At 69.0% G+C, this 57421-nt stretch carries 50 protein-coding genes and 7 pseudogenes; 26 read left to right on the top strand and 31 right to left on the bottom strand.

What is annotated here, in order from left to right; translation table 11 throughout:
* Positions 1-32 precede the first annotated feature (32 nt).
* Entirely contained in the window at positions 33-554 is a 522-nt protein-coding gene (locus L1066_RS08645) for a YbhB/YbcL family Raf kinase inhibitor-like protein (protein ID WP_235735961.1), read from the top strand.
* Positions 555-594: 40 nt separating this feature from the next.
* Here the strand turns inward: L1066_RS08645 and L1066_RS08640 are convergent, their stop codons facing one another.
* The 3 genes and pseudogenes from L1066_RS08640 to L1066_RS29130 form a co-directional block, all read right to left on the bottom strand.
* Positions 595-1200 (bottom strand): FMN reductase, encoded by a 606-nt coding sequence (locus L1066_RS08640; protein ID WP_235735960.1) that lies wholly within the window; start codon positions 1198-1200, stop codon positions 595-597.
* A 27-nt stretch (positions 1201-1227) separates the two neighbouring features.
* Entirely contained in the window at positions 1228-1938 is a 711-nt protein-coding gene (locus L1066_RS29135; RefSeq protein WP_446499898.1) for an LLM class flavin-dependent oxidoreductase, read from the bottom strand.
* Between the two features lie 44 nt (positions 1939-1982).
* Positions 1983-2366, bottom strand: a pseudogene (locus L1066_RS29130) (LLM class flavin-dependent oxidoreductase); the annotation flags it as partial.
* 121 nt (positions 2367-2487) lie between these two features.
* Here L1066_RS29130 and L1066_RS08630 point away from each other — a divergent pair.
* Positions 2488-2832, top strand: coding sequence for an ankyrin repeat domain-containing protein (locus L1066_RS08630; RefSeq protein ID WP_235735959.1), 345 nt, complete (start codon positions 2488-2490; stop codon positions 2830-2832).
* Positions 2833-2955: 123 nt separating this feature from the next.
* On the opposite strand, the gene L1066_RS08625 is transcribed toward L1066_RS08630, so the two are convergent.
* Positions 2956-4461 (bottom strand): catalase, encoded by a 1506-nt coding sequence (locus L1066_RS08625; RefSeq protein WP_235735958.1) that lies wholly within the window; start codon positions 4459-4461, stop codon positions 2956-2958.
* 122 nt (positions 4462-4583) lie between these two features.
* Here L1066_RS08625 and L1066_RS08620 point away from each other — a divergent pair, with 122 nt between their 5' ends.
* The 3 genes from L1066_RS08620 to L1066_RS08610 all read left to right on the top strand — a co-directional run bounded on the left by L1066_RS08620 (position 4584) and on the right by L1066_RS08610 (position 6575).
* Positions 4584-5588: an alpha/beta hydrolase gene (locus L1066_RS08620; protein WP_312007358.1), complete on the top strand. Its 1005-nt coding sequence runs from the start codon at positions 4584-4586 to the stop codon at positions 5586-5588.
* Between the two features lie 10 nt (positions 5589-5598).
* Entirely contained in the window at positions 5599-5949 is a 351-nt protein-coding gene (locus L1066_RS08615) for a hypothetical protein (protein WP_235735956.1), read from the top strand.
* 125 nt (positions 5950-6074) lie between these two features.
* Positions 6075-6575, top strand: coding sequence for an RDD family protein (locus L1066_RS08610; RefSeq protein WP_235735955.1), 501 nt, complete (start codon positions 6075-6077; stop codon positions 6573-6575).
* A 23-nt stretch (positions 6576-6598) separates the two neighbouring features.
* Here L1066_RS08610 and L1066_RS08605 read toward each other — a convergent pair whose 3' ends face one another.
* The 4 genes and pseudogenes from L1066_RS08605 to L1066_RS08590 form a co-directional block, all read right to left on the bottom strand.
* A complete protein-coding gene (locus L1066_RS08605) occupies positions 6599-7360 on the bottom strand; it encodes a sulfite exporter TauE/SafE family protein (protein ID WP_235735954.1) in 762 nt (253 codons plus the stop codon).
* Complete coding sequence (locus tag L1066_RS08600; RefSeq protein ID WP_235735953.1) at positions 7357-8487, bottom strand: SPFH domain-containing protein; 1131 nt, start codon at positions 8485-8487, stop codon at positions 7357-7359. The genes L1066_RS08605 and L1066_RS08600 overlap by 4 nt, the downstream gene beginning before the upstream one ends.
* Before the next feature lie 77 nt (positions 8488-8564).
* On the bottom strand, positions 8565-9044 hold the full coding sequence (locus L1066_RS08595; RefSeq protein ID WP_235735952.1) for an NfeD family protein: 480 nt from the start codon (positions 9042-9044) through the stop codon (positions 8565-8567).
* Between the two features lie 9 nt (positions 9045-9053).
* Positions 9054-9847: pseudogene (locus L1066_RS08590) on the bottom strand (ABC transporter ATP-binding protein).
* Between the two features lie 37 nt (positions 9848-9884).
* On the opposite strand from L1066_RS08590, the gene L1066_RS08585 reads away from it, so the two are divergent.
* The 3 genes from L1066_RS08585 to serB are packed head-to-tail and all read left to right on the top strand — an operon-like array spanning position 9885 to position 11876.
* On the top strand, positions 9885-10247 hold the full coding sequence (locus tag L1066_RS08585) for an Rv1486c family protein (protein WP_235735951.1): 363 nt from the start codon (positions 9885-9887) through the stop codon (positions 10245-10247).
* The gene (locus L1066_RS08580; protein ID WP_235735950.1) at positions 10247-10627 is read left to right on the top strand and encodes an Rv1486c family protein; all 381 of its coding nucleotides are present in this window, start codon (positions 10247-10249) and stop codon (positions 10625-10627) included. Before L1066_RS08585 ends, L1066_RS08580 begins: the two co-directional genes overlap by 1 nt.
* A gap of 28 nt (positions 10628-10655) precedes the next feature.
* The gene (gene serB / locus L1066_RS08575; RefSeq protein WP_235735949.1) at positions 10656-11876 is read left to right on the top strand and encodes a phosphoserine phosphatase SerB; all 1221 of its coding nucleotides are present in this window, start codon (positions 10656-10658) and stop codon (positions 11874-11876) included.
* A 4-nt stretch (positions 11877-11880) separates the two neighbouring features.
* Here serB and L1066_RS08570 read toward each other — a convergent pair whose 3' ends face one another.
* The 4 genes and pseudogenes from L1066_RS08570 to L1066_RS08555 all read right to left on the bottom strand — a co-directional run bounded on the left by L1066_RS08570 (position 11881) and on the right by L1066_RS08555 (position 14263).
* On the bottom strand, positions 11881-12414 hold the full coding sequence (locus tag L1066_RS08570; RefSeq protein ID WP_235735948.1) for a SixA phosphatase family protein: 534 nt from the start codon (positions 12412-12414) through the stop codon (positions 11881-11883).
* 30 nt (positions 12415-12444) lie between these two features.
* Positions 12445-13214 (bottom strand): annotated as a pseudogene (fabI, locus tag L1066_RS08565) (enoyl-ACP reductase FabI).
* 30 nt (positions 13215-13244) lie between these two features.
* A complete protein-coding gene (locus L1066_RS08560) occupies positions 13245-13949 on the bottom strand; it encodes a beta-ketoacyl-ACP reductase (RefSeq protein ID WP_235735947.1) in 705 nt (234 codons plus the stop codon).
* A gap of 101 nt (positions 13950-14050) precedes the next feature.
* Positions 14051-14263 carry a dodecin gene (locus L1066_RS08555; protein WP_235735946.1) on the bottom strand — a complete coding sequence of 71 codons (213 nt, stop codon included), beginning with the start codon at positions 14261-14263 and terminating at the stop codon, positions 14051-14053.
* A gap of 96 nt (positions 14264-14359) precedes the next feature.
* On the opposite strand from L1066_RS08555, the gene L1066_RS08550 reads away from it, so the two are divergent.
* The 5 genes and pseudogenes from L1066_RS08550 (at position 14360) to L1066_RS08530 (ending at position 18115) form a co-directional block, all read left to right on the top strand.
* Positions 14360-14659, top strand: a complete 300-nt coding sequence (locus tag L1066_RS08550) for a DUF3099 domain-containing protein (protein WP_235735945.1) — start codon at positions 14360-14362, stop codon at positions 14657-14659.
* Between the two features lie 151 nt (positions 14660-14810).
* The gene (locus L1066_RS08545) at positions 14811-15032 is read left to right on the top strand and encodes an acetone carboxylase (protein WP_235735944.1); all 222 of its coding nucleotides are present in this window, start codon (positions 14811-14813) and stop codon (positions 15030-15032) included.
* 302 nt (positions 15033-15334) lie between these two features.
* Positions 15335-15592, top strand: a pseudogene (locus tag L1066_RS08540) (hypothetical protein); the annotation flags it as partial.
* Entirely contained in the window at positions 15589-16458 is an 870-nt protein-coding gene (locus L1066_RS08535) for an IS3 family transposase (protein WP_235736072.1), read from the top strand. The pseudogene L1066_RS08540 and the gene L1066_RS08535, both read left to right, overlap by 4 nt.
* A gap of 154 nt (positions 16459-16612) precedes the next feature.
* Positions 16613-18115: an HNH endonuclease signature motif containing protein gene (locus tag L1066_RS08530; RefSeq protein ID WP_235735942.1), complete on the top strand. Its 1503-nt coding sequence runs from the start codon at positions 16613-16615 to the stop codon at positions 18113-18115.
* Between the two features lie 644 nt (positions 18116-18759).
* Here L1066_RS08530 and meaB read toward each other — a convergent pair.
* The 4 genes and pseudogenes from meaB to L1066_RS08510 form a co-directional block, all read right to left on the bottom strand.
* Entirely contained in the window at positions 18760-19758 is a 999-nt protein-coding gene (meaB, locus tag L1066_RS08525) for a methylmalonyl Co-A mutase-associated GTPase MeaB (protein ID WP_235735941.1), read from the bottom strand.
* 1 nt (position 19759) lies between these two features.
* Positions 19760-21921: pseudogene (gene scpA / locus L1066_RS08520) on the bottom strand (methylmalonyl-CoA mutase).
* On the bottom strand, positions 21918-23738 hold the full coding sequence (locus L1066_RS08515) for a methylmalonyl-CoA mutase family protein (RefSeq protein WP_235735940.1): 1821 nt from the start codon (positions 23736-23738) through the stop codon (positions 21918-21920). Before L1066_RS08515 ends, scpA begins: the two are co-directional and overlap by 4 nt.
* Before the next feature lie 106 nt (positions 23739-23844).
* Positions 23845-25947 (bottom strand): protein kinase domain-containing protein, encoded by a 2103-nt coding sequence (locus tag L1066_RS08510; RefSeq protein ID WP_235735939.1) that lies wholly within the window; start codon positions 25945-25947, stop codon positions 23845-23847.
* 170 nt (positions 25948-26117) lie between these two features.
* Between L1066_RS08510 and L1066_RS08505 the strand changes: the two genes are divergently transcribed.
* The 6 genes and pseudogenes from L1066_RS08505 (at position 26118) to L1066_RS08485 (ending at position 31950) form a co-directional block, all read left to right on the top strand.
* The gene (locus L1066_RS08505) at positions 26118-27044 is read left to right on the top strand and encodes a glycosyltransferase (RefSeq protein ID WP_235735938.1); all 927 of its coding nucleotides are present in this window, start codon (positions 26118-26120) and stop codon (positions 27042-27044) included.
* Positions 27041-27172, top strand: a complete 132-nt coding sequence (locus L1066_RS26550; RefSeq protein WP_283095339.1) for a hypothetical protein — start codon at positions 27041-27043, stop codon at positions 27170-27172. The genes L1066_RS08505 and L1066_RS26550 overlap by 4 nt, the downstream gene beginning before the upstream one ends.
* A gap of 32 nt (positions 27173-27204) precedes the next feature.
* Complete coding sequence (locus L1066_RS08500; protein WP_235735937.1) at positions 27205-28407, top strand: YibE/F family protein; 1203 nt, start codon at positions 27205-27207, stop codon at positions 28405-28407.
* A gap of 107 nt (positions 28408-28514) precedes the next feature.
* Positions 28515-29216, top strand: coding sequence for a succinate dehydrogenase cytochrome b subunit (locus L1066_RS08495; protein ID WP_235735936.1), 702 nt, complete (start codon positions 28515-28517; stop codon positions 29214-29216).
* A gap of 15 nt (positions 29217-29231) precedes the next feature.
* Positions 29232-31211, top strand: a complete 1980-nt coding sequence (locus L1066_RS08490) for a fumarate reductase/succinate dehydrogenase flavoprotein subunit (RefSeq protein ID WP_235735935.1) — start codon at positions 29232-29234, stop codon at positions 31209-31211.
* Positions 31208-31950 (top strand): annotated as a pseudogene (locus tag L1066_RS08485) (succinate dehydrogenase/fumarate reductase iron-sulfur subunit). Before L1066_RS08490 ends, L1066_RS08485 begins: the two are co-directional and overlap by 4 nt.
* A 62-nt stretch (positions 31951-32012) precedes the next feature.
* Here L1066_RS08485 and L1066_RS08480 read toward each other — a convergent pair.
* The 8 genes from L1066_RS08480 to L1066_RS08445 form a co-directional block, all read right to left on the bottom strand.
* On the bottom strand, positions 32013-32240 hold the full coding sequence (locus L1066_RS08480; RefSeq protein ID WP_235735934.1) for an SCO4848 family membrane protein: 228 nt from the start codon (positions 32238-32240) through the stop codon (positions 32013-32015).
* A 46-nt stretch (positions 32241-32286) separates the two neighbouring features.
* On the bottom strand, positions 32287-33330 hold the full coding sequence (locus L1066_RS08475) for a YihY/virulence factor BrkB family protein (protein ID WP_235735933.1): 1044 nt from the start codon (positions 33328-33330) through the stop codon (positions 32287-32289).
* Between the two features lies 1 nt (position 33331).
* A complete protein-coding gene (locus tag L1066_RS08470; RefSeq protein ID WP_235735932.1) occupies positions 33332-33838 on the bottom strand; it encodes a 2'-5' RNA ligase family protein in 507 nt (168 codons plus the stop codon).
* Between the two features lie 10 nt (positions 33839-33848).
* On the bottom strand, positions 33849-34880 hold the full coding sequence (trpS, locus tag L1066_RS08465) for a tryptophan--tRNA ligase (protein WP_235735931.1): 1032 nt from the start codon (positions 34878-34880) through the stop codon (positions 33849-33851).
* Positions 34881-34964: 84 nt separating this feature from the next.
* Positions 34965-36197 (bottom strand): MFS transporter, encoded by a 1233-nt coding sequence (locus tag L1066_RS08460; protein WP_235735930.1) that lies wholly within the window; start codon positions 36195-36197, stop codon positions 34965-34967.
* 65 nt (positions 36198-36262) lie between these two features.
* A complete protein-coding gene (locus L1066_RS08455; RefSeq protein ID WP_235735929.1) occupies positions 36263-37852 on the bottom strand; it encodes an ATP-binding cassette domain-containing protein in 1590 nt (529 codons plus the stop codon).
* The gene (locus L1066_RS08450) at positions 37765-39726 is read right to left on the bottom strand and encodes an ATP-binding cassette domain-containing protein (protein WP_235735928.1); all 1962 of its coding nucleotides are present in this window, start codon (positions 39724-39726) and stop codon (positions 37765-37767) included. The genes L1066_RS08455 and L1066_RS08450 overlap by 88 nt, the downstream gene beginning before the upstream one ends.
* 314 nt (positions 39727-40040) lie before the next feature.
* Positions 40041-42230 (bottom strand): NADP-dependent isocitrate dehydrogenase, encoded by a 2190-nt coding sequence (locus tag L1066_RS08445; protein ID WP_235735927.1) that lies wholly within the window; start codon positions 42228-42230, stop codon positions 40041-40043.
* 226 nt (positions 42231-42456) lie between these two features.
* On the opposite strand from L1066_RS08445, the gene L1066_RS08440 reads away from it, so the two are divergent.
* Together L1066_RS08440 and L1066_RS08435 are read left to right on the top strand one after the other, a co-directional pair.
* Positions 42457-43599, top strand: coding sequence for an MIP family channel protein (locus L1066_RS08440; protein ID WP_235735926.1), 1143 nt, complete (start codon positions 42457-42459; stop codon positions 43597-43599).
* Between the two features lie 161 nt (positions 43600-43760).
* Positions 43761-44744, top strand: coding sequence for a malate dehydrogenase (locus L1066_RS08435; RefSeq protein ID WP_235735925.1), 984 nt, complete (start codon positions 43761-43763; stop codon positions 44742-44744).
* Positions 44745-44843: 99 nt separating this feature from the next.
* Here L1066_RS08435 and L1066_RS08430 read toward each other — a convergent pair whose 3' ends face one another.
* The 5 genes from L1066_RS08430 to L1066_RS08410 form a co-directional block, all read right to left on the bottom strand.
* Positions 44844-45257, bottom strand: a complete 414-nt coding sequence (locus tag L1066_RS08430; RefSeq protein WP_235735924.1) for a DUF3017 domain-containing protein — start codon at positions 45255-45257, stop codon at positions 44844-44846.
* Between the two features lie 2 nt (positions 45258-45259).
* Positions 45260-46111 carry a bifunctional methylenetetrahydrofolate dehydrogenase/methenyltetrahydrofolate cyclohydrolase gene (locus L1066_RS08425; protein ID WP_235735923.1) on the bottom strand — a complete coding sequence of 284 codons (852 nt, stop codon included), beginning with the start codon at positions 46109-46111 and terminating at the stop codon, positions 45260-45262.
* Positions 46112-46194: 83 nt separating this feature from the next.
* Positions 46195-47793: a bifunctional phosphoribosylaminoimidazolecarboxamide formyltransferase/IMP cyclohydrolase gene (purH, locus tag L1066_RS08420; protein WP_235735922.1), complete on the bottom strand. Its 1599-nt coding sequence runs from the start codon at positions 47791-47793 to the stop codon at positions 46195-46197.
* Positions 47790-48413, bottom strand: a complete 624-nt coding sequence (gene purN / locus L1066_RS08415) for a phosphoribosylglycinamide formyltransferase (protein WP_235735921.1) — start codon at positions 48411-48413, stop codon at positions 47790-47792. The genes purH and purN overlap by 4 nt, the downstream gene beginning before the upstream one ends.
* Positions 48414-48461: 48 nt before the next feature.
* Positions 48462-49442 (bottom strand): cell division protein PerM, encoded by a 981-nt coding sequence (locus L1066_RS08410; protein ID WP_235735920.1) that lies wholly within the window; start codon positions 49440-49442, stop codon positions 48462-48464.
* A gap of 413 nt (positions 49443-49855) precedes the next feature.
* On the opposite strand from L1066_RS08410, the gene L1066_RS08405 reads away from it, so the two are divergent.
* From L1066_RS08405 to L1066_RS08390, 4 genes are all read left to right on the top strand, one after another.
* Entirely contained in the window at positions 49856-50797 is a 942-nt protein-coding gene (locus L1066_RS08405; RefSeq protein WP_235735919.1) for an RNA polymerase sigma factor, read from the top strand.
* Positions 50798-50810: 13 nt separating this feature from the next.
* Positions 50811-51650: a hypothetical protein gene (locus L1066_RS08400; RefSeq protein ID WP_235735918.1), complete on the top strand. Its 840-nt coding sequence runs from the start codon at positions 50811-50813 to the stop codon at positions 51648-51650.
* Between the two features lie 98 nt (positions 51651-51748).
* Complete coding sequence (locus tag L1066_RS08395) at positions 51749-52255, top strand: SigE family RNA polymerase sigma factor (protein WP_235735917.1); 507 nt, start codon at positions 51749-51751, stop codon at positions 52253-52255.
* A gap of 99 nt (positions 52256-52354) precedes the next feature.
* Positions 52355-54040, top strand: a complete 1686-nt coding sequence (locus L1066_RS08390; protein ID WP_235735916.1) for a hypothetical protein — start codon at positions 52355-52357, stop codon at positions 54038-54040.
* A 103-nt stretch (positions 54041-54143) separates the two neighbouring features.
* On the opposite strand, the pseudogene sucD reads toward L1066_RS08390, so the two are convergent.
* A pseudogene (gene sucD / locus L1066_RS08385) lies at positions 54144-55024 on the bottom strand (succinate--CoA ligase subunit alpha).
* Positions 55025-55040: 16 nt separating this feature from the next.
* Positions 55041-56207: an ADP-forming succinate--CoA ligase subunit beta gene (sucC, locus tag L1066_RS08380; protein WP_235735915.1), complete on the bottom strand. Its 1167-nt coding sequence runs from the start codon at positions 56205-56207 to the stop codon at positions 55041-55043.
* A gap of 453 nt (positions 56208-56660) precedes the next feature.
* Between sucC and L1066_RS08375 the strand changes: the two genes are divergently transcribed.
* Complete coding sequence (locus L1066_RS08375; RefSeq protein WP_235735914.1) at positions 56661-57377, top strand: M23 family metallopeptidase; 717 nt, start codon at positions 56661-56663, stop codon at positions 57375-57377.
* Positions 57378-57421 lie beyond the last annotated feature (44 nt).

The raw sequence follows: 57421 nt of genomic DNA, 5'->3' as shown, positions 1-57421 counted from the left end.
GAACGGTGGGCTGGACCCACTACGTTGGCGCCATGAGCATCGAACGCCCCGTCAGCCCGAATCCCTACGACCTGCTCCCGGCCGTGCCCGCCTTCACCGTCACCAGCGATGACCTCACCGATGGCCAGCCGTTGAAGGACGACCAGGTGGCCGCCCTGGGCAACACGTCTCCCCAGCTGAGCTGGGAAGGAGCCCCGGAGGGCACGAAGTCCTACGTCGTCACCTGCTTCGACCCGGACGCGCCGACGCCCAGCGGCTTCTGGCACTGGGTGCTCGTCGACCTGCCCGCCGACGTCACGTCACTCGATGCCGGTGCGGCAGCCGACACCCTTCCGGGCAAGGCCTTCCACGTGCGCAACGACGGCGGCGACCACGGCTTCATGGGGGCTGCTCCACCGCAGGGCGACCAAGTGCACCGCTACTACTTCGTGGTGCACGCCGTCGGCGAGGAGGCGCTGGGCGTGGACGCCGACGCCTCCCCGGCCGTGGTCTCGTTCAACCTGGCCTTCAAGACCCTCGGCCGCGCGATCGTCCACGGCACCTACCAGCACTGACCCGCGAGGTCGCACCACGCGTTCCCCGAGGTCGGGGCGGTCAGGCGCCGCGGAGCAATTCGTCGAAGGGCACCGGATCCGCGAACTCGTCGCGGGGAGCGGAACGACGCGTGGTGCCGAGCAAGTGGTCGGCGAGCTCCTTGCCGGCCCGAGCCACCCGCTGGGCGAGTTCGCCGCCGGCAGTCGATCCGAAGTCCTCGCTGGCGGCGAACACACCGGTGGGGAGCACCACAGCACGCAGGTAGGCGAACAACGGGCGCACGGCATGGTCGAGCACCAGGGAGTGCCGTGCTGTCCCCGCGGTGGCCGCGATCTGGACCGGAACTCCCGCGAGCAGGTCCTTGTCGAGCACGTCGAAGAACGTCTTGAACAGGCCGCTGTAGGACGCCGTGAACACCGGGGTCACCGCGATCAGCGCATCGGCACCGGCAACCGTGTCGATGGCCTCGGCGAGGTCGCCGGAGGGGAACCCGGTGGTGAGGTTGTCGGCCAGCGCATGGGCCAGCGGCCGAAGCTCGATGACCTCGAGCTCGACCCGCTCACCGGCCAGGTCGAGCTCACGGACGGCTGCCTCCGCCAACTGGTCGGCAAGGAGTCGGGTGGACGACGGCGCGCTGAGGCCGGCGGAGATGGCGACGATCTTCATGGAGCTGCTCCTCTCTCTGTGTCGCGGTCAGACCGCGGCCGGCGACTTGCCGGTGACGTCGTCCGACGGCGCGTGGACCGTGCTGTCCTTCGGGCCGCCCGCTGCCGCGACGCGCGAGGCGTGGGTCGGCGCGTCGGGGACGTGAGCCGGCTTCAGTGCCGCGAACTCCTTGCGGAGCACCGGGAACACCTCCTCGCCCAACAGGTCGAGTTGCTCGAGGACCGTCTTCAGCGGCAGGCCGGCGTGGTCCATGAGGAACAGCTGCCGCTGGTAGTCACCGACATAGTCACGGAACGACAGGGTCCGCTCGATCACCTGCTGCGGCGATCCGACGGTCAGCGGCGTGGCCTGGGTGAAGTCCTCCAACGACGGGCCGTGACCGTAGACGGGGGCCTTGTCGAAGTAGGGCCGGAACTCACGGATCGCGTCCTGGCTGTTCTTCCGCATGAAGACCTGCCCTCCCAGACCGACGATCGCCTGATCGGCGCTGCCGTGCCCGTAGTGCTCGAAGCGGCGGCGATAGAGCTCGACCATCCGCTGCGTGTGGCCCGCCGGCCAGAAGATGTGGTTGTGGAAGAAGCCGTCGCCGTAGTAGGCGGCCTGCTCGGCGATCTCGGGACTGCGGATCGAGCCGTGCCAGACGAACGGCGCGACACCGTCGAGCGGCCGCGGCGTGGCCGTGAAGCCCTGCAGCGGAGTGCGGTACTTCCCTCCCAGTTCACGACGTCCTCGTCCCACAGGCGCCGCAGCAGCGCGTAGTTCTCGACGGCCAGTGCAATGCCGTCGCGGATGTCCTTGCCGAACCACGGATAGACGGGCCCGGTGTTGCCGCGGCCCAGCGTCAGGTCGACGCGACCATCGGCCAGGTGCTGCAGCTGCGCGTAGTCCTCCGCGATCCGGACCGGGTCGGTGGTCGTGATCAGGGTCGTCGACGTCGACAGGATCAGCTTCTCGGTCTGCGCGGCGACGAAGGCCATGGTGGTGGTCGGTGAGGATGCGGCGAAGGGCGGGTTGTGGTGCTGCCCGAACGCCACGACGTCCATGCCGACCTCTTCGGCCTTCTTGGCGATCTCGACCGTCGCCTTGATCCGCTCGTGCTCGGAGGGTGTCCGTCCGGTGGTGGGGTCGGTGGTGACGTCGCCGACGGTGAAGATTCCGAGCTGCATCGCGGATCACTCCTTGTAGTTGAAATCGAAACTACTGTGCCAACGCGGTGGCTCAGGAAATCATTCCCGCGCGGCCTACCATGCCCTTCATGAGCTCGCTCCCCCTGATCAGCTCGCGCGAGTGGTCGCCCTCGCCCTGGAGCTCGCACGCACCGGCAACACCAGCGAACTCGTGGAGTTCCTCGACCACCGTCTCCCGGTCGACACCCAGGGGGACGACGGGCAGTCACTGCTGATGCTGGCGGCCTACCACGGCCATATGGCAACGGTGCGAGCCCTGATCGAGCGGGGCGCGGACCTCGACCTGCTCAATGCACGCGACCAGTCACCGCTTGCCGGCGCCCTCTTCAAGGGTGAGGACGAGGTGGCGAGGGCGCTGATCGAGGCAGGAGCCAGCCTCGACACCGGTACGCCCACCGCGCGGGAGGCGGCGCGGATGTTCGGCCGCGCCCATCTGCTGCTCTGATCCGGCAGCGGGCGGACTCGGCCTGCGGGGCCGCTACGGGCTCGACCACCGAGGAGGCCCGACACCTTCTCCCTGCGAAGAGGAGGTGCCGGGCCCGTTGACGCTGTCGTGCGGGTCAGAGCGTCACGCGGGAGTGTTGTCCGGGTTCGGGTCGGTGTCGCTGAGCGCGCCGGCCTGCAGCGCCTCGATCGCCTTGCGGACACCCTCGCCGTAGGCCGGATCAGCCTTGGTGCAGTGTTCGACGTGCTTGTCGATCGACGTCTGCGAAGCGCCGTCGATGGCCCGTGCCGTGTTCTCGAAGAGCACCTGCTGCTGCTCGGCGCTCATCAACCGGAAGAGGTCACCCGGCTGCTCGAAGTAGTTGTCGTCGTCCTCGCGGTAGTTGAAGCGGTCGGCGACGGCCCCGACAGCCTGCGCGGGATCGGCGTACTCGGGCTGCTCGGCCCAACGCCCGAAGTTGTTGGGCTCGATACCGGGCACGCCGCCCTGGTTGCCGTCGACACGCATCGTGCCGTCGCGGTGATAGGTGTTGAGCCCGGGAGCAGCCTTGGGGAAGTTGACCGGGATCTGGTGGTGGTTCACCCCGAGGCGGTAGCGCGCCGCGTCACCGTAGGAGAAGAGACGTCCCTGCAGCATCCGGTCGGGCGAGAAGCTGATGCCCGGGATCAGGTTGGCCGGCGTGAAGGCGGCCTGCTCGACGTCGGCGAAGTAGTTCTCCGGGTTGCGGTTGAGCTCGAACTCGCCGACCTCGATGAGCGGGTAGTCCTTCTTCGACCAGACCTTGGTGAGGTCGAAGGGATGGAAGCGATAGTTCTCCGCGTCGGCCTCCGGCATCACCTGGATGAAGAACTTCCACTTCGGGAAGTCGCCACGCTCGATGGCCTCGTAGAGGTCACGCTGGCTGGACTCGCGGTCGTCGCCCACGAGCTTGGCGGCTTCCTCGTCGGTGAGGTTCTCGATGCCCTGCTGGGTGCGGAAGTGGAACTTGACCCAGTTGCGCTCACCCGCAGCGTTGATCATGGAGTAGGTGTGCGAGCCGAATCCGTGCATGTGGCGGTAACCCTTCGGGATGCCACGGTCCGACATCACGATGGTGACCTGGTGGAGCGCCTCGGGAAGCCCGGTCCAGAAGCCCCAGTTGTTCTCGGCGTCGCGCAGGTTGGTGCGCGGGTCACGCTTGACCGCGCGGTTGAGGTCGGGGAACTTCAGCGGGTCACGGAAGAAGAAGACCGGGGTGTTGTTGCCGACGACGTCCCAGTTGCCCTCCTCGGTGTAGAAGCGCAGTGCGAAGCCGCGGATGTCGCGTTCGGCGTCGGCCGCGCCGCGCTCACCGGCCACGGTGGAGAACCTGGCGAACATCTCGGCCTCGTTGCCCACCTGGCTGAACAGCTTCGCCCGGGTGTACTGCGAGATGTCGTGGGTGACCTTGAACGTGCCGTAGGCACCGGACCCCTTCGCATGCATCCGACGCTCGGGGATCACCTCGCGGTCGAAGTGTGCGAGCTTCTCCAGGAACCACAGGTCCTGCAGCAGCATCGGCCCGCGCGGCCCAGCGGTGAGGCTGTCCTGGTTGTTGGTGACCGGCGCACCGGCCGCCGTCGTCAACGGCAACGTGTTGTCCTGCGTCATGACTCTCCTCGTCATTGAGGTGGGCCCTTCCATCACAAGAGCCCGGATCGACCCGACGTCATCGGGATGCGGCACTCCCATTCAATCCGTTTTCTTGAATGATTCAAGCAAGGGCGCCCTAAGTGTCCTCACCAAGGCATCCTTGCCACAATCTGGTCCATGACAGCTGCGCAGCCGGGCGACGACATCCTGGGGGCTCCCTACACCCGCCTCACCTTCGCCCTGCCCGACGACGACGAGGGACCCGTGACCGCGACCCTGGTGACGCGGCCGGCCGATCCCGGTACGACGCCACGCGGGAACGTCCTCCACGTGCACGGCTTCGCCGACTACTTCTTCCAGACCGTCCATGCCGAGTGGTGGACAGCGCGCGGCTGGGACTTCCACGCCCTCGACCTGCGCAAGTACGGCCGCTCGTTGCTCCCCACCAGACCGCCAACTACGTTGCCGATCTCTCCGAGTACTTCGCGGAGCTCGACTGGGCCTGGGCCCGGCTCGGTGCAGACGGCCGGCCCGTCGTCCTCTCCGCCCACTCGACCGGCGGCCTCACCGTGCCGCTGTGGCTCCGCTCCCGTGGGCACCGGCCGGCAGCCATGGTGCTGAACTCCCCGTGGTTCGACCTGAAGGGGCCGTGGCTGCTCCGCACCGTCGGCACCCAGGTCGTCGATCAGGTGGGACGACGCGCGCCGAAGCGCCCGATCCCCCGCAACGTGAGCGGCCTCTATGCCCGAAGCCTCCACCGCGACCACGACGGCGAGTTCGACTTCAGTCTCGACTGGAAGCCGCTCGAGTCCTGGCCCGTCCATGCCGGTTGGCTGCGCGCCATCCGTCGCGGCCACGCGGAGCTGCACCGGGGCCTCCGGCTCCCCACCCCCACCCTCGTGCTCTCCAGCACCCGCTCCGGGAATCCGACCGACATGAGCGACGAGGTCCACACGACCGACATCGTCCTCGACGTCGAACAGATCCGGCGCTGGGCCCCGGCCATCGGCACCCACGTCACCAGCATCGCGATCCCCGATGCCCGTCACGACGTGTGGCTGTCGCGCGAACCCGCGCGCAAGCAGGCCTTCGCCGAGCTCGACACGTGGGTGTCGGCGTACGTCGACACGCGCAGCGACCAGTAACCTGCCTCACATGAATCCCGTCACCGGACTCGCCCTCGCCCGCATCGGACTGGGTGCTCTCGCCCTCATCGCGCCCGGACTCGCCACGCGTGTCTTCGGACTCGATACGTCACAGGGCCAGCTGACCTACATGAACCGGATGTTCGCCTCCCGCGAGATCGCGCTCGGCGCCGCGACCCTGGCAGCTCCCGCCGACCTGCGTCGCCAGGTCGTCCTCGCCGGTGTCGCCGTCGATGCGGCAGACGCCGCGGCCGGGGCACTTGCCGGGCGCGCGGGTGTCGTCACGAAGCGCACCGGCCTCATGCTCGCCCTTCCGGCCCTCGCTGCTGTCGCGACGGGCATCATCGGCTCGCGCCGCTGAGCAATTCGCGCCGTCCCGTCATCCCTTCGGAGGAATCCGGCTCCGGATGGCCCGGGACCGTTGTGGTCGCCCGCCCCGATCGATAGTTTGCGCGAGCAGCCACGACCACCAGGAGGACCTCACCCATGACCGGACCGTTTCCCCAGCAACCGGCATCGCAACCCGGACGGGCCCGATCGGGCCACCTGATCGAGCGATTCGTCGCCCGGCTCCTGGACGGACTGATCGTCGGGATTCCGATGGGCGTGGTGCTGGGAGCGGTTCTGGGGGTCCTGGGCCTGGCCGACGAGACGATCGGTGCCGTGGTTGTCCCAGCCGTCGTCGGCGTCGCGCTCCTCGCCTACTACGTGCACTTCGAGAGCACGACCGGGCAGACCATCGGCAAGAAGGTCATGAGCCTGCGGACGACCAGCTCCTCGGGAGGGGTCCCCGACCAGCAGCAGGCGATCAAGCGCAACGTCTGGATCGCACTCAGCATCTTCTCCGGCATCCCTGTGCTCGGCATCCTCACCGGCCTCGGGTCCCTCGCCGTGGTCGTCGCCATTGCGGTGACGATCGGCGGCAACGCGCTCGGGCGCGGCCTGCACGACGAGTTCGCGGGCACGACCGTCGTCCGCGACGCCTGAGGGCCTGGGCACACAGCCGCGGGTCAGAGCAGGAAGGCGGCCACGGCGATCGCCCCCACCGCCACGATGAACCACCTCAGCACGGTGGGCGGCAGCCGACGACCGTACGCCGCACCCAGCTGTCCCCCGGCAATCGCGCCGCAGGCAATGATCACCACCACGAGCCAGTCCACGTCGGCGACGACGGCGAAGACGATGCCGGAGACCCCATTGGCAACCGCCACGAGGACGTTCTTCGCCCCGTTGAGGCGTTGCAGGGTCTCGTCGATGCCGATCCCGAGCACGGCCATCAGCAGCACTCCCTGCGCAGCACCGAAATAACCGCCGTACACGCCGGTCGCTGCGACCAGGGGCCAGACCCACCATGCACCGTTCACCGGCAACCCGCCGCTGGCCTCGTGACGTCGAGCGATCCAGCTCGAGATTCGTGGGCCGGCGATGACCAGGACGCATCCCAGCACGATCAGGACGGGGACGATCGCCTCGAAGGCGCCCGGAGGGAGCTTCAGGAGCAGGCCCGCGCCGACGAGGGCTCCCAGCGCACTGGCCGAACAGAGGCGGAGCACCCGGGAGCGCTGTCCGGCCAGCTCTCGACGGTAGCCGACGGCACCGCTCAGCGAACCCGGCACGAGGCCGATCGTGTTGGACACGTTGGCCGTCACCGGCGGCACCCCGAACGCCAGCAGGGTCGGGAACGTGATCAACGTTCCCGACCCCACCACGGTGTTGATGGTGCCGGCCGCACACCCTGCGAGCAGGATCGCGACGGCTTCGAACAGGCTCAAGCCTGTGGGGTCTCCGGCTCACCCGGCACGGGCGGTGCAGCGGGTGAAGCCGGCTCGGGACTCACCGGGGGCGGCGACATCGAAGCCCCCTGCGCTTCACGGATGGCCTGCTGAACGGCGTCGTGCGTACGGCTCAGCGTCGAGTCGTCAGCAGACGGGGTCGGCGGGATCGGCTCCGTGTCGCCCATGTCGACCCGGACCCGCGGACTGGCGTCCTGCGGGATGCCCTGAAGGTTGGTCATCGTGGACCCGAGTCCCTCGAGGGCCTTGCCGATCTCCGACGGGACGATCCACACCTTGTTGGCGTCACCCTCGGCGATCTTGGGCATCATCTGGAGGTACTGGTAGGCGAGCAGCGACTGGTCAGGCTGGCCGTCGTGGATGGCCTGGAAGACCGTCTGGATGGCCTGGCCCTCACCCTGGGCGCGCAGGATCTGCGACTCCCGGTCAGCCTGGGCGCGCAGGATCTGCGACTCCCGGTCACCTTCGGCATTGAGGATCGCCGACTGCTTGGCGCCCTCGGCGGTGAGGATCGCCGACTGACGCTGCCCCTCGGCCGTGAGGATGGCGGCCCGCTTGTCGCGGTCCGCACGCATCTGCTTCTCCATCGAGTCCTTGATGGACGGCGGCGGATCGATGCCCTTGAGCTCCACGCGGTTCACGCGGATGCCCCACTTGCCGGTCGCCTCGTCGAGCACACCGCGCAGGCGGCTGTTGATGGCGTCGCGGCTGGTGAGGGTCTCCTCCAGGTCCATGCCACCGACGATGTTGCGGAGCGTGGTCATGGTGAGCTGCTCGACTGCCTGGATGTAGTTGGCGATCTCGTAGGTCGCCGCCACCGGGTTCGTCACCTGGAAGTAGATGACGGTGTCGATCGACACGACGAGGTTGTCCTCGGTGATCACCGGCTGGGGCGGGAAGGAGACGACCTGCTCACGCAGGTCGATCACGTAGCGCACCCGGTCGACGAACGGCACCAACACGTTGAGGCCGGCAGGCAACGATGCCTTGTACTTCCCGAAACGTTCGACGATGCCGGCGCGCGACTGCGGGATGATCCGCACCGTCTTTGAGAGCACCACCACCACGAACAGCAGCAGTACTGCAAGCAAGATCAAGACAACCATGCAGCTTTCCTTTCCAGTACGGTCGCGGCACTCCTACCCACAACCAGGGGCTCCTCACCCGATGCGGGCCAAGAGTTTCACTCGATCTGTGGGAGCGGGTGGACGATCGCGGTGGCACCGCGGATCTCGAGCACGTCGACGATCTGCCCCGGCTCGATCACGATGGTCTCGTCGTAGGGCTGGGCGCTCCACTCCTCGCCGGCGAGTTTCACCAGGCCGGGGTGCAGAGCACTGATGGATGACAACGCGGTCGCCTGACGACCAACCAGGCGGTCGTGGCCGATCTGCAGGTCGGGGCCACTGTGCAGTCGCTTGCGGATGCCCGGCCGGAGCAGGGCCAGCGCAGCAAGTGACGTGACCGCGGCCAGGACCACCTGCAACCAGAGCGGCCCACCGAGCAGGGCGACCACCATGCCGATGCCAGCTCCTGCTGCAAGCATGATCAACACGAGGTCGAGGCTGAACAGCTCTCCGATGGTGAGCAGACCGCCGATGCCCAACCAGCTGGCCCAGGCATTGTCGCCCAACCACTCCGCGAAATCCTTGAGCCAGTCCATGACTCAAGCCTAGTGCCTACGGGTACGCCGACGGGCGGCAAAGCGCTCGTCGGACCTGGTGACGCTCAGCGGCATGTTGAACGTCCTGCTCAACATCCGCTCGGTGATGACCTCGTCGACGGGCCCTGCCGCAACCACTCCGCCCTCACGCAGGAGCATGGCGTGGGTGAAACCGGGGGAATCTCCTCGACGTGGTGCGAGACCAGCACGATGGCCGGCGACCCCGCGTCGGTGGCGAGGAGTTCCAGGGTGGCGACGAGATCCTCCCGCCCACCGAGGTCGAGCCCGGCAGCGGGTTCGTCCAGGAGCAGCAGCTCGGGGTCCGACATGAGGGCTCGTGCGATCAGGACCCGCTTCCGTTCACCCTCGCTGAGCGTGCCGAACGTGCGGTCCCTGAGGTCGGCGACTCCCACCTCGCGGAGCAACTCCTCGGCGCGGTCGTGGTCGAGGTCGTCGAACTGCTCCTTCCACCGGCCGTAGGCCCCGTAGGAGGCGGTCACCACGACATCCGCGACCCGCTCACCACGGGGCAGCCGCTCGGCGACCGCAGCGCTCGTGACGCCGATCCGCGGGCGGAGCTCGAAGACGTCCACGGATCCCATGCGCTCACCAAGGATGCGGGCGACACCGGCCGTCGGGTGGAGCTGCGCCGAGGCGATCTGCATGAGGGTGGTCTTGCCGGCCCCGTTCGGCCCGAGGATGACCCAGCGCTCACCCTCCTCGACACGCCAGTTGACCCCCTGCAGCAGGGTGGACCTGCCACGACGCACTGTGATGTCGGAGAACTCCAGCACGGTCGTCATGTGTGCACCCTATCGACGCCGACATATCCTCCGCAGCGTGTCCCCTCATCCTCCTCTCGACTCGGCTCGCCTGGCGTGGTGGGTCACCGCGTGGCTGCACGGCGGAACCCGACCCGGCGAGGTGCTGGACGCCGTACGCGACGGCGATGCGGCCCACCACGTGCTCGGCGTTCCCGGCGAGGACGAGCCGGTCCCGCTGCTCCTCGCGCTGCCGGAGCTCCGTCGCGCCGGGGCGCGGTCGGCCGGCCTGGCGCTCCCGGTGCCCGGGCACCTTGCCGGGCTCGGAGGTCCGACGGAGTTCAACCGGGCTGCCCTCCACGCCGGCGAAGGGGTGATCCTCGACGGCGCGGGACTCGGCCTGGTCCCCCACCGCGCAGGCGCGGGGTCACCTGGTCCCTGATGCCGGCCCGCCAGCGGCAACTGGTCGATCTCGGGGAGGCCTCCCGGGCACTCCGAGGTGCCTTGACGACGACTGCGACCCGGCTCGCCGATCTCGACGTCGCCCAGTGGAACCCCGACGTCGCGGACGCCCTGATGAACATCCGCCACCGCACCGACTTCGCTCGCCCGGCGTCCGTGCCCCCGGAGGCGGCCGAGCTCGCCGCTCGTGCCCAGCAGGCGCTCGACGTCGTCGAGCTCGCGTTGGAGGGCGACGGTACGGCGGCAACGGCTGCTGAGATCTCGATGCGGCGAGAGGCGTTGACTGCGCTGGCCCGGACCGCACGCGACGCCTGGGTGGCTGCGGCCTCGCCCGAGGTCTGGCCTCCGGCGCACCGGTGACGGCACGGGCAGTAGGCTCAGGCCTGCCATGAGCGAGCCCGCAGACGCACCGAAGACCCTCCTGATCACCGTCACCGGCAAGGACCGGCCCGGGGTCACCTCCACCATCTTCCGCACCCTGGCCAAGGCCGGGGTCGAGGTGATCGACGTCGAGCAGATCGTGCTCCGGCGTCGGCTCGTCCTCGGGGTGCTGGTGAGCGCGCCACGGGATTGGAAGAAGCTGCGGGACCAGGTGATCGACGCGGCGGAGGCCATCGGCATGGCGGTCGAGGTCGAGCGTGGCACCGGCGACAACAGGACCCGTCGGGAGGGTCGCGCCCATGTGACCCTGATCGGTTCGCCGCTGAAGGCGAAGGCCGTCTCCGCCATGACGGGCCGCATTGCCGACGCAGGTGCCAACATCGACCGCATCATCCGCATGGCCCGCTATCCGGTGACCGCCATCGAGTTCCACGTCTCGGGCATGCCGCTCGAGAAGCTGCGCACGCTGCTCCTCAAGGAGGCCACCCGCCTCGGCATCGACGTCGCGGTGCAGCCAGCGAGCCTGCTCCGCCACAGCATGCGCCTCGTCGTCATGGACGTCGACTCCACGCTCATCCAGGGCGAGGTGATCGAGATGATCGCCGCCCATGCCGGATGTGAGGCCGAGGTCGCTCGCATCACCGAGGCCGCGATGCGTGGAGAACTCGACTTCGAGCAGTCGCTGCGCCAACGAGTCGCACTGCTCAAGGGCGTCCCCGCGAAGGCGCTCGACGAGGTCTACACCAACATCCAGCTCAATCCCGGTGCGCGCACCTTGGTACGTACGCTGCGCAGGTTGGGCTATCGCTTCGCTCTCGTCTCCGGCGGCTTCAACCAGATCACGGATCGAATCGCAGCGGATCTCGGCATCCACTACGCGCAGGCCAACCAGCTCGAGGTGGTCGACGGGTTGCTGACCGGAGAGGTCATCGGTGACGTCGTGGACCGCGCCGGGAAGGCTGCCGCGCTGAGGCGGTTCGCCGCCGACGTCGGGGTGCCAGAATCGGCCGTCATCGCCATCGGTGACGGAGCCAATGACCTCGACATGCTCAACGCCGCGGGGTTGGGGATCGCCTACAACGCAAAACCTGTCGTCCAGGCGGCGGCAGACACGGCGGTCAACGTGCCCTACCTCGACACGATCATGTATCTCCTCGGGATCAGCCGTGAGGAGATCGAGGCGGCTGACGCCGCCGCGGGGATCATCACCCCTGCTCCCCCGGTCTGACCCATCACGTAGCGGCGTGGCCCACTGCGTAATAGGTGAGCCGCGCCGTACCGAAGGAGAGGTCGGCCCACTCCTGCCTGACGGTGAAGACGGCACCTCCCGCCGTCGGGAACCCGAGGGCCATCTGCGCCGTCGCATCGGGGCGTCCCTCGCCGTCATCGAGGAGCAGGCCAAGGCTGCCGACCGTCGGGTTGTGTCCGACGACGAGCAGGGTCCGGGCCCCGGGGTCTGCTTCCTTCACCAACTGGAGCAGGAAATCCTCGTCCGCCGTGTAGACGGCGCGACTGAACTCCGCGTCGGCCTGCCACTCGACGCCCGCGGCCCGCGCTCCGTCGCGAAGGAAGGACCACGTGCTTCGGGTTCGGGCCGCGTCCGAGACCAGCGCCACGTCGGGCCGGACGCCCTGGTGCGCGAGCGCCGTACCCAGGGCACGGGCGTCCGCCTCGCCACGGGCCGTGAGGGCCCGCGCATGGTCATCGGGTGCGAATGCCTCCGCCTTGGCATGCCGCACGATCACCAAGGTCCGCGTCGTCTCCACGAGCGAATCCTGTCAGATGGTTGGAGCAGGTCACGCACCCATGGCGTGGAAGCCGCCGTCGACGTGGATGATCTCACCCGAAGTCGCCGGGAAGAAGTCCGAGAGCAGCGCACACACGGCCTTGGCCGTCGGCTCCTGGTCGGTGTTGTCCCAGCCCAGGGGGCCCGGGTCGACCAGGTGTCCTCGAGCTCCTCGAAGCCCGGGATCGCCTTGGCGGCCAAGGTCCGCAGCGGGCCTGCCGAGACCAGGTTGACCCGGATGCCTTCGGGGCCGAGATCACGGGCCAGGTACCGGGAGGTCGACTCCAGCGCGGCCTTGGCAACGCCCATCCAGTCGTAGGCCGGCCATGCGATGGTGGCGTCGAACGTCATGCCGACGACGGAGCCGCCGTTGGTCATGAGCGGGCGGGCGGCGTCGGCGAGCGACTTGAGGGAGTACGCCGAGACGTGCACGGCCTGGGAGACGTCGTCCCAAGGGCCGGTCATGAACTTGCCCCCGAGCAGGGTCTCCGGGTTGCCGTAGGCGATCGAGTGGACGACGCCGTCCAGCCCGTCGACGTGCTCACGAACGAGCTCGGGCAGCCGGGCGAGGTGGTCCGCGTCGGTGACGTCCAGCTCGAGCACGGGCGGCTCCACGGGAAGCCGCTTGGCGATGCGCTTGGTGATGTTGAGCGCCCGACCGAAGTTGGAGATCAGCACGGTGGCGCCCTGCTCCTGCGCGACCTTGGCGGTGGCGAAGCCGATCGAGCTGTCCATGGTGACGCCGGCCACCAGGATGCGCTTGCCTTCGAGGATTCCCATGTCGTTTCCCTACGTCAGAATGTCTGGTGGTTAGTGGCCCATGCCGAGGCCGCCGTCGACCGGGATCACGGCCCCGGTGACATAGCGCGCTCCGTCGCCCGCGAGCCAGGTGACGGCCCCGGTGACATCCTCGACGGCGCCGAAGCGTCCCAACGGGATCTGACCCTGGTAGTCGGCCTTCTGCTGCTCCGGCAGTACGTCGGTCATGTCGGTCTCGATGAAACCAGGCGCCACGACGTTGGCCGTGATCGATCGGGAGCCGAGCTCGCGCGCCAAGGAGCGCGCCATGCCGACCAGACCGCTCTTGGAGGCCGCGTAGTTGACCTGCCCGGGCGAACCGAGGAGACCGACCACGGACGAGATGAAGATGATGCGCCCCCGGCGCAACCGGAGCATGCCCTTGGCAGCACGCCGGGCGACGCGGAAGGAGCCGGTGAGGTTGGTGGCGATGACCGAGTCCCAGTCATCGTCGCTCATGCGAAGGACGAGCGTGTCGCGCGTGATGCCCGCATTGGCCACCAGCACCTCGACAGGCCCGTGGGCCTCCTCGATCTGCTTGAAGGCGGCGTCGACCTGCTCTGCGACGGTGATGTCGCAGCGGATGTCGAGTGCACCGTCAGGTGCCCCACCGTTGCGGGTGGTGACGGCGACCTTGTCGCCCTGGGCCAGGAAGGCTTCCGCAAGCGCGCGGCCGATACCGCGGTTGCCGCCGGTGACGAGGACTGATCTGCTCACGTCAAAGGACGCTAGCGATTACCCTTCGGTAGGCATAAACACCCCGCGCGCCGCCTTGGTTGACCTGCATCACATCCGCAGGTCAACCAAGGGCGGGAAGTTCACTCGTCCTCGAGGCGGAAGCCGACCTTCAGCCCGACCTGGAAGTGCTCGACCTCGCCGTCCTTGACCTGGCCGCGGACCTCGGTGACCTCGAACCAGTCGATGTGACGAAGGGTCTGCGACGCGCGGGCCAGCCCGTTGCGGACCGCCTGTTCCATGCTCTCCGGCGACGTGCCGACGATCTCACTGATCCGGTAGGTGCGGTTGCTCATGTGTGTCTCCTCCTGGGGTCGAGACCACCCTAGATGAGTTGTTCCCAGCGGAAGTGCCGGGCGTGGGCGTGCGGCTGGCAGGCGTAGGATCGACACATGTCTGAACGGAGCTCGCGCCCGGGCACCGAACCGGTCCGGATCACCACGGCGGCACCCAGCCGCAGTGAGGAGATCAACCACCGTCAACGGCGCTACCTCTTCTCGATGCTGATCCGTACCGTGTGCTTCGTCGGTGCCGTCGCAGCGGACGGCTGGCTGCGCTGGGTCCTCATCGTCGGGGCGGTCTTCCTGCCCTACGTTGCCGTCGTGTTCGCGAACGCCATGCCCGGACCCCGCGAGAACGTGGCCCTGCCCGTCGCACCGCGGAACAATGAGCTGCCCGGATCCGCACGCTGACAGGCGGATCTCAGCCTTCGCATCACCTGACAAAACAGCACACAACGTCAACTTACGTGACACACTGACGAGCGAGACACGTGTGTCTCGGGCGGGGTCGGACGGTTTCCCCCGTAGCTGTCCGCCCCCGCCGCTTTGGAGGATCCGCCCAGTGTTCAACACCGATTCCGGCCCTTCGACACCCGTCTGCTCGTCCAAGGGCTGTCAGGCCCCGGCCGACTGGCAGGTGCTGTGGAACAACCCGAAGCTCCACACCCCCGAACGCCGAAAGGTCTGGCTCGCCTGCGAGGCCCACCGCACCACCCTCGGCGACTTCCTGTCGGCGCGCGGCTTCCTCAAGGACGTCGTCCCCTTCGAGACCGACGCAAACTAGCAACCCCCGCCCGAGCCCCGCCCGGTGGTCGAGCCTGTCGAGACCCCTCGCGCCGCCCAACCCCGGAGGTCGAGCCTGTCGAGACCACCTCGCCCCGCCCACCTCGTTGGTCGAGCCTGTCGAGACCACCCCGCCGCCCACCCGGAGGTCGAGCCTGTCGAGACCGGATCGTTGGTCGAGCCTGTACTCCGTTGGTCGAGCCTGTACTGACCTGTAATCGGTTTCCCGGACACCGAAGTTGAGGCGATGATCGTCTCGGAGAGGAGTCCGTTACGCCGGCACCCAAGGACCCGGAGTTCCGTCGTCGTGCAGTCGAGCTGGCCCGGTTGCGGGAGAAGCCGATTGCACAGATCGCGAGAGATCTGGGGATCGCTGAATCGGGTTTGCGTCGCTGGATGGCTCAGGCCGACGTCGACGAGGGCAAACGAGAGGGGCTCTCGAGTGATGAGCGGGCCGAACTGGTCCGCTTGCGTCGGGAGAACCGCACCCAGGCCATGGAGATCGAGATCTTGAAGCGGGCGAGTGCCTACTTCGCCCGGGAGAACGTGCTCGGAAAATAGGTTTCCGGCTCGTTCGTGAGCTTGCCGCCGAGGGGTTCCCTGTGGCGGTGACGTGCCGGGTCCTGGGTGTCTCGACGTCGGGCTACTACGAGTGGGCCAGACGTCCGCCGTCGAAGCGCGATGTCGAGGACGCCTACCTGCTCGACGTGATCATCGAGGTCCATGCCGCTGCCCGGGCCACCTACGGGGTGCGGCGGGTGCATGCCGAGCTGGTGCTGGGCCGCTCCCACCAGGTTGGTCGCCGTCGCATCGCCAAGCTGATGCGCTGCCACGGCCTGTCCGGTGTCCACCGCCGCCGCTGGCGCCACCAGCAGCGGTCTGAGGCGACGTGGCCCGACCACGTGCAACGTCAGTTCACCGCTGAGCATCCGGACCGGTTGTGGGTCACCGACATCACCCAGCACCGCACCAGTGAGGGCTGGGTCTACTGCGCCGCAGTCCTCGACGTGTACTCCCGCCGGGTCGTGGGCTGGTCGATCGCCGACCACCTGCGCACCGAACTGGTCGTGGACGCCCTCGAGATGGCCAGGCTGCGGCGCAAGCCGGTCGGTACGATCCTGCACTCGGACCGCGGCACCCAGTACACCTCTTGGCTCTTCGGCCACCGCTTGCGCGAGGCCGGTCTGCTGGGGTCGATGGGCAAGGTCGCCTGCGCCTACGACAACGCACTCATGGAGTCGTTCTGGGGATCGATGCAGATCGAACTGTTGGACCGCCGCTACTGGACCACACGAGCCGAGCTCGCGAACGCGATGTTCGAGTGGATCGAGGCCTTCTACAACCCCGTCCGACGCCACTCCGGACTCGGCTACAGGTCACCCGTCGAGTTCGAACGCCTTCACACCGCCGCCCAACCAGCGGCATGATCACCACACCAAAACCGTCCGGGAAACCGATTACAGGTCAGTACTCCGTTGGTCGAGCTTGTCGAGACCTCGTCCTGACGCCCCGGTGGTGGTTGTCCACAGGGTGAGTTCGTGATCGTCGGGTTGTGTCGGAGTCAAATGTTGGACTGGTTCCATGATCGAAATCGACGCCCGCCACCAGCCGTACGAGGTCTCTGACCTCGATGGCGGGACGCTGCTCGGCTTCATGGCTGAGAACCGCGTCGTTGAACTCAAGATGGTCCGCAGCAAGCTGCGGTTGGCTTACCAGTGGGCGATCATGCACCCACCGTCGCCGGAGCACCCGAAGGCCGTGGTGGGTGACGAGACCCTGTTTCCCACCGACTGTGAACAGGCGATCTCCGGGGACGGCACCCCCGATGTCGCGTTGTTCGCGGTCGAGGAACTCGCCGCCTCCGCCGGGATCTCGCGTGGTGCCGGGTTCGCGCTGGTCGCCGACGCCCTGGACCTGGTCCACCGGCTGCCGCAGCTGTGGGCGAAGGTCGAGGCCCTGGCGGTGCCGGGGTGGAACGCCCGCCGCGTCGCCCTCCTCACGAGGAAACTGTCGTACGCCGCTGCACGGTGGTTCGACGACCACCTCGCCGCGACCGGCCTCACCGGCTGGCCGACGATTGAGAAGTGGTTGGCGATGGCGATCGCGAAGTTCCACCCCGAGCTGATGAAGGACCCCAGCGCGGCGAAGGGGAAGGCCGATTGGGGTGTGTGGCTGCACCACCCCCACGCCGGACACGAAGAAGGAGCCGGCGGTATCGCCGGCACCTCCGAGCTGCAAGCCGTCGGTGACTCGCTGGACCTGACCCGGTTCATGGACTCGTCCTCAACGCCGAGGCCGAAGCCGATGCGGCGCCTCGGTGACACCGACACAGTGGACCAACGCCGTGCCAAAGCGATCGGACGGCTCACCGACGACACCGAACAACCCACCCTCACCTACACCGCAACGCCATCAGCGCCGGCGACAGCAGCAGCACCGACAGCACGGACGGCGCTGCGGCAGCGGGTGGCGAGCCGGTGCTGGGCGAGCCGGTGGATCGGGGTGAAGCCGGGTCGGTTGGTGACGACACCGGGCCCGTTCGGACGCCGGCGTGGGTTGCGGGTGATGGCCCACGTCAACCTTGCGGACCTGTTCGCGTTGGGCCTCGACCCCCACGAGTTGGGGTTGGACGGCGACGGGATCGCCTCCACCGACCGGTTGGGGCAGGTCCTCACCACCCAGCTACGGGACTGGATCACCCGTCACGGTTCGCTTGCGTCCGTCACCCCGGTGGTGGATTTGAACAGGACTGATGCGGTGGATCGTCATGATCCACCCGAATGGATGGACACCCTGGTCCGGTTGCGTGACCCGCATTGTGTGTATCCCAACTGTGAACGCTCCAGCTGGGACGCCGATCTGGACCACATCGACCCGTATCTTCCACTTGGTGAGGGTGGTCCGCCCGGGCAAACCCGGCCGGAGAATCTGGCGCCGTTGTGTCGGCGTCACCACCTCATGAAAACCCACGGCAGGTGGCGCTACCGCAGGACCAGGGACGGAACGTATATCTGGACCAGCCAGCACGGCAGGACCTGGCTGGTCACACCCCAAGGCACCCACGACACCAGCCAGCCCGGCTGAGCACCACCCATCAGAAGCAGCGCCTGCCAAACAAGCACCACCCGCCCACCCCGGGAGAACACACGCTCTCCCGGGGCACAGGCACGCCCACACACCGGAGGCAGGTCTCGACAGGCTCGACCAACGAGGTGGGGCGGCGGGGTGGTCTCGACAAGCTCGACCAGCGGGGATGCCGTGGGTTCGAGAACAGGATGCCGGTGGTCGAGCCTGTCGAGACCCCTCTGACCCGCGGGGAAAGGTCTCGACAAGCTCGACCAACGACGTACAGGTCGACCCAACAGGCGTACATGGTCTCGACAAGCTCGACCAACGGGGTACAGGCCGACCAACGGCGCACAGGGGCGGGGTGGGACGTCCGGGGTTGCCGACCGAGCGTCAAGGGGCTTGGCCGCGGCGGGCGCCCACCCAACGCAACCAACACGAAGAGCCGCGCGCACGACGCGCCGCCCCAGCGAGGGAGGTTGCCCCGGACGGCACGGCCCGGGGCAGGGTCTCGACACCCCGGACGGAAGGTCTCGACAAGCTCGACCAACGACGTACCGGGATCGACCAATGGGGTACGGCAGTGGTCTCGACAAGCTCGACCAACGACGTACAAGCTCGACCAACGGCGTACGGGCTCGATCAAACGGAGGGGCGGGGACTCAGCTGTCGTAGGCGGCGAGGATCAGGTCGGCCGCAGCCGGGGCGGTGAGCTCACCGGCGAGCACCTGGTCACGCACCTCGTCCCGGATCTCGCGCACCGCCGCTGAGCGACGGAGCCGATCGTTGAGCTCGTCACGCACGAGTGCCCAGGTGAATTCGAGTTGCTGACCGGCGCGCTTGTGGAGCAGGCCGTCGGCACCGAGGTGGTCGCGGTGGGAGATGATCCGCTCCCAGACCACGTCGATGTCGGTGTTGGTCAGCGCCGAGCAGGTCACGACGGGCGGCGCCCACTCGGTGCGGCTCCGCACCAGCCGCAGGGCTCCGGCAAGTTCGCGGGCAGCGACCCGGGCCTCCGCCGCGTGGTCCCCAGGTCCGCCCGACTCGTCGGCCTTGTTCACCGCAACGACGTCGGCGATCTCGAGGATGCCCTTCTTGATGCCCTGCAGCTGGTCACCGGTGCGGGCGATGGTGAGGAAGAGGAAGGTGTCGACCATCTGCGAGACGGTGATCTCGGATTGCCCGACACCGACGGTCTCGACGAGGACCACGTCGTAGCCGGCGGCCTCGAGCACCATCATCGCCTGCGTGGTCGCACGCGCCACGCCACCGAGGGTGCCGGCCGACGGCGACGGACGGATGTAGGCGTCGGGGTCGACCGACAACTTCATCATGCGGGTCTTGTCACCCAGCACGGAGCCACCGGTGCGCACCGACGACGGGTCGACGGCGAGCACGCCCACCTTGTGGCCGTGCTCGGTCAGGTGGGTGCCGAGCGCCTCGATGAAGGTCGACTTGCCCACGCCGGGAACACCGGAGATACCGACACGTACGGCGGGGGTCCCGGACGGCGGACCACCCAACTGGGCGAGCAGGTCACGAGCGGCGACGCGGTGCTTGGGAGCCGACGACTCCACCAAGGTGATGGCCCGAGAAATGGCGGCGCGACGCCCGTCCAGAATTCCCTGGACGAGCGCCGCTACGTCAACCTCACGTGCCACGTCAGTGCGCGGCGCGCAGTTCGCGGAGGAGGTCGATGGCCGACTCGGCGATCACGGTGCCCGGCAGGAACACTGCTGCGGCGCCCATCTCCTTGAGGGTGGGGACGTCGTCGGGCGGGATGACTCCCCGATGACGACCATGATGTCCCCGCGATCGAGATCAGCGAGGGCCTGCCGCAACGCGGGCAGCAGGGTGAGGTGACCGGCGGCCAGCGAGGAGACACCGACGATGTGCACGTCGGCGTCCACTGCCTGCTGCGCGACCTCCTCGGGCGTGGAGAACAGCGGGCCCACGTCGACGTCGAACCCCATGTCGGCGAAGGCACTGACGACGACCTTCTGGCCGCGGTCGTGTCCGTCCTGGCCCATCTTGGCAACCAGGATGCGGGGGCGGCGGCCCTCCTCCTCCTCGAACTCAGCCGTCATCTCGAGCACGGTGGAGATCACGGAGTCGCCTGCGTTGGTGGCCTCGTCGCGGTACACACCGCTGATCGTACGGATCACCGCCTGGTGGCGACCGTAGACCTTCTCGAGGGCGTCGGAGATCTCCCCGACGGTGGCCTTCGCGCGCGCGGCGTCGACGGCCAGGGCGAGCAGGTTGCCGTCGAGCGAACCGCTGCTGTCGGCCCCACGCTCGGCGGAGTTGGTGAGCGCATCGAGGGCGCGGCGTACGTCGTCGTCGTTGCGCTCGGCGCGCAGTCGCTCGAGCTTGGCGATCTGCTGGCTGTAGACCGCGTCATTGTCGACCTTGAGCACGTCGAGCGGGTCCTCGTCGGCCAGTCGGTAGGTGTTGACACCGATGACCTGCTGGGCACCGGAGTCGATCCGGGCCTGGGTGCGGGCAGCGGCCTCCTCGATGCGCATCTTGGGGATGCCCTGCTCGATGGCCTTCGCCATGCCACCTGCCGCCTCGGCCTCCTGGATGTGGGCCCAGGCCCGCTCCGCGAGGTCGTGGGTGAGCTTCTCCACGTAGTAGGAACCGGCCCACGGGTCGATGATCTCGGTGGTGCGCGACTCCTGCTGCAGCATCAGCTGGGTGTTGCGAGCGATCCGTGCGGAGAAGTCGGTCGGCAGTGCGATGGCCTCGTCGAGCGCGTTGGTGTGCAGCGACTGGGTGTGTCCCTGGGTCGCAGCCATCGCCTCGATCGCGGTGCGCTGCACGTTGTTGTAGACGTCCTGCGCGGTGAGCGACCAGCCACTGGTCTGCGAGTGGGTGCGCAGCGACAGCGACTTCGGGTTCTTCGGGTCGAACTCACGCACGAGCCGGGCCCACAGGGCCCGGGCCGCACGCATCTTTGCGACCTCCATGAAGAAGTTCATGCCGATCGCCCAGAAGAAGGACAGTCGCGGCGCGAAGGCGTCGATGTCGATGCCCGCCTCGAGGCCGGCCCGGATGTATTCCACGCCGTCGGCCAGGGTGTAGGCCAGCTCGAGGTCCTGCGTGGCCCCGGCCTCCTGGATGTGGTAGCCGGAGATCGAGATCGAGTTGAACCGCGGCATCCGCTGGCTGGTGTAGGCGAAGATGTCGGAGATGATCCGCATCGAGGGCGCCGGCGGGTAGATGTAGGTGTTGCGGACCATGAACTCCTTGAGGATGTCGTTCTGGATGGTCCCTGCCAGCTGCTCCGGCTTCACCCCCTGTTCCTCGGCCGCGGCGATGTAGAGCGCCAGCACCGGGAGCACCGCGCCGTTCATGGTCATCGAGACACTCATCGTGTCCAGCGGGATGCCATCGAAGAGCACCCGGGTGTCGTAGATCGAGTCGATCGCCACGCCGGCCATGCCGACGTCGCCACGCACCCGCGGATGGTCGGAGTCGTAGCCGCGGTGGGTCGCGAGGTCGAAGGCCACCGACAGACCCTTCTGACCGGCAGCGAGGTTGCGGCGGTAGAAGGCGTTGGACTCCTCAGCGGTGGAGAAGCCGGCGTACTGCCGCACCGTCCACGGCTGGGTGGTGTACATCGTCGGGTAGGGGCCACGCAGGAACGGGCTGAGCCCGGGCCACGTGTCGAGCGCGTCGAGGCCCTCAAGGTGCTCGGGCCCGTAGACCGGAAGCACCGGGATGCCCTCGGGCGACGCCCACGGCTCACCCTGGCCGACCGCTCCCCCAGCGACGGCGCCGCCGTCGAGCGGCAGACCGGCAAAGCTCTCGGGAATGCTCATGCCAGCTTCTCCCTCGTCGTCGTCAGGAACTCCAGCGCGTTCACGCCAACCGCGCAGGAGTCGTCGATCAGGTCCTCGGCCACCGTGGCCCCGCCCGGCTTGCCGGCGAGTACGACGTGGCGGGCACCGGCGGCGCGCAGGGCCGCGACAGCCTCAGCTCCCCACGCGGCGTAGGTCTTGTCAGCACCCGCCAGGCAGACCACGGTCTGCCCGTCGTACGCCGCCACGAGGCTCTCGACGCCGTCGGTGGCACCAGCCACGTCGACGCCGACACCACCGGCAGCGAACAGGTTGCTGGCGAAGGTCGCACGTGCCGTGTGGGCAGCAACGGGACCGAGCGTGGCCAGGAAGACCTTGGCCTGCGCGGGCTCGTCGCGCAACGCCTCGAAGGAGGCACCGTAGCGGCGGACCTCTTCGGCGTCCGGGTCGGCCTCGCGTTCGGGGAGCACCTCGGCCAGGTTCGGGAACTCCGAGATGCCAGTGAGCGGCTGCTTGCGGCGGGCGATCTCGGCCTCTCGGGCGGCGACGACCTCGTCGACGCGGCCCTGGAGCGACCCGTCGTCGAGAGCGGCCACGATGCCACCGGCCTCCTCGATCCGACCGAACTCGGCCCATGCGGCGCGGGCCAGGTCATCGGTGAGACGTTCGACGGCGTACGAGCCGCCGGCGGGGTCGACCACCTTGGCGAGGTGGGACTCGCTGATCAGCAGTGACGAGGTGTTGCGTGCGTTGCGGCGTCCGAGCACCGAAGGCTGGCCGAGCGGGCTGTCGAAGGGCAGCACGGTGACCGACTCGGCGCCGCCGATGCCGGCCGCGAAGGCCGCGACGGTGGTGCGCAGCATATTCACGTAGGGGTCGTACTTGCCCATCATCGGCCGGCTGGTGACCGCGTGCTGGCGCTGGCCGGATGCGTCGGCGGATGCGCCGGACAGCTCGGCGACCCGGGCCCAGAGACGGCGAGCGGCCCGGAACTTCGCGATCGTCGGGAACTGCTCGGCAGTCGCGGCGTAGCGGAACTCGATGATGGCGAGCGCCTCGTCGACCGCATGGCCGGCCGCGACCAGGCGACGCAGGTAGGCGGCACCGACGGCGAGGCTGTAGCCGAGTTCCTGGGCGTCGGAGGCGCCGAGGTCGTGCACGGCGGTGGCGTCGACGACGGCGCCGAGCGTGCCGGCCTGCTTGGCCAGTTCGGCAACGACGTCGAGCGTCTCGAGGTTGACCGCACCCTCACCGCGCACCTTCGCAGCGATGGGGTCGGCAGCAAGGTTGGTGCCGTCGGCCGGAGTGACACCGCTGTCGCGCAGCACCGCGACCAGCGCCTCCGCCGCGGCGACCGGGTCCTCAGGCGCGTCGAGCACGACGGGGGCAAGGTCGAGGAACACACCCTTGAGGGCGGCTTCGAGGTCGGCAGGCGCGAGCGCCGCGCCCACGCGCAACCACAGCGACGTGGCGCCGTTCTCGAGGTCGACGAGGGCCGCCTCGTTGAGGGCCTTCGCAGCGAGGCCGGAGAAGAGCGGACGGATGTCCCAGCCGATCTCGGGCTTCTCGGCCAGGCGACCGCGGGTGAAGGGCGCCGCACCCGGAAGGCCGGTCGGAGCGACCTCGGTCACCGCGTCGGCAGTGCCGATCGGAGCCACCGGGATGCCGTCGAGCGTGGTGCGGGTCAGCTTGTCCCACACCTTGGAGTCGGGGTCGGCCTCGGTGAGTCGGCCGGACTTGCGGAGCACGGCCGCGGTGGCCTTCTCCCAGTCGGCCGCGCTGTGCTGGTCGCCAGCAGCAGCGAGCGCGAGGCGATCCGCGTCGGATCCAGAAGTCATGCGTCGCAGGATAGGCCGCCGCGTGCCCGGGCCGAGAACTGACCCCGCATGGTGGACGGTGACGGTTCCCACGTCGGGCCGCCGCCCTGATGACGGGCGGAACCTCTCAGCCGATGTTGCGAACCAGCTTGCCCGCTTCGCGGCAGTCGGGGCGCAGACACTCCGGGGACGCCAGGAGCACCGGGTCCTCGAACCCCTCCCCGGTCGAGCGATACCAGGTCAGGTCGAGCGTCCCGGTCTCCTCGTCGGGACCGTACGTCGAGACGATGTCCTCGAGGCCGTCGCCGTCGACATCGGTGGCAACCATGATGGGGGTCACATAACCGTCGAGTTCGTCCACCGGCTCTGCCCACGTCTGCGGCGTCACGAAGGTGTCCTGCGAGAACTCGGTCACGGTGATGCCGAGCCCGTAGCCGCCGGCGTCCCGGTTCATGTGGATCATCGCCACCAGCTCGTCGGCGCCGTCACCGTCGACGTCCGCCGCGACGTAGCTGCCCAGCAGCAGGTTGTAGACCTTGTCCTCGATGCGCGTCACCGGCTGCTTGGTGAAGCCGTCTCCCGTCGAGAGGAAGGCCCTGATGCGGAGCCCGCCCTGGTCGGGGTTGCGCAGGGAGTAGACGTCGTCCTTCCCGTCGCCGTTGAGATCGCCGATGCCGAGCTGGTCGCTGGTGTTGTCGCGCTCCCCACCTCGCCAGCTGAACTCGACCGGCTTGTCGAAGCCGGCACCGTTGCTCAACGCGACGGCCAGCACCAGGTAGTTGTCCTGGCGCTGTGTGGGCACCAGCAGGTCGTCCTTGCCGTCGCCGTTGAAGTCACCCAGCCCGTAGCTGGCGTCGCTGTAGATCTCGGTGTTCACCGGCAGCCGTTGCGTCTGCGGCTCACCCGGTCCCTCGTCGGTACCGAACCACGTCCGGACCTGGAGTCGGCGCTCGTCCTCGCTCTCCGTGACCTCCACCTGGTCGATCCTGCCGTCACCGTTGACGTCACCCGACCAGGTGTTGCGCTGGCGACTCCCCATGTCCTCGATCGGTCCCTCGAACGCGGAAGCATCCTCGTTGGCGGTCCACAACTGCTGCGGGAGTCCCTTGATCTCGGACCCGTCCGCCCAGATCCGGCTCAGCCGTACGTCGCCCCGACCGTCGTTGTCCCAGTCTCCGGCCACGGGGTCCTCGATCGGCGCCGGGCCGGCGGCCTCGTCCGCATCCCCTGCGCCTGCGGTGTCATCGCCCACGGCCAGCCACACCCCGCCGCCGGCCAGGACCAGCGCCAGCGCCGCCACCCCACCGATCAACCAGCTCCTGCGACGGTGGCGAGTGGGCTCCCCGGCAGCCGACCCGGCCTTGCGGAACGACGTACCCGACGGTCCGGCCCCCAGGTCACCACCGCGGACGAGCTCGAGAAGGTCGCGACGGAAGTCGGCAGCGGAGCCGTAGCGAGCCGCCGGCTCCTTGGCCAGGGCCCGCGCGAGCACCGTGTTGACCCGGATCGTGGTCGGATCCGTGCCGGGCAGCTGCGGCACCGGCTGGTTGGCATGCGCGATCGCGACCTCTACGTCAGATCCCGAGTAGGGGGCGGATCCGGTCAGACAGGCGAAGAAGAGACAACCCAGGGCGTAGATGTCGCTCGGCCGCCCGGCTGGCTCCCCACGGGTCCGCTCGGGCGAGAGGTATTCCCAGCTTCCGGCGACATCCCCCGCCTGTGTCATCGGGTCATGACCGTCGCTCTTGGCGATACCGAAGTCACTGAGATAGGCAAAGGGCTCGGAGCCGTCCGGATCGCGGAGCAGCACGTTGGCAGGCTTCACGTCACGGTGCACCACCCCGGCCGCGTGGGCGTCCTGCAACGCACTCGCGACCTGAGCACAGATGCCGGCCGCCACAGCGAGCGTGAGCGGGCCACGTCGCAGCACCGATCCGAGGTCGCCGCCGGACACGTACTGCATGGCCAGGTAGGGCACGCCGTCGACGTCGCCGTGGTCGAAGATCGTGATGATGTGCGGTGAGTCGAGCCGCGTGAGGGTCTCCGCCTCCCGGTGGAAGCGGGCCAGGAACTCCTCGTCCCCGGCCAGCCTGCCCGAGACCAGCTTCAGCGCGACACTGCGCTGCATCCGGGTGTCGGTAGCGAGGTGGACCACCCCCATCCCGCCGACGCCGAGCTGCCGCTCGATCCGATAACGGCCGAAGGCCTCTCCCACACCCGGCACTGCCATCAACCCATCGCCTCCTGGTCTCCGGCGCGCACCCGCGCCGCACCTCACCCTCACCCGTCGTTCCCTCGTGGACGGCGGAGGAAACCTTTCACCTGCCCGCCGGACGATCAGCATCGACCGTTGCCCGGGGCGTCACCCGGCGGCCACCTTCGCGCGCCACCGTCTGGACCATGAGCAGGATCGCGCTGGTGACCGAGGCATTCCATCCGGCAGTCGATGAGGCCACGGTGACCGTCCGCCACCTGGCCGACGAGTTCCTCGACGGCGGTCACGACGTCCTGCTCGTCAGCGCAGCCCCCGGCATGGCCGTCTACCGCCACTGCCGCGTCGCCCGGGTGCGTGCTTGGGAACCAGTCGGCTCGCAGGTGCGGGCCGCGTTCACCGAGTTCCGCCCCGACCTGGTGATCGTCGCCTCTCCGGCAACGATCGGCCGGAAGGCGCTCAAGCATGCCCAGCGCCTGGGGATGCCGACCGTCACCCTGGAGCACCGCGCTCCGGACGAGCTCTCGGTGGAGCCGTGGATGACGTCGGTCCCCAGTCGCAGTGACCTCCTGCTCACGGTGAGCAGCTGGCAGCAGCAGCGCCTCGTCGACGTCGGCCACCCCTGCCTCGCCTGGCAGCCGGGAGTCGACGTCGACACCTTCACTCCCCGCGCCCGCGACGAGCACCTCCACGGCAGGTGGGCGCGTACCCATCGGCCGGACGGCCCTCTCGTCGCAGTCGGCTACGTCGGCCCACTCCGCAAGCGCGACGGCGTACGTCGCCTGCGTGGCCTGGAGGCTCTCAGCGGCGTCCGCCCGGTGGTGATCGGGCACGGCACGCAGCGTGAGTGGCTGCGCGACCGGATGCGTCGGGTCAGCTTCCTCCCGGAGCTCGCGAGCCTCGAGCTCGCCAAGGCAATCGCGTCCCTCGACGTCCTCGTGCACCCGGGCGAGGCCGTGACCGCCGGCCACGCGCTGCGAGCCGCGGCAGCATGCGGCGTACCCGTCGTGGCTGCTCGTGCCGGCGCTGCGCCTGAGATCGTGCGCCACCTCGAGACCGGCCTGCTCTTCTCCCTCGGCCCGACGACTTCGTCGACGAGGTGGCGGCGTTGGTGAGCGACCGGTCGCGTGCCGAGTTCGCACGTCACGCCCGAGACCTCGCCCGGGCCCGCCCGTGGTCGGTGGCTGCCGAAGAGCTGCTCGACTTGGTCACACCACTGATGACCTTTGCGCGCGCCGCCTGACGCTGCATCTCCGCGGTCGAGAAGATGGCGTCATGGGCACGCACCACCATCGCGCTGAACGGATCGACACCGCCACCGCGCCCCGACGCATCCTTCTCGGTTTCCTGGTCACGGCCGGTCTCGCAGCGGTGCTCGGTGTGATCCTCCAGTGGCCGCATGCCGAGGACCAGCCCGAACTCCAGCAGTGGACAGCAGACGGTGTGACCCAGCTGGATGCCGAGGTGGAGAGCGTCGCCGCGCCCTGTCCGCCGGCCGCAGGCGACTCCTCGGGTGAGCGGGACCGGCCCGAGGGGTGCGACCAGATCGTGGTGGTGCCCGCCACCGGCGCGAGTGCCGGCGAGTCGGTGCCGATCCACGCCGGGCCGCAGGCCGCGCGCTCCGGCGTACGGCCGGGCGACACCGTCCAGCTGCTCGCACTCCCGCAACCCGACGGCGCCGATCCGGTGCTCTCCTGGGTCGGCGTGGAACGGAAGCTCCCCATCGGCTTGATCACCGTCGGTTTCGTGCTCGTCGTCGCGATTGTCGCTCGGCTGCGAGGGATGCTGGCCCTGGTCGGGCTGGTGTTCGCCGCAGGTGTGATCGGCACGTTCATGCTCCCGGCTTTGCTCGGCGGCGGTTCCGGGGTCGGGGTGGCCCTGGCCGGCTCCACCTTGATCATGTTCGTGGTGCTCTACCTGACCCACGGGGTGTCGATCCGGACCAGCACCGCTCTCGCGGGGACGCTGCTGGGCATCGCGGCCACGGCCTTGCTCGGTTGGTGGGCCGTCGGCGCCGCGCGACTGTCCGGGGTGAGCGGCGAGGAGGGCGAGATGTTGGCGTCGCTGATCCCGGGAGTGAACTTCCAGGGGCTGCTGATGTCGGCCGTCATCATCGCGGGGCTCGGCGTGCTCAACGACGTCACCATCACCCAGTCGTCGGCGATCTGGGAGCTGCGGGCAGCCGGCCCGGAGCTGACCCGGCGGCAACTCTTCGCGAGCGGCATGCGCATCGGCCGGGACCACATCGCCTCGACGATCTACACGATCGTCTTCGCCTACGTCGGCACTGGCCTGCTGCTGCTCATGCTGCTGTCGGTCTACGACCGCGGGTGGAGCGTGGCCCTGGTCGACGAAGCGCTGGGTGAGGAGGTGATCCGAACGCTCGTGACCGCGATCGGGCTGGTGCTCGCCGTCCCCATCACCACGGCCGTGGCGGCATCCACCGTCACCGGGCCGACGACCACACAAAATGGTTAGGGTAGCCTAAAAGACAAGTGACCCGCTAGTAACCGGGCGTATCTCACACCATCGGTTTGGGGACACCCGTCACAATCGGCCGACGGCTGGGGGTAGCCTGAGTTCTCGTGGCTACCCCGACTCTCATCAAAGGCGGCCGGTCGACGCGATCCACGATCGCGCTGAAGCTCCTCATGGCCGTGACCGGCCTGATCTTCATCGGCTACGTGCTGCTGCACATGTATGGCAACCTCAAGGTCTTCGCCGGCCAGGAGGCCTTCGACGAGTACGCGCACCACCTGCGCACCTTCGGGGAGCCCATGCTCCCGCACGAGGGTCTGCTGTGGATCGTGCGCGTCGTCCTCCTCCTGTCGATCATCGGGCACGCTTATGCGGCCTTCACGCTGTGGGCTCGCGCCAACCGTGCGCGCACCAACAAGTACGTCGTGAAGAAGGCAGTGGCTGCGACCCTGAGCTCGAAGATGATGCGTTGGGGAGGTGTTGCGCTGCTGGCGTTCGTGGTCTTCCACCTCCTGCACCTCACCACCCACACCATCAACGTCAACGGCGATCCCGAGTCGCCCTACGACCGCGTCGTCAGCTCGTTCCAGCCCGAGCGCTGGTGGGTCGCGGTGATCTACCTGGTCGCCATGGCCGCGCTCGCCATGCACCTGCGTCACGGCGTGTGGAGCGCCTGCCAGACCCTCGGCCTGACCAACAGCGCGCGCGCCCGGTTGCGCGCCAACAGCGCTGCGGTCTTCCTGGCCGTGCTGGTCGCCGGCGGCTTCGCGCTCGTGCCCCTCTCCATCCTCTTCGGCATCGTCGACTAAGGGCTGATTCCTCACATGACCACGAACACGAACACCAGCGACGCCGCTGGCTTCTTCACCCTCGGTGACCCGATCGCCGACACCAAGGCGCCCATGGACGTTCCCGTCCAGCAGCGCTGGGAGGAGCGCAAGGCCCACGCCAAGCTCGTCAACCCGGCCAACCGCCGCAAGATCAAGGTGATCATGGTCGGCACCGGCCTGGCCGGTGCCGCCGCAGGCGCGACCCTGGGCGAGGCCGGCTACCAGGTCGAGAGCTTCTGCTACCAGGACTCCCCGCGCCGGGCCCACTCGATCGCCGCCCAGGGCGGCATCAACGCGGCGAAGAACTACCGCAACGACGGCGACTCCGTCTACCGCCTCTTCTACGACACGGTGAAGGGTGGCGACTTCCGCTCCCGCGAGTCGAACTCCTACCGTCTCGCCGAGGTCAGCGCCAACATCATCGACCAGTGTGTCGCCCAGGGCGTCCCCTTCGCCCGTGAGTACGGCGGCCTGCTCGACAACCGCTCCTTCGGCGGCGTGCAGGTCTCCCGCACGTTCTACGCCCGCGGCCAGACGGGTCAGCAACTGCTCATCGGCGCCTACCAGGCGCTGGAGCGTCAGGTCGCCGCCGGCACCGTGACCACCCACACCCGCGACGAGATGCTCGAGCTGATCGTCGTCGACGGCGTCGCCAAGGGCATCATCACCCGCGACATGGTCACCGGCGAGATCGAGACGCACCTCGGTGACGCGGTCGTGCTGGCCACCGGTGGCTACGGCAACGTCTACTTCCTCTCCACCAACGCGATGGGCTGCAACGTCACCGCCGCCTGGCGGGCGCACCGCAAGGGGGCCTACATGGGCAACCCCTGCTACACGCAGATCCACCCGACCTGCATCCCCGTCTCGGGCGAGAACCAGTCGAAGCTGACCCTGATGTCGGAGTCGCTGCGCAACGACGGTCGCATCTGGGTGCCCAAGAAGCGCGAAGACTGCGGCAAGGACCCGCGCGACATCCCCGAGGAGGACCGCGACTACTACCTGGAGCGGATCTACCCGGCATTCGGCAACCTGGTCCCCCGCGACATCGCCTCGCGTCAGGCGAAGTACATGTGCGACGACGGTCGCGGCGTCGGCCCCGAGGTCGACGGCGTGCGTCGTGGCGTCTACCTCGACTTCGCCGACGTGATCGCCCGCCTGGGTCGCGACACCGTCGAGGCCAAGTACGGCAACCTCTTCGACATGTACAAGCAGATCACCGCGGAGGACCCCTACGAGGTTCCGATGCGCGTCTACCCCGCCGTCCACTACGTGATGGGTGGCCTCTGGGTCGACTACGACCTCGAGAGCAACATCAAGGGTCTGTTCGTCACCGGTGAGGCCAACTTCTCCGACCAGGGCGCCAACCGTCTCGGCGCCTCCGCCCTCATGCAGGGCCTGGCCGACGGCTACTTCGTCCTGCCCTACACCCTCGCCAACTACCTGGCCGACCTGCCGGAGCGGATCGACGAGTCCCACCCCGCAGTCATCGAGGCGCGGGAGTCGGTGGATGAGCGCATCAACCACTTCCTCACCGTGAACGGCACCCGCTCCGTGGACAGCTACCACAAGGAGCTGGGCCACATCATGTGGGAGTACTGCGGCATGGACCGGACCAAGGAAGGCCTGACCAAGGCGATCGGTCTCATCCGCGAGCTCAGGGACGACTTCTGGAAGAACGTCAAGGTCCTGGGCACCGCCGACAGCCTCAACCAGAGCCTCGAGCGGGCCGGCCGCGTTGCCGACTTCCTCGAGCTCGGTGAACTGATGTGCATCGACGCGCTGAACCGGCGCGAGTCCTGCGGTGGACACTTCCGGTCCGAGTCGCAGACCCCTGAAGGCGAGGCCGCACGCATCGACGAGGAGTTCGCGTACGTCGCTGCTTGGGAATGGGGCGGCGACGGCGACCCGGTCCTGCACCAGGAAGCACTCTCCTACGAAGCGATCGAGATGAAGGCCAGGTCCTACAAGTGAAGCTCACCCTCAACATCTGGCGGCAGGCGAACCAGCAGGCGAAGGGTGCGATGCACACCTACCAGCTGGACGGTGTCTCGGAGGACATGTCCTTCCTCGAGATGCTCGACCACCTCAACGAGCAGTTGAACGACAAGGGTGAGGACCCTGTCGCGTTCGACTCCGACTGTCGCGAAGGCATCTGCGGCACGTGCTCGCTGATGATCAACGGCGAGGCGCACGGTCCCGAGGTCACCACGACCTGCCAGCTGCACATGCGGTCCTTCAAGGACGGCGAGACGATCACCATCGAGCCGTGGCGCGCCGACCCCTTCCCGGTCATCAAGGACCTCGTGGTCGACCGCTCCGCCTTCGACCGAATCATCCAGTCGGGCGGCTACATCTCGGTCAACACCGGTTCCGCCCCGGAGGCCAACAACCTGCCGGTGAACAAGGAGAAGGCGGACCGCGCCTTCGACGTGGCCACCTGCATCGGCTGCGGCGCCTGCGTCGCCGCCTGCCCCAACGGTTCGGCCTCGCTGTTCCTCGGTGCGAAGATCACCCACCTCGGTGAGCTCCCCAGGGCCAGCCGGAGCGCTTCAGCCGCGTGGTCGACATGGTCACCCAGCACGACCACGAGGGCTTCGGTGGCTGCACCAACATCGGTGAGTGCACTGCTGCCTGCCCGAAGGGGATCCCGCTCGACGTGATCTCCCAGCTCAACAAGGATCTGCGCACGGCCATGCAGCACGGCCGCTGACCCAGCGCGAGCAACGAAGGCCCCCGTCCTGACGGACGGGGGCCTTCGTGCACGCTGAGCAGTTACTTCGACTTGGTCGCCTTGAGGGCCTTCCAACCCAAGGCGCCGAGGAGACCGGCGATCACGAAGTTCACGACGATCAGGACGGTGTGGGCCACCCAGTAACCGGTGGCCCTGTCCTCGCCGTCCGCGTAGGCGTTGAACAGGTTGCGGGCGAAGTTTCCGAAGGAGAAGACGTTCCACGCAGCAACGGCGAGGAGCAGGACGGCATGCTTGCGTTCGAACTTCATGGCCGTATTCTCCCACCCCGCTCATGCACGAGCGCTGCGCGGGTGGTCAGCTGCGTTTGCGCACCAGGCGAGCGATCAGGATGCCCAGCACCGAACCGACCCCCACCAGCACCGAGGGCGGGTAGGTCGTGGGCTCGGCCCGAGTGCCCAAGGGACCGACCGAGGGCCCTTCCGGGGGCTGCACGTCCTCGATCTCACGAGCCTGCCGCTCCTCGATGGCCCGACGGGTGGTGTAGGCCCAGGAGGCCGCGTACATGACGACCCGGGAGAAGTAGTTGATCCAGACCACGAGGATCAACGCGATGCCGAAGGCCTGGAACGCCGGCTGGTTCTTGGTCGAGGCGATGAGCCACGTGGAGAGCTGCTTGAGCGCCTCGAAGGCGACCGCGCCCACCAGGGCACCGGCCCACAGGGAGCGGTTGGGCACCCGCGGGCGCGCCAGGAGCCAGAAGATCGTGAAGAAGAGCAGCGCACCGGAGAGCATCCCGATCGCCAAGCTGATGACCGTGACCAGCGGCCCCAGGCCGACGCTCAGCCCGATCCAGTCGAGCACGGTGTCGGACATACGGATCAGCACACCGGAGAGACCGATGCTGAGCATCATCACGATGCCGACGAGCAACAACGAGAGCAGGTCGCGCAGCTTCCCGATCACGAAGTTGGGTTGCTGTGCCTCGGGCTCGTCGAACGCCGCGAGCAGCGCCTGGCGCATCGCCGACAACCACCCGAGGCCGGCATAGGCGACACCGAGCAGGCCGATGATTCCGACCGCGCTGGCGGAGTTGCTGATCTGCTCCAGCGAGATCTGGTTGTCGCCGTTGCCGACGAGGCCGGGCAGTACCTGACCGATCGCCTCCGTGAGATTGTCCTCGGCGTCGGGCGCCACCGCAGCCAGGAATCCGACGATGAAGAAGGCGAGAGCGAGCACCGGGAAGAACGAGAGGAAGGCGAAGTAGGTGATCGCCCCGGACAGCAGGTTGCCGTCAACCGCGCCGTAGTGCTCCTGCATTCGGAACACGTGGTCGATGAACGGTCGCCGACGACGGATCTCGGCCAGCTTGGCCTTCAGACGATCACCGATGCTTGCCATGTCACTCCCCCAGTGGATAGCTGCTGGTCACCTGCCAGCCGACCACCTCGTCATGCACGTAGAGGTGGAAGGCCTCGACGTCGAACTGACAGTCGAAGTCGGCAAGCTCGGCGAAGGCCCGGTCGAGGACCGGGTCCGGCAGGTGATGCGCGACGGTGACGTGCGGGTGGTAGGGGAACGCCAACTCCTGGCTGAGCGGCCCACTACGCACGCCTGCGGCCAGACGCTCACATGCGGAGATGCCCTCCACCACACCGACGAAGACCACCGGGGAGACCGGACGAAAGGTGCCGGTGCCCCGCAGATGCAGCGTGAACGGCCGATTGACCCGCGCGACGGCTTCGAGGTGTCCACTGAGTTCTCCGGGCTCCGGGAAGTCGGTGGGCGGCACCAGCGTGACGTGCGTCGGGATCAGTGCGGCCGTCGTGTCGCCGATCGACGTGCGGTAGTCCTGGAGCCGGCTTGCCCAGGGCTCCGGGATCGCGATCGCAACTCCGACGGTTGGCACGCGGTTGACCCTACCGGCTGGTGGGGACGACGAAGCCGACCCGGTCGTAGACGTCGGCAAGGGTGCGCTCGGCAACCGCCGCAGCTCGCTCGGCGCCGCTGGCGAGAACAGCGTCGAGGGCTGCCTTGTCCTCCAGCAGCTCGAGGGTCCGGTCGCGGAACGGTGTCACGAAGTCGACCACGACTTCAGCCAGGTCACCCTTGAAGTCGCCGTACCCCCGCCCGGCGTACTTCTCCTCCAACGACGCGATCGAGTCGCCGGTGAGCGCGGCATAGATGGTGAGCAGGTTGGACACCCCCGGCTTCGCCTCCGCGTCGAAGCGCACCTCGGCACCGGAGTCGGTGACCGCTGAGCGGATCTTCTTGGCCGACACCTTCGGGTCGTCGAGGAGGTCGATGATGCCGGCCGGGGACGACGCCGACTTCGACATCTTGGCCGTGGGCTCCTGAAGATCGGTGATCTTCGCCGTCTCCTTGAGGATGTAGGGCTCGGGGAGGCGGAAGGTCTTCTTGAACCGGTGGTTGAAGCGCTGCGCGAGATCGCGAGTCAGCTCGAGGTGTTGACGCTGGTCCTCACCGACTGGCACGTAGTGCGGCCGATAGAGCAGGATGTCCGCCGCTTGGAGGATCGGGTAGGTGAAGAGGCCGACGGTCGCCGCCCCCTCGCCGCCCTTCGCCGACTTGTCCTTGAACTGCGTCATCCGGCGGGCCTCGCCGAACCCGGTCAGGCACTGGAGCACCCAACCGAGCTGGACGTGCGCCGGCACCTGGCTCTGGATGAAAATGGCCGACTTCTCCGGGTCGACGCCCATCGCCACGAGTTGGGCTGCCGAACGACGACACCGCTCGCGGAGCAGCTTGGGGTCGTGCTCCACCGTGATCGCGTGCTGGTCGGCGATGAAGAAGAACGGCTCGTACTCGTCCTGCAGGTCCACCCACTGCCTCAGCGCGCCCAGGTAGTTGCCGAAGTGGAACGAGTCGGCCGTGGGCTGGATGCCGGAGAGGACACGCGGCTTGGCCGCGGGCGCAGTGCTGGTGGACATGGGTTCATCCTTCCACCCCCGCCGCCGGCGCGCCGGGAGAGGGTGGTGGCGTGGACACGGCCCGTACGCCGCCGGGACGGGTGCTCAGTCGGCGGGCTGGACGGCAACCGCACCCGGACGCCGAGCCAATCCGAAGGAGACGAGCAGCACCGCCAGACCTGCCAGCGCAAGTCCGACTCCGACGAGGGCCGGGGCTCGGTATCCCCAACCTGCGGCGATCACCAGACCACCCAGCCAGGCACCCAGGGCATTGGCCACGTTGAGGGAGGCGTGGTTCATCGCGGCGCCCAGTGTCTGGGCGTCACCCGCCACGTCCATCAGTCGCAGCTGCAGGTTGACCACCAGCACCGACGTGGTCGCGGTGATCACGAAGACCACGGGCAACGCCCACCAGCCGGCCGGCACCACCGCGACGAAGACCAACAGCACGACGGCGGTGCCACCTGAGGAGAGCAGCAACGACCCGAAGACCGACCAGTCGGCCAGTCGACCGGCCAGCCAGGTGCCCACCGTCATGCCGAGTCCGAAGACCAGCAGGAACCAGGGCACCGCACTCTCCCGCAGCCCACCGACCTCGGTGAGGGTGGGTGAGATGTAGGTGTAGACGGCGAACATGCCGCCAAAGCCGACCGCGCCGGCCGCCAGCGTCAGCCACACCTGTCCGCGCCGCAGCGCGGCGAGCTCGCGTCGGCCGGAGGCGGCCGGGTCACCCGGGAGCGAGGGCACGAAGAGCAGCACCAGCGAGACCGTGGCCAGGCCGAGCACCGAGACCATCCAGAAGGCAGAGCGCCACCCGAGGTTCTGTCCGAGCCACGTGGCGGCAGGGACCCCTACGACATTGGCGATCGAGAGGCCGATCATCACCAACGCGACCGCGCGCCCCTTGCGCCCGGGGGCCGCCAGACTGGCCGCCACCAACGACGCCACGCCGAAGTAGGCACCGTGCGGCAGCCCGGAGAGGAAGCGGGCAGCGGTCAGCAGTCCGTGGCTGCTGGCCAGTGCGCTCAGTGCGTTGCCCACCGTGAAGGCCACCATCAGCGCCACGAGCAGCGCCCGGCGGGGCAACCGCGCCCCGAGGAAGGCCAGCACCGGTGCGCCGACGACGACGCCGATGGCGTAGGCGGAGATGACGTGGCCGGCCGAGGAGATGCTGACGTCGACGCCGTCGGCGATCTGCGGCAACAACCCCATCGTCACGAACTCGGTGGTGCCGATCGCAAAGCCGCCCATGGACAGCGCGAAGACCGCCCACCCGAAGTGGACGGCCTTCGGGGCACCGGGACCTGCCTCGCGGGTGCGCTCTGCGGTTGACGTCATCGCGGGTTCAACCACGCGCCGTACGCCGTGATTCCCCGCTGTGACCCATCCCTCGCCCCTCGTGCTCACCCGGCGAGGTGTCGCCAACGGGGCGCCAGTTCTCGCCAGGTGCCGACGGCGGCGACCTCGCCGTCGACCAGCACCACCACCCGGTCGGCGCGGGCGAGCGCCGCCTGCTTGGCGGTGGCGCCGATGACGGTCGCTCCTCGACCGCGCAGCGCCTGCCACAACTCGATCTCGGTGGTGGCGTCGAGGGCACTCGAGACGTCGTCGGCCAGCAACAGCTCCGACTCCGTGGCCAAGGCACGCGCCAGCGCCAGGCGCTGCACCTGGCCGCCGGAAAGACGTACGCCGCGGTGCCCCACCAGCGAGTCGCGGCCTCCGGCCTCGCCGATGTCGACGGAGAGACGTGCATCGTCGACGGGCTGCTCGAAGGGTCGGTCGTGACCGAGCAGGACATTGTCGGCGAAGGTGCCCGAGAGCACCCGAGGCACCTGCGCGACATGGGCGACCTGCCCGGGGCGCAGGAACTCCTGCGCATCGTCGACGGGGATCTCGTTCCACCGGAGCCCGCCCCGGTGCTCGATGAGGCCGGCCAACGCTGCCAGGAGGCTCGACTTGCCGGATCCGACCTGTCCCACGAGGAGCACGAGTTCGCCTGCCCTGACCTCGAGGTCGACGTCGCTGACCCCGATCGTGCCGTCGTCGTGGAGGGCGGAGAATCCCTCCAGGGTGAGTGAGCGCAGCCGAACGCGTGGGGCGGGCAGCGGCGCCGGTGCTGCGCCGGTGACCAGGTCGACGCCCTCGGGAAGGTGCATGAGGTCGGCACCGCCGGCGAAGCGCGCGGTCTCCTTCTGCCAGGCACGCACGCCCGGTGCCTCGGTGACGACCATGCCGGCAACCCGACCGAACCAGTCGAAGCCGGCGACGGCGTTGGCAACCAGCAGCGCAGTGGCCAGGCCCCAGCCCTCCAGGTAGTAGATCGCCCAGGCAGCGACGACTCCGCACTGGACCATCAGCATCGGCACGCCGTCGAGGAAGGCTTGGACGCGGTGCTCCTTGACCGCGGCGTTGACCCGCCCACCGTCGACCGTCAAGAGGTGTGCGTGCACCTCGGGCGTGGCCGAGGCGAGCTTCACCGTCCGCACCGATTCCAGGGCCGAGACCAGCGCCCGTCCGAAACGCGCCCGCGCCGCAGAAGCGGCCGCCGCAGAGCGACCGGCGATCGGGCGGCCGACCGCCGAGGCCAGCGCCGAGGTCACCAGCACGGTCACCAGCACCGCACCTGCCACCCAGGTGCCGGCGACGAGTGCGGTGAAGGCAGCCACGATCATGCCGTTGACGAAGTCGACCCAGCGGTCTGCGTAGCGCGGCAACCTGTCGCCGTCCATCGCCCGCCCCACGACCTCGCCCGCGGGGGTGCGCGGCAGCCGGTGCTGTTGGGTCTGCCCGCGGAGCACCGACATGCGGGTACGCAACAACACCTCGACCCACCAGCGCGGGTAGCGGTAGAAGGCGTCGGCCAGCATCAGTGGAGCTGCCAACAGCGAGAGCACCAGACCGACCGTCAGCAGCGACGGCGTGTTGCCCTGCTGCAGCTCCACGACGATGTGGCCCCACAGCAGACCGGTGACGGCGCCCTGGGCGCCGACCATCGAGGCCAGGAGGAACAGCGCGGCGCCGAAGATCCCCCACCACGGTCGGACCCTGAGCACGCTGAGGATGCCCCGGGTGAGCGTGGGACCGTCGCCGGGTCGGGCCACCTCGGGTGGCGGGCCGGAGCGCCGCTTGCCGCCGACCGCACCCGTCTCGGCGTGGTCGAGGGTCGCGTGCTGCGGCTCGGGGGAACGGACGGGTCCTCGTCGACACCGTGGGTCTCGGCCAGGCGGCTGTCGCGGAGCAGGTCGAGGAAGGGGCCCGGTGCCAGGGCCAGCTCCGCCCGGGCTCCCTGCTGCACCACCCGCCCGTGGTCGAGCACGGCCACCAGGGGCGCGCGCTCGATGGTGGTGAGACGGTGCGCGATCAGCACGCCGGTGCGGCCGGCCAGCAGCCGGTCTGCCGCAGCGACGACCCTGCTCTCCGTCATCGGGTCCATGCGAGCGGTGGCCTCGTCGAGCACCACCACCCTCACGTCGCGCACGAGCAGTCGGGCGAAGGCCACGAGTTGCTCCTCGCCGGCCGACAGGGAGGTGCCGCCGGGGCCCAGCAGGGTGTCGAGCCCGTCGGGCAGCCCGGACACCCATCCGGTGAGACCGAGCTCGTCGACGGCGGACTCGACCTCGTCGCGTGGGTGGTCGCCGAAGAGGGTGATGTTCTCAGCGACCGTGCCGGCAAGGATCTCGGTGCGCTGGGTGACCACGCCCACGGCGGCGCGCAGTGCCTGCAGGTCGAGGTCACGCACGTCGACGCCGCCGACGAAGACCGTGCCGCGCGGCGGTTCGACCGCACGTGAGAGCAGCGATGCGAGCGTGGACTTCCCGGAACCGCTGCGCCCCACCAGCGCGATGGTCTGCCCGGCCGGCACCGTCAGGTCGACTCCGCGGAGCGCGAAGCTGCCCTCCGTGTAGGAGAAGTCGAGCCCCGCAACCTGCAGTCCGAGCACCGCAGCGGGCGGCATCACGTCGCCGCCCTTCGGCTCCGGCGGCACCGCGAGCATCTGGCGCAGCCGAATCACCGCGCCGAGCCCCTCCTGCAGGTCGGGCAGGTGGTTGGCCAGCATTGCGATCTGACCGACGAAGGTGGAGGTGACGAGGAAGAGGGTGACCAGCCGGGCCACCGTGATGTCGTCTCCAACGGCCAGGGCCACACCGGCCACGCCCACCCCGGCAAGCAGCGCGTGCAGCAGCAGCCCGGCACGACGCCCGAGCGTCGCCTCCACGAGCACCACCTGGCGGAAGAGGTCGTGCACCTTGGCGGACAGACCGGCCACTCGCCGGATCACGTGGGCCTGGCCGAGGCTGGTCCGCAGGTCGTCACGCCCGGCGATCCCCTCCTCGAGCGCAGCCGCGTGATCGGTCCACGCCATCTCCTCGATGACCTTACGACGCGCGATCTCGCCCAGCAGTGGTCGCACGACCCAAGCGGTGAGCACGGCCAGGGCCGGGAAGAGGAACCAGGACGGCCACCAGGTGACACCGGCCACGACCCACATCGGCAGCGCCCCGAAGGCCGTGCGAGCCACCATCCACAGCTGCCAACGGGTCAGGTTGCCCACCTCGTGGGTGTCGTCGTCGACGCGGTCCAGGATCTCGCCGACGGCCTGCTCCCCCAAGGCCTCGAGGGGCTGGCTCATCGCCGCATCGAGCAGGTCCTCGCGCAGCCGCCCCTCCACCCGGTCGGAGAGGCCGACCCAGCCGATCTTGCCGGCGGTGTCGATGAGTGAGGCGCCGACGACACAGAGGGCGAGCCATCCGACCAGCGAGCCGCTCGGGCTCTCCGCGAGGCGTCCGGCGACCACGGTGCCCAACGTCGTACCCACGGCGGCGATCGCGGCGCACAGGAGGGCGACCGCCGCCACCGGGCTGCGCAACCGCCGCCAGTCGACGGTGCGTGACGGGTCGACAGCGGCAGGGCCAGGCGGAGTGCTCGGGGTTCCCCTGTCGTCCGGGTGAGTGTCTCGGTCATCGCCGTTCGACACTACGCCGATCGCCCGACAACCTGCCTCTCCTTTTCTCCCCCGGCACGCTCCGACGTGAGCGACGTCATTCACCGAGGTGCTCCCCGATCGGCAGCAGGAGCTCGACCGCGTCGACGAGGGTCGGACCGTCCGGCACGCCTCGCGCGTCTCCCCAAAGGAGTGGGGCCCGGTCGACCAGCGGTCGACCGGGCCCCACGACGAATGACTCAGAGCGAGGCGAGGGCCTCGTTGAGCGTGGCGGACGGCCGCATGACGGCCGAGACCTTCGCCGCATCCGGACGGTAGTAGCCGCCGATGTCGGCAGGCTTGCCCTGGACGGCGATCAACTCGGCGGCGATCTTCTCCTCGTTGTCGCGCAACGTCGCGGCCAGCGGCTTGAACGCATCGGCGAGCGCCGCGTCGTCGGTCTGCTTGGCCAGCTCCTCTGCCCAGTAGAGCGCCAGGTAGAAGTGCGACCCACGGTTGTCGGTGGTGCCCAGCTTGCGGCCCGGCGACCGGTCCTCGTTGAGGAAGGTGCCGGTGGCACGGTCGAGGGTGTCGGCCAGCACCTGGGCGCCTGCCTTGCCCGACTGCTCGGCGTACTTCTCGAACGACGGGACCAGCGCGAAGAACTCGCCCAGGCTGTCCCAACGGAGGTAGTCCTCCTCGACGAGCTGCTGCACGTGCTTGGGTGCGGAACCACCGGCACCGGTCTCGAAGAGGCCGCCGCCTGCGATCAGCGGGACCACCGACAGCATCTTGGCCGACGTGCCGAGTTCGAGGATCGGGAAGAGATCGGTGTTGTAGTCACGCAACACGTTGCCGGTGACCGAGATGGTGTCCTCGCCGCGACGCATCCGCTCCAGGGAGAAGCGGGTGGCGAGCTCGGGGGTGAGGATCTGGATCTCCAGGCCCTCGGTGTCGTGCTGCGGCAGGTAGGCGTTGACCTTCTTGATGATCTCGGCGTCGTGGGCGCGTGCCTCGTTGAGCCAGAAGATCGCCGGGCTGCCGGTGGCGCGGGCGCGGGAGACGGCGAGCTTGACCCAGTCCTGCACCGGGACGTCCTTCGTCTGGCAGGCGCGCCAGATGTCGCCGGCCTCGACGTCGTGCTCGATGAGCACCTCGCCACTCGACGAGAGCACCCGCACGGTACCTGCCTGGGCGATCTCGAAGGTCTTGTCGTGGGAGCCGTACTCCTCGGCCGCCTGCGCCATGAGCCCCACGTTGGGGACGGTGCCGATCGTGGCCGGGTCGAGCGGGCCGTTGGCCTTGCTGTCCTCGATGACGGCCTGGTAGACGCCGGCGTAGGACGAGTCGGGGATGACCGCGAGCGTGTCTGCCTCGCCGCCGTCGACGCCCCACATCCGACCACCGTTGCGGATCAGCGCCGGCATCGAGGCGTCGACGATCACGTCGGAGGGGACGTGGAGGTTGGTGATGCCCTTGTCGGAGTTGACGTAGGACAGTCGCGGCCCGTTGGCCAGGGCAGCCTCGAAGGCAGCCTTGATCTCAGCGCCGTTCTCCAGCTTGTCGAGCGCCGGCAAGATGGTGCCGAGGCCGTCGTTGGCCGAGAGGCCGGCGGCGGCGAGGTCGTCTCCGTACTCGGCGAAGACGTCGGCGAAGTAGGCCTTCACGACGTGGCCGAAGATGATCGGGTCGGAGACCTTCATCATCGTCGCCTTGAGGTGTACGGAGAAGAGGACGTCGTCGGCCTTCGCCCTGGCGATGGCGTTCCTGAGGAAGGCCTGCAGCGACGCGGCACTCATCTTGGTGGCGTCGATGATCTCGCCGGAGAGGACCTTGAGGCCGTCCTTGAGGACGACCTGCTCGCCGGCGGCCGTCTCCAGCACGATGGACAGGGTGTCGTCCTGAGCCAGCGTCACCGACTTCTCATTGCTGGCGAAGTCGTGCTCGCCCATGGTGGCGACGTTGGTCTTCGAGCCCTCAGGGAACGCCTTGTTGGTGTGCGGGTGCGTCTTGGCGTAGTTCTTCACCGACGCCGGGGCGCGGCGGTCGGAGTTGCCCTCACGCAGCACCGGGTTGACCGCGGAGCCCTTGATCTTGTCGTACTTCGCGCGGATCTCCTGCTCCTCCGCGGTGGTGGCCGACTCGGGGTAGTCCGGCACCGCGAAGCCCTGCGCCTGCAGCTCGGCGATCGCGGCCTTGAGCTGCGGGATCGAGGCGGAGATGTTGGGGAGCTTGACGATGTTGGCCTCGGGCGTCTTCGCCAGCGCGCCCAGCTCCGCGAGAGCGTCGTCGGCCAGGTCGAAGGCGGCGAGGATCCGGGCCGCCACCGAGATGTCGCGGGTCTCGATCTCGACCCCGGCCTTGGCGGCGTAGGCCTCGACCACGGGAAGGAAGGAGTACGTCGCGAGCAGCGGCGCCTCGTCGGTGTGGGTGTAGATGATCTTGGCCATCTGCTGGCTGCTCCTGATCGTCGCGGGGCTCAATAAATTGCTTGACGTCAAGATACCTGACGACGTCACACCCCAGCGTCGCACCCGACGTACACGAGGTCCAGCGGCCGGCCGCCACGCCCGTCACCCGTCCCTGCGGACGTGCCGGCGGAGGGCACCCCCTTGTGCCCGACCGGGTGACTAGGGTCGGATGGACACAACTGCTCGGATCCGAAAGGGAAACGTTGTGACTGCAGAATCGCTGGATCCCCCTGCTCTCCCCCGCAAACTGGCCGCTGAGGTGCTCGGCACCTTCGTGCTGGTCTTCCTCGGCTGTGGTGCCGCGATGTCATCAGGCGCCGCCGGTGGCAGCGCCCCCAACCTCGTCGGCACTGCGCTCGCGTTCGGCATCGCCGTACTCGTCATGGCCTACGCCGTCGGCCACATCTCCGGCGGTCACTTCAACCCCGCCGTCTCGGTGGGAGCGGCCATCGCGGGCCGCTTCGCCTGGATCGACGTGGCCTACTACGTCGTGGCACAGCTCGTCGGCGCCCTCCTCGCCGGTGTCGTCCTCTTCACCGTGTTCAAGGGCATCGACGGGTTCGAGGCCGAGGGCAACATGGCGCAGAACTCCTTCGGCGACGACGGCAGCGGCCTGGCCCTGTGGGCGGCCCTGATCATCGAGATCATCGGCACGGCCGTCTTCCTCTGGGTCATCCTTGCCGCCACCGACAAGCGCAACAAGACCATCACCGGCGCGGCGCCGGTGGCCATCGGTCTCACGCTGACCGCACTCCACCTCGTGATGATCCCGCTGACCGGCACCTCGGTGAACCCGGCCCGGTCGATCGGCGTCGGCGTCTTCGCCGGCACCGACGCGATCGTGCAGCTGTGGCTCTTCATCGTCGCGCCGCTGCTCGGTGCAGCCATCGCCGGCTTCAGCTACATGTTCATCTTCGGTCGCGACGGCATGTCGGTGCCCGGGGCCGGTCTGCAGTTCGCCTCCGCACCTCGTCAGCAGCAGTGGGACAGCAGCCGGGTCAGGGCCAGTGGGCGCCGCAGCAGCCCCAACAGCTCAACCCCGACCCGACCGGACAGCCCGGACAGTGGGGAGCTCAACCGCAGCCGGGTCAGCCTCGGGCGGACAGGGGTGCCCAGCCGCCACCCCGGACAGCAGCCACCCGCCCCCTGGGGCCAGCGAGCTCCGCCAGCTTTCGCCGGTCCAGCCCGGTCCCCCTCCGGGCCGCCACCGCAGTCCGGTCCGCCGTCCGGCGCTCCGCAACAGGGCGGCCAGCCGCCGCAGCCTCCGGCTCCGCCTGCACAGGGCGGTTGGACGCCGCCGTCCGACCAGAGCGGCACGCAGGTGCGGCCGCCCGAGGACCAGGGCTGACCTGAGCCGACCCGACACGTGCCCCCGGCGACTGCTCGCCGGGGGCACGTTGCTTTGGGATCCCGGAGTGTCCATGTGCAGACCCGGGGACGACCCGCACCCCTTCACGCTGCTAGTTTCGACAGCAAGGATCACCCGTCTCATTGCCCAAAGGAGTCCTCGTGAGCGCATCTCCGCTCAAGGTGGCCGTCACCGGCGCCGCCGGTCAGATCGGCTACAGCCTGCTCTTCCGTCTCGCCTCCGGCGCCCTCGGCGACCGCCCGATCGAGCTGCGTCTGCTCGAGATCACCCCCGCGCTCAAGGCGCTCGAGGGTGTCGTCATGGAGCTCGACGACTGCGCCTTCCCCGGCCTCGCCGGCATCGAGATCGGTGACGACCCGGAGAAGATCTTCGACGGGGTCAACCTCGCCCTGCTCGTCGGCGCCCGCCCGCGTGGCCCCGGCATGGAGCGCAGCGACCTGCTGTCCGCCAACGGTGCGATCTTCACCGGTCAGGGCAAGGCCCTCAACAAGGTCGCCGCCGACGACGTACGCATCGGTGTCACCGGCAACCCGGCCAACACCAACGCCCTCATCGCGATGACCAACGCTCCCGACATCCCCAAGGAGCGCTTCTCCGCGCTGACCCGCCTCGACCACAACCGCGCCATCTCGCAGCTCGCTGCCAAGACCGGCGCCAAGGTCACCGACATCAAGAAGATGACGATCTGGGGCAACCACTCGGCCACCCAGTACCCCGACGTCTTCCACGCCGAGATCGCCGGCAAGAACGCGGCCGAGGTCGTGAACGACCAGGCCTGGATCGAGAACGACTTCATCCCGACCGTCGCCAAGCGCGGCGCGGCGATCATCGATGCCCGTGGTGCCTCGTCGGCGGCCTCGGCTGCTTCCGCCACCTGCAACGCCGCGCGCGACTGGCTGAACGGCACCCCGGAGGGCGACTGGGTCTCGATGGCCGTCGTCTCCGACGGTTCCTACGGCACGCCCGAAGGCCTGATCACCTCCTTCCCGGTGACCACCAAGGACGGCGACTGGAGCATCGTCCAGGGTCTCGAGATCGACGAGTTCTCCCGCGCCAAGATCGACGCGACCAACGCCGAGCTGGCCGAGGAGCGCGCCGCGGTCACGGAGCTCGGCCTCATCTGAGCTCCTCCCTGCTTCAACGGAACGCCCCGGGATCTCCCCGGGGCGTTCCGCATTTCCCGTGGCACGCGTCCGCTTCCAGCACGGTCGCGGCCGGGCTGATCAGACCGGCTGGTCGGGGATCGTCGTGGCCAGGATGATCAGACAGACCCCGAAGACGACGAGGATCGAGACGTCGAGCGACTTGCGTCGGACCTCCAACATGCCGGCCACCTCGGTCGGCAGCAGCAGCCGCGCACCTGCGCCCGCGAGCAGCGAGACGCCCAACCAGCTCACGCCGGTGCGCCAAGGGCCGGTGGCAGCAACGACCACCCCGGCCAGGGCAGCGACCAGCACCACCAGATAGACGATGCCGCCGACGGTGGACGGCTTCTTGAACTCGGTGACCGGCTTCCGGGAGGGAGACGGCCCGTCCCCCGGGTCGCCGACGTCCGCCCTCGCCTCCCGAGACGATCGGAGTGGAAGGTCGTCGTCGGACTCCTCCCCGATCGGCCGCCCCGGATGCGATTCGCGCATGGTCAGCCCAGTCGCTTCTCGGCGATCGAGACGACGTTGGCCAGCAGCATGGCGCGGGTCATCGGGCCGACCCCGCCCGGGTTGGGCGAGATCCACCCGGCGACGTCCCAGACGTCGTCGGCCACGTCGCCGGCGATCTTGCCGTCGACACGGGAGACGCCCACGTCGAGCACGGCCGCGCCGGGCTTGACCATGTCGGCGGTGATGATGCCCGGGACACCCGCGGCCGCGACGACGATGTCGGCATTGCGCACGTGGCTGGCCAGGTCGACGGTGCCGGTGTGGCACAGCGTCACCGTGGCGTTCTCGGAACGACGGGTGAGCAGCAGGCCAAGCGGCCGCCCCACGGTGACACCTCGGCCGACGACGACCACCTCTGCGCCCGCGATCGGCACCTCGTGGCGGCGCAGCAGCTCGACGATCCCGTACGGGGTGCACGGCAGCGGGGCCTCGTTGCCGAGCACCAGCCACCCGAGATTCGTCGGGTGCAGGCCGTCGGCGTCCTTGGCGGGATCGATCAGGCCCAGCACCTTGTTCTCGTCGCGGCCCCGCGGCAGCGGCAGCTGCACGATGTAACCGGTGCAGGCAGGGTCGTCGTTGAGCGTGCGGACGGCGTCCTCGATCTCCTCCTGCGTGGCGACCTCGGGGAGGTCGATGCGAATCGACTCGATGCCGACCTCGGCGCAATCCTTGTGCTTGCCACCCACGTACCAGCGCGACCCCGGGTCGTCACCGACCAGGATGGTGCCCAGACCGGGCACGATCCCGTGCTCACGCAACCGCGCGATTCGGGTCTTCAGTTCGTCCTTGATCGTCGCCGCCGTGGCGCTGCCGTCGAGTTTGCGTGCCGTCACGGGGCCCAGTCTATTTCAGACCGGGCCCAGCGTCGTACGCCGGGGACACCCTGCCCCGGCGCAGCGCGCTCAGCGGTCGTGGATCAGTGCGCGAAGTGGCGGGTGCCGGTGAAGTAGAGGGTGATGCCCGCAGCGTTGGCGGCAGCGATGACCTCTTCGTCACGGATGGAGCCACCGGGCGCGACAACGGCCTTGACGCCACCGTCGATGAGCACCTGCAGGCCATCTGCGAAGGGGAAGAAGGCGTCGGACGACGCAACCGCGCCCTTGGCCCTCTCACCGGCCCGGTTGACCGCCAGGTGGCAGGAGTCGACGCGGTTGACCTGGCCCATGCCGACGCCAACGGAAGCACCGCCGTGGGCGAGCAGGATCGCGTTGGACTTCACCGCGCGCACCGAGCGCCAGGCGAACGCGAGGTCGGCCAGCACCTCGTCGGAGGCGACCTCGCCGGCGACCAGGCGCCAGTTGGCCGGGCTGTCACCGAAGGGGCGGCCCTCGGCGTCGACGCCCTCCGCATCGATCTGGTCGCGCGACTGCACGAGCATGCCGCCGGTGATCGGGCGGGACTCGATGTGCAGGCCCGTCGGCGGGTCGACGACCAGGAGCCGCAGGTTCTTCTTCGCGGTCAGGATGTCGAGCGCGGCGCCCTCGAAGCCGGGCGCGACGATGACCTCGGTGAAGATGTCCTTCACGGTCTCCGCCATCTCAGCGGTCACCGGACGGTTGGTGGCGATGATGCCGCCGTAGGCCGACACCGGGTCGCACTCGTGGGCCTTGCGGTGGGCCTCGGCGACCGTCTCACCAATGGCGATGCCACACGGGTTGGCGTGCTTGATGATCGCCACGGTGGGCTGGTCGCCGTGGTCGTAGGCGGCACGGTAGGCCGCATCGGCGTCGATGTAGTTGTTGTAGGACATCTCCTTGCCGTGCAGCTGGCTCCCCTGGGCCAGCCCCCGCGCGGCGCCGTGGCCGTTGCGGTAGACGGCGGCCCGCTGGTGGGGGTTCTCGCCGTAGCGCAACACGTCGCCCAGACCCCACGACGCACCGATCCAGTCCGCGAACTGTGCGTCGGCGTGGTCGTTGAGCTCGCTGCCCATCCAGGTCGCCACGTTGACGTCGTACGTCGCCGTGTGGACGAACGCGTCCGTGGCGAGGCGACGGCGCTCGGCCAGCGTGAAGCCACCTGCCTGGACCGCGGTCAGCACTGCTGCGTAGTCGGCGGGCGAGGTCACGATCGCCACCGAGGGGTGGTTCTTGGCGGCCGCCCGCACCATCGACGGACCGCCGATGTCGATCTGCTCCACGCACTCGTCGGCCGTGGCACCTGAGGCGACCGTCTGGCTGAACGGGTAGAGATTGGAGACGACGAGGTCGAAGGGCTCGACCCCGAGCTCCTGCAGCTGCTCGTTGTGGCTGTCGAGGCGACGGTCGGCCAGGATGCCGGCGTGCACCTTGGGGTGCAGGGTCTTGACCCTGCCGTCGAGGCACTCGGGGAAGCCCGTCAGCTCCTCCACCTTGGTGACCGGAATCGCCAGCGACTCGATCAGTGCGGCGGAGCCGCCGGTCGACACGATGGAGACGCCGGCCTGGTGCAGACCCCGGGCCAGCTCCTCCAGGCCTTCCTTGTCGTAGACGGAGACCAGAGCGCGGCGGATCGGGATGCGACCCTCGGACGTAGTCATCGGTTGAACCGGACCTTCCTGTCGGTGATGGTGAATCCAACGCGTGCCATCAGGCCCACGTTGTCGGCGAGCATCGCTCGTTCGGCGACCTTGATCCGCTCGTGCAGGGAATCGACGTCGTCGTCGTCCAGCACGGGTACGGCGCTCTGGGCCACGATCGGGCCCGTGTCGACACCCGCGTCGACGACGAACAACGTGCAGCCGGTGACCTTGACGCCGTACTCGAGGGCGTCGGCCGGACCGGACATGCCCGGGAAGCTGGGCGAGAGCGCGGGGTGCGTGTTGACGGTGCGACCACCGAAGGCCTCGATGAAGGTCGGGCCGACGAGCTTCATGAAGCCCGCCAGCACCACGAGGTCCGGCTCGAAACCGGCGACGGCCTTGGTGAGCACCCGGTCCCAGTTGTCGCGGCTCTCGTAGTCGCGGACCTGCTTCACGAACGTGGGTACGCCGGCCCGGTCGGCCCGCCGCAGGCCTTCGATGTCGTGCCGGTCGGCTCCAACGGCGACGACCTGGGCTCCGTAGGCGGGGTCCTCACAGGCGTCGAGGAGAGCCTGGAGGTTGGTCCCCGAGCCGGAGACGAGCACGACCAGGCGAGCGGGTGAGGAACTCGAGGGCACGGCCGAAGTTTATCGGTCTGCCTCCGCGTGGACCGCAGCGGTAGGGGGTCACTCCCCGCCGTCGTCGTCGGAGTCCTCGGGCACGACCAAGAGGTCGGGGTTGGCACGTCGGAAGAGCCACGTCGCCAGCAGTCCCCCGAGCAGCCCGCCCAGGCCCAGGGAGACGATGCCGGTGAGCAGCGTCTCGCCCACGACAGGACCCACGTCGGCCATCCGTCCCGGACCGACGGCGCCGCCTGCCAGCAACGCCAGCAAGCCGAAGCCGACCCCCGCAAGGGCACCGGAGACGAGTCCGTGGAGCGCGCCGCGGTCCCAGGCGGGCAGGGGGCGCACCCGTTGGGCGCGGAACACGACGACCGCCGCGACGAGCGGCGGGATCGCCACCAGGAACGGCATCCAGAACGGGGTCGGGCCGTTGTCGGGCAGCGCAGCGAGCAGCGGGACCATCGGCACCGGACCGACGGCGACGACGGTCGGCGAGACCAGGGTGCCGGTGCCGACCATGAATCCCGGTCCGAGCAGGAAGCTGCCCGCGCACAGCAGTGCATTGGGCACGATGAGGCACATCAGGGCGATGAAGAGGATCGCGTCGCCGGTGTCGGTGTGCATCTGGGAGAGGACGTTGGCCGCGGAGTCGAGGTCGATGGCCAGGGAGACCACGAAGGTGAGCAGCGAGAACACGAGGAACCAGACCAGGATGCGGGCCGCCGTACCCACCGCCGCACGCACCTCCTCGGGCAGCCGCGGCAGCCACACCGCGGCGCGACCGGAGCCGACGGCGATCCCGGCTCCGCCGAGGGCGACGGTCATCAGCAAGGACCAACCGATCACCGCACCCAGGCCGGGCTCCGCAGAGCCGGTCGAGGCCAGCACGCCGGTGAGCGTGGCGATGACCAGGTAGGCACTGCCGAAGAGCCCGGTGGCCGCCGGCACCGTCCAGTCGCGGTCTCCGTCGGCGAGCGCGTCGGCGTCGGGACCGTGTCCGGCGACGTTCTCCCCAGCCGCACTGCGCTGCGCCACACCGACCATGCACACAGGAGGGTGATCCCCAATGGCGCTGCGGTGATCCGCACCCCTCGACGGTGACACCCGAGCCGTGGCCCATCAACCAGGCCAGCGCCCCACTGCGCAGCGCGTCACGTGGCACCCCGTGCGCCCCCGCGTCGGTGGCGAACCAGCCGATCACCGCGACGGCCAGGGCCCCCAGGAGCGGGACGCCGGCAGCGATCACCCCGGCGACGGGAGCCAACACCGCGAGGGGCCGGGGAGCGGCCGGGGACGCGTCGGAGCGTGGGGGCAAGATCGTGGCGGTCATCTCCCGAGCATCTTCGCCCGATCACCACACCGAGGCGGGGCGAACACGCCGCCGAGGGCGAAGTACGGCACGCATCACCCCCGGGGAGGGCGGAGGCTGCCCAGCCACGACCTAGAGTTGGTCTGTCATGCGAGACCCCGAAGCGTTCGATGCGTTCTATGCCGAGGCGCGTGGGCGACTGCTGTTGCAGACCTACGCGCTCACTGGCGACCTCCCAGCGGCCCGGGACGCGGTGCGCAGTGCCTTCGTGGCGGCGTGGCACCACTGGGCCAAGGTCGAGCGACGGGGCGACCCGGAGTCGTGGGTGCGTCCGCACGCCTGGCAGCAGGCACGACGGCGGCACCAGGCCCGGCCGTGGCACCGCGAGCGCATCATCGATGACGAGTCCCGCCGTACCCTCGAGGCGCTGGGCAACCTGTCGATCTCCCAGCGCAAGACGCTGCTGCTGACCCAGTTGAGCGCGGTGACCATGCAGGAGATGGCGCGCGAGGTCGGGCTCACCGATCAGGCCGCAGTCGGCGAGCTGCAGGAGGCCACGTCGACACTCTGCCTTGCCCTGGAGATCGTGCCCGCCGAGATCCGACCCCACCTGGAGGCCTTGGCCGACCGGCTGTCGGAGATCCGTTTCCCACCTGCGGCCACGCTCCGCCGCAACGGCACGATCCGCCGCAGGCTGCACACCACCTTGGGGGTCGTGGCCAGCGCTGCGCTCGTCCTGGGTGCGGGCGCCGCCGTGTACGACAGCGACGCCGTCTCCCCACTGCTCGGTGAGCACTCGGAAGTCGACGCCGCGCCCGAGCCCGAGGCCCGCCTGGTGCGCGGTGATCTGCTCGCGCACACGGAGGTCGACGCGGCGGTGGCACCGCGGCGCACCAAGGGCTCGGGGACCATCGACAACAACACCAGCGACACCGGGATCTACGCCCCCTGCCAGGCGCACCCCTTCGCGGTGGGCGAAGGGGACGGACAGGCACTCGTACGACGCCTGAAGTTCACGGGCAGGCCGAAGGCGGGCACGATCCAGTCCGTCGAGGTGGCCCCGACGCGACCACGGCGCACACCGCGCTGAAACGCATGGAGGAATGGTTCGTCGACTGCCAGACCCCCGGGTGCAGCTGCTGTCGGTGCACGAGCTCCAAGGCGTCGGTGACGAGGGCACGGTGCTCACGATCCGGGCCTGGGATGCACCGGTCACGACCTATCAGGCTGCGGTGGTCCGCACGGGCAGGCTGGTGTCGCTCGTGCTGTTGGAGAAGAGGGGAACCGGGCCCTCGAAGGTCGACCCGATCCTCGACCTGGCCACCGCTGCCGTGACGAAGCTCTGTGGCTCCGCCGTCGCGGCCGACGAGCCGGGCGAGTGTGCGCTGGCCCCCGAGGCCAAGCGGATCACCCCGCCGCCCTCGAACTCCGCGGTCGGGATGCTGCAGGTCATCGACCTGCCGCCCTTCCCCGGTGCCGACGAGCCGTGGGTGGGGGTCAACCCCACGAAGGCCACCACCAACGCGGCCGCCACTCGGTGTGACAACACGAAGTTCACGGGCAAGGCGATGAAGAAGGCACGCACCCGGACCTTCGTCATCCCCGGTGCGAAGCTGCCGACGGAGTTCGGCCTCACCGAGACGACCGGCCGGTTGCCCAACAAGGCCGCAGCCAAGAAGTTCGTCAACGGGGTGCGCGACCGGGTCGGTTCGTGCACCGACGACGACCTGACCGTCACCGTCAAGCAGCTCGGTGACCGGACCTCCGGTGACGAGGAGGTCACCTGGTGGCGGATCGACACCGAGGTGTCTGACACCCGCACCTTCACCCAGCTGATGGCGATCGCTCGCCGCGGGCGGACCGTCGCCCAGGTGGGTTTCACCCCGGCGGCGGCAAGTCACTCGCCCAGGGCGGTTTCGACGCGCTGGCCATTCGGGCACTGAAGAGACTGGGCAACATTTCCGCCTCCTGATGCAACCAGATCCCTGGGCCGGGCGTATCCCCACGACACTGAAGCACTCAGACCGAAGGGGGCCCGGCCGTGACGGAGGACGAGTTCGACGAGTTCTACTCCACGTCGTTCGGGCGGCTGACCAGCCAGCTCTACGCGATGATCGGGAGTCGTGACGAGGCGCAGGAGTGCGTCCAGGAGGCTTTCGCCAGGGCCTGGTCACACCGCCGGAAGCTCGAGCGGGCCGAACACCCCGAAGCCTGGGTGCGCACCACTGCCTACCGCCTCGCGGTCAGCCGCTGGCGTCGTACCCGCCTCGCCGGCCGGGCCCGCGACCGCAGCGTCGGGTCGCCGGTCTCCACCGCCGGCCCCGACGAGAACCATGTCGCCCTCGTGGCGGCGCTGCGCCAGTTGCCCGAACCGCAGCGACGTGCGCTCGTGCTGCACCACCTGTGCGACCTGCCCGTGGACGAGGTGGCCCAGGAGACCGGCGCACCCGCCGGCACCGTCAAGGCACGCCTCTCCCGGGGGCGCGCCACCCTGCTCGCCCTGCTCGACCCCGACCAGGACCTCACGGAAGGAGTGACCGGTGTCTGATCCGATCAAGGACCTCGAGGAGTTCCCCACCATGCCGGCCACTCCCCTGCCAGCCAGCCAGGTGCGCCGCCGCGGCGGCGACTGCGCCGCCGCCGCCACGTGCTCACCTCCGTCGCCGCTGCCGCCGCGGTCGCCGTCATCGCCTCCGGCGGGTACGCCGCCACGCAGCTGGGGTCCGACAGCGGGGGCAACGGGCAGGTGGCCACGACCCCCTCGACCCACGAGGACCTCTACGGTCCGCTGACGAAGGCCAACGTGATGGCCGACAACGACACGTTGCTGCCGTCGGGTGGGTCCTGGCCTGCGGGCGACGTCACTCCCGGTGACGGCCAGGCCGATGCCAACCCCTGCCAGCAGTCGAGCTTCGAAGGGCTCGGGGCCGACCAGGTGTTCGTGGGCACGTGGTGGACCGAGGCCATCTCCCTCTCGCAGTCGGTGGCGCAGTTCCCCAACGCTGCGGATGCGAGCAGGGCTGCCGACGACGTGCGGGGTTGGCTGGCCGACTGCAGCATGCCCGACGCCGAGGCCTACACCAGCGACGAGCCGGTCGCCGTCGACACGACCGACGGGGTGACTGCTGATCGGATCACCTCCCGCTGGACCTACCCCGGCGAGGTGGCCGGCGAGGCCTACACGGACCACGAGATGAACACCGTCGTGCTGGTGACCGGCAACCGGATCTCGGTGGTCACGGTCGAGGCGCCGGCCGGCACCGAGGGCATGACGGACGCGTTGGAGACGATGGCAGCCAACGCCGCCGTACGTCTGGTCGCCGAGGACGGAGCATCCGGTGCGCCCGGCGGCACCGACATCGCGTGGCCGACCCGGATCCCTGACTCGATCGACCTCGCGCACGGCTACCCGGAGACCAACGGCGACGGGAGCCCGGTCGAGGTGACCGACGAGGCCGGTCTCGACGACTTCCAGCTGTGCGGCACCCCGGCCTGGGTGACCGCGGGAAGCGTCGACCTCCGAGGCGCCCGTTGGGAGGCGGAGGCCGAATCTGCTCGGGTCCGCACCCTCGCGCTCTTCACCGACGACGCAGCTGCGTCCCAGGCCGTCGAGCAGGTCGCCGGAGCCGTCGCGGACTGTCCCGAGACGAGCAGCGACGGGGGCGCCTCGAGCAGCGTCAACGAAGCGTTCTCCTCCGACCTGGGTGACGAGGCCTACGCCTTCACCACCCGCTTCGGGTCGGACGGGCAGCTGAGCCCGGGGCTGGAGGTCTACCAGTTCGTACGGGTCGGCAACGCCGTGCTGGCCACCTACGACTACAGCGAGGCCGGGTTCAGCCAGGACGCCGTGCGGAAGACGGAGTACGACGACGCCGATGCGATCGTCGCGACCCTGCGGGACGCGTTCGGAGCCGGCGGGGAACCGGGCTCAGTGGACCTCACCGGCGACGGCTTCGGCCCACTGGTGCTCGGGGAGCCGGCCGAGGGCGTCGATGCCGAGGTCGTCGAGGGCGACCTACCGACTCGGGGCTGCGTTCCGGTGACGTTCCAGGTCGACGGGGAGAAGCGGATCCTGACGTCGGTGTCGACGGAGTTGGGAGTGGCGGTCATCTTCCTCGGCGACGGTGACCGGACGCCTGAGGGGGTCGGAGTGGGCAGCACCCGTGAGGAGGTGATGGCGGCCTACCCGGAGGCCGAGTACGCCGCGGTCCACAACGTGCTCACGGCACGTCCTGCCGGCCATGACGACCGGCACTGGGAGTTCTTCCTCGACGCTGACGACGTGGTCACCGAGGCCGACCTCATGCTGGATGCACAGGACTGCGTGGGCTGAGCAGCGCCGCAACGGGCCCGACCCGCTGAGGGTCGACGTACGGAAGGACGAAGGGCCGCCCCGGAGTGATCCGGGGCGGCCCTTGCCGTGCTTCGGTCCGTCGTCAGAGGGACTTCATGATCTCGCGCATGAGCTCCGCGGTCTCGGACGGCGTCTTGCCGACCTTGACGCCGGCGGCCTCGAGGGCCTCCTTCTTCGCCTGCGCGGTGCCCGAGGAGCCGGAGACGATGGCGCCGGCGTGGCCCATGGTCTTGCCCTCCGGGGCGGTGAAGCCCGCGACGTAGCCGACGACCGGCTTGGTCACGTGCTCCTTGATGTAGGCCGCGGCCCGCTCCTCGGCGTCGCCACCGATCTCGCCGATCATCACGATCGCCTTGGTCTCCGGGTCGTTCTCGAAGGCCTCGAGGGCGTCGATGTGCGTGGTGCCGATGATCGGGTCTCCACCGATGCCGATGGCGGTGGTGAAGCCGAAGTCACGCAGCTCGAACATCATCTGGTAGGTCAGGGTGCCGGACTTCGACACGAGACCGATGGGGCCCTTGCCCGCGATGGTGTGCGGGGTGATGCCGGCGAGGGACTCCCGGGGCTGATGATGCCCGGGCAGTTGGGGCCGATCATCCGGGTCTTCTTGCCGTCGAGGTAGGCGAAGACCTCGGCGGAGTCCTGGACCGGGACGCCCTCGGTGATGACCACCAGGAGCGGGATCTCGGCGTCGATGGCCTCAATGCAGGCAGCCTTGGTGAAGGCCGGCGGCACGAAGGCGACGGACACGTTGGCGCCGGTCTCCTTGATGGCCTCTTCGACGGTGCCGAAGACCGGCAGCTCCTTGCCGTTGAGCTCAACGGTGGTGCCGGCCTTGCGGGCGTTCACGCCGCCGACGATGTTGGCGTCGGCCTGGAGCATCAGGTCGGTGTGCTTGGAACCCATGCCACCGGTGATGCCCTGGACGATGATCTTGGAGTCCTTGTTGAGGTAGATCGTCATGTCAAGTCTCCGTTTCTCAGGCGTTCGCCAGCTCGGCGGCCTTGTCGGCCGCGCCATCCATGGTGTCGACCTGCGTCACGAGCGGGTGGTTCAGCTCGTTGAGGATCGCACGACCCTTTTCGACGTTGTTGCCGTCGAGGCGGACGACGAGGGGCTTGCTGGCCTTGTCGCCGAGGAGCTCGAGAGCCCCCTTGATGCCGTTGGCGACCTCGTCACACGCGGTGATGCCACCGAAGACGTTGACGAAGACGCTCTTGACCTGCTCGTCGTTGAGGATCACGTCGAGGCCGTTGGCCATCACCTCGGCGTTGGCGCCGCCACCGATGTCGAGGAAGTTGGCGGGCTTCACGTTGCCGTGGTTCTCACCGGCGTAGGCGACGACGTCGAGGGTGCTCATGACGAGACCCGCGCCGTTGCCGATGATGCCGACCTGGCCGTCGAGCTTGACGTAGTTGAGACCGAGGTCCTTGGCCTTCGCCTCGAGCGGGTCGGCCTCCTCACGGATCTCGAAGTCGGCGTGGTGCGGCTGACGGAACTCCGAGGCGTTCTCGTCGAGGGACACCTTGCCGTCCAGGGCTTCCAGCTTGTCGCCCTCGAGGCGGGCAAGCGGGTTGACCTCGACGAGGGTGGCGTCCTCTTCGACGTACACCTTCCAGAGCTTCTGGACCATCTCGATGGCCTGGTCACGCAGCTCGGCCGGGAACTTGGCCTCGTCGACGATCGCGGCAGCCTTCTCCGGGGTCACACCCTCGAGGGCGTTGATCGGGATCTGGCGAACGGCCTCGGGGTTGGTCTTGGCGACCTCCTCGATCTCCACACCACCCTCGACGGACGCAATGCACAGGTGCGAGCGGTTCGCACGGTCGAGCAGGAAGGAGAAGTAGTACTCCTCGACCGGCGGGGTCGCCGGCGTGACCAGGACCCGGTTGACCGTGAGTCCCTTGATCTCCATGCCCAGGATGTTGGACGCGTGCTCAAACGCCTCGTCCGCGGTCTTGGCGAGCTTGACGCCGCCAGCCTTGCCGCGGCCGCCGGCCTTGACCTGCGCCTTGACGACGGTGACGCCGCCCAGCTGCTCGGCCGCTTCCTTGGCCGCCTCGGCGGTCTCAACGACTACGCCGAGAGTGGTGGCCACACCGTGCTTGGCAAAGAGTTCCTTTGCCTGGTATTCCATCAAGTCCACGTGACTGATCCTTTGGGTTGCTGTTCGCGACAGTTCGGGGCATGTCCGGTCTGGACTCAGCTCACCCGATCCTTGAGCACAATAGACCCGCGCATGTGCTCGTCACCAAAGCGGGCCAGTCGCTGGGACGGGTGCGACGTGGCTCACATGGTGGAACGCCGCGACCATTTCTCAGGCATTTCCCTGACAGGCCGCCCGGCGTTCATCCACAATCTCCGGGATCACGATTTTCCCCCGTACGGTCCCCTCCGCTACCCTCGCTGAGGCTTTGACCGCCGATGACCGACAGGAACAGGGGCACAGCTGCATGGGTAACCACCGGGCACCGCGCCGCGGAGCATCTTCCGCGACGCGTCGAACGGACCCCGCCGCTCCCGCCGGTGGCAAGCGCAAGGCCGTCAAGCACGCGAGTCCTCGTAGCTCTCGTCGCCGGGTCGCTCCCCGGCCTCGGTGATGCTCGGTCTCGCCGCGCTCACGGTCTCGGCGACCGGTGCGATCACGGTCGGTCAGGTCGACAGCGCGGCGAGCGACACCGCCGCGCCTGCGTTCACCCTGCAGGCCAACGCACTCACCGGCGTCAGCGCCGTCTCCTCCACGTCCTCTCGCGAGCAGCGCACCCAGACCATCTCCCGCGACTCCCGCCGTGACGCCCTCCAGGACGCGAGCACGCAGGAGCTCAAGGAAGCCGCCGAGGCCCAGGTGGCCGAGCGCAACGGCGAACTGGCCAAGCTGGCGGAGACGGCGACCAAGCACGCCAACAAGGTCGCCCAGAACCTCTGGCACCTCCCCGTCGTCGGCTACCGCCTGACCGCCCGCTTCGGCGCCGGCGGCGGTCTGTGGTCGCACAACCACACCGGCCTCGACTTCGCCGGTCCGCTCGGCAGCACCGTCATGTCGGTCACGAACGGCACGGTCACCTCCGTCGGCTACGAGGGTGCCTACGGCAACCAGGTCATCGTCACTTCCGACGACGGCACCGAGTTCTGGTACTGCCACCTCAACGCGTTCAGCGTGCAGGTGGGCGACAAGGTCGCCGCCGGCGACAAGGTCGGCGAGCTCGGCTCCACCGGCAACAGCACCGGCCCCCACATGCACCTCGAGGTCCGCCCCGGTGCCGGCGACCCGGTCGACCCCTACGAAGCTCTCCGCGCCAACGGCGTCCAGCCCTGACCCTGCTCCGCCGGGGGTCGACCCCCGCCTGAGTTCGAGCCCCG

The organism is Nocardioides alcanivorans, assembly GCF_021555175.1.
GTDB classification, from domain to species: domain Bacteria; phylum Actinomycetota; class Actinomycetes; order Propionibacteriales; family Nocardioidaceae; genus Nocardioides; species Nocardioides alcanivorans.
Note: the sequence above shows the minus strand (reverse complement) of the source record. Positions and strands in the feature narration are given on the sequence as shown.

Coding starts and splice junctions, on each gene's coding strand:
- L1066_RS08475 (WP_235735933.1), bottom strand. CDS start 33,330: ATGGCAAGCATCGGTGATCGTCTGAAGGCCAAGCTGGCCGAGATCCGT.
- L1066_RS08490 (WP_235735935.1), top strand. CDS start 29,232: ATGACCACGAACACGAACACCAGCGACGCCGCTGGCTTCTTCACCCTC.
- L1066_RS08610 (WP_235735955.1), top strand. CDS start 6,075: ATGACCGGACCGTTTCCCCAGCAACCGGCATCGCAACCCGGACGGGCC.
- L1066_RS08600 (WP_235735953.1), bottom strand. CDS start 8,487: ATGGTTGTCTTGATCTTGCTTGCAGTACTGCTGCTGTTCGTGGTGGTG.
- L1066_RS08580 (WP_235735950.1), top strand. CDS start 10,247: ATGCCGGCCCGCCAGCGGCAACTGGTCGATCTCGGGGAGGCCTCCCGG.
- L1066_RS08455 (WP_235735929.1), bottom strand. CDS start 37,852: ATGGTCGGCGCCCAGGGCGCCGTCACCGGTCTGCTGTGGGGCCACATC.
- L1066_RS08555 (WP_235735946.1), bottom strand. CDS start 14,263: ATGAGCAACCGCACCTACCGGATCAGTGAGATCGTCGGCACGTCGCCG.
- L1066_RS08405 (WP_235735919.1), top strand. CDS start 49,856: ATGCGAGACCCCGAAGCGTTCGATGCGTTCTATGCCGAGGCGCGTGGG.
- L1066_RS08550 (WP_235735945.1), top strand. CDS start 14,360: ATGTCTGAACGGAGCTCGCGCCCGGGCACCGAACCGGTCCGGATCACC.
- L1066_RS08445 (WP_235735927.1), bottom strand. CDS start 42,230: ATGGCCAAGATCATCTACACCCACACCGACGAGGCGCCGCTGCTCGCG.
- trpS (WP_235735931.1), bottom strand. CDS start 34,880: ATGTCCACCAGCACTGCGCCCGCGGCCAAGCCGCGTGTCCTCTCCGGC.
- serB (WP_235735949.1), top strand. CDS start 10,656: ATGAGCGAGCCCGCAGACGCACCGAAGACCCTCCTGATCACCGTCACC.
- L1066_RS08615 (WP_235735956.1), top strand. CDS start 5,599: ATGAATCCCGTCACCGGACTCGCCCTCGCCCGCATCGGACTGGGTGCT.
- L1066_RS08500 (WP_235735937.1), top strand. CDS start 27,205: ATGGGCACGCACCACCATCGCGCTGAACGGATCGACACCGCCACCGCG.
- L1066_RS08625 (WP_235735958.1), bottom strand. CDS start 4,461: ATGACGCAGGACAACACGTTGCCGTTGACGACGGCGGCCGGTGCGCCG.
- purH (WP_235735922.1), bottom strand. CDS start 47,793: ATGACTACGTCCGAGGGTCGCATCCCGATCCGCCGCGCTCTGGTCTCC.
- L1066_RS08410 (WP_235735920.1), bottom strand. CDS start 49,442: ATGGTCGGTGTGGCGCAGCGCAGTGCGGCTGGGGAGAACGTCGCCGGA.
- L1066_RS08480 (WP_235735934.1), bottom strand. CDS start 32,240: ATGAAGTTCGAACGCAAGCATGCCGTCCTGCTCCTCGCCGTTGCTGCG.
- L1066_RS08400 (WP_235735918.1), top strand. CDS start 50,811: ATGGTTCGTCGACTGCCAGACCCCCGGGTGCAGCTGCTGTCGGTGCAC.
- L1066_RS08510 (WP_235735939.1), bottom strand. CDS start 25,947: ATGGCAGTGCCGGGTGTGGGAGAGGCCTTCGGCCGTTATCGGATCGAG.
- L1066_RS08375 (WP_235735914.1), top strand. CDS start 56,661: ATGCTCGGTCTCGCCGCGCTCACGGTCTCGGCGACCGGTGCGATCACG.
- L1066_RS08595 (WP_235735952.1), bottom strand. CDS start 9,044: ATGGACTGGCTCAAGGATTTCGCGGAGTGGTTGGGCGACAATGCCTGG.
- L1066_RS08640 (WP_235735960.1), bottom strand. CDS start 1,200: ATGAAGATCGTCGCCATCTCCGCCGGCCTCAGCGCGCCGTCGTCCACC.
- L1066_RS08530 (WP_235735942.1), top strand. CDS start 16,613: ATGATCGAAATCGACGCCCGCCACCAGCCGTACGAGGTCTCTGACCTC.
- L1066_RS08430 (WP_235735924.1), bottom strand. CDS start 45,257: ATGCGCGAATCGCATCCGGGGCGGCCGATCGGGGAGGAGTCCGACGAC.
- L1066_RS08515 (WP_235735940.1), bottom strand. CDS start 23,738: ATGACTTCTGGATCCGACGCGGATCGCCTCGCGCTCGCTGCTGCTGGC.
- L1066_RS08505 (WP_235735938.1), top strand. CDS start 26,118: ATGAGCAGGATCGCGCTGGTGACCGAGGCATTCCATCCGGCAGTCGAT.
- L1066_RS08645 (WP_235735961.1), top strand. CDS start 33: ATGAGCATCGAACGCCCCGTCAGCCCGAATCCCTACGACCTGCTCCCG.
- L1066_RS08460 (WP_235735930.1), bottom strand. CDS start 36,197: ATGACGTCAACCGCAGAGCGCACCCGCGAGGCAGGTCCCGGTGCCCCG.